Raw genomic sequence first — 56,626 nt, 5'->3', positions numbered from 1 at the left:
GAAAAAACGTTAACTTCTGAAAAAGGAACTGACTTTTGGAAGAAATCCTTTGAAGACCCTAAATTTGCAGCAAGCATGGCTAAAAGTATGGAAAAAGAAAACGAGCAGCTGCTGAAAAATTTAATGAAAGATCCCGAATATCAAGGAATGCTAATTGATGTGTTTAAAAATCCTGAACTAGAAAAAGAAGTTACTACGATATTGAAAAGCAAAGAATATAGAGAGCATCTAAAAAAAGTGGTGTCTGAAACCTTTGAGAGTCCTCTCTTTAAAGCAAAAATTCAGGATATTCTATTGAAAGCTGCCAGTGAAGTCAAAACAGAAAAAAAAGAAGGCAGTGAGTCTAAGTAATTGTAAATAACCTGCATGTCTTAAGACAAAAGAGTAAGCACTGATCAGCCCTGAATAATATAGCACAAATCGTACTGGAAATTCTGATCCACAAAATAAATATTCAATATTACAATTATAGGCCGACTGAAAGGCTTTTACCCTATATCTTGTCGGCCTACTTCTATAATTGAGAAAGCTTACTTATTATCCGTAGTAAGCATAACAATCTTTTCTGTTATTTCACTATATATTTTTCCTATTTTATGTTCTAACTGATAAATAGAAGGTGCAAAGTCAGTTTCATCCCAATCAGGCTGTCCTAAAGGAAGCTGTCCTAGTACTTCTGTTCTTAGCTCTTCTGCAAGCTTTTGACCGCCTCCTTGTCCAAAAACATATTCTTTTTCCCCAGTTACTTTACTTTCGAAATAGGACATATTTTCGATTACACCTAATATTTCATGCTCTGTTCTGATTGCCATCGAGCCTGCACGAGCGGCAACAAACGCAGCAGTAGGATGAGGAGTTGTAACAATAATCTCTTTACAAGCTGGAAGCATCGAATGAACATCCAATGCAACATCTCCTGTTCCTGGCGGCAAATCAAGCAAGAGATAATCGAGCTCACCCCATTCCACTTCATTAAAAAAATTATTTAACATTTTCCCTAGCATCGGCCCCCGCCAAATAATAGGAGCATTATCCTCTACAAAAAACCCCATTGAAACCACTTTGACGCCAAAGCGATCAACGGGAATGATTTTGTCATCTTTAACGGTCGGTCGAGTAGTAATCCCCATCATATCTGGTACACTAAAACCATATATGTCAGCATCAATAAGGCCTACCTTCTTTCCCATCCTTGCTAATGAAACGGCTAAGTTAACAGATACCGTTGATTTTCCGACTCCCCCTTTTCCGCTTGCAATGGCAATAAACGTCGTTTCATTATTTTCTGAAAGTAATCCTTTTTCCTTTGGATTCATATCTATTTTCATTTGTTCTAATTTTCCCTTCGGTATTTCACCAAAGCGGATGCCAACTGTACTTGCCCCTGCTTCTTTTAATAATTGAACAATTTCAGTTTGAAGCTTCAATTGTTCACTTGTACCCGTTTTGGTTATTAATATTTTTACACTCACATGATTTTTTTCATTTTTGATACTAATTTCTTTAATTGCATCCATTTCACCTAAAGTTTTATGTATAAAAGGGTCCTTCACGTGCTTTAGAACATCTATTACTGAATTTTCTGTCAACATAATTCGCACCTGCCTATTCGCTTCATTATTTTAAGTATAACATAAAAGGTCTGACAACTTAAGATCAGACCTTCACTCCTTTATTTCTTTTTCATGTGAAAAATATCGAAGCACACCATTGTAAATGGAAGCTGCTACTTTCTTTTGATAATTACTCTTTCTTAGCTTTTCTCGTTCAACTGGATTAGATAAAAAACCAATTTCCACTAAGACGCCTGGTTTTTTTGCATAATTTAAAATATAGACATGATCAATCGTTTTTGCTTTTCGAGTGGTATTATCTAAATTCCGAACCAATTCAGCTTGAATAAATTTAGCAGCTTTTTCATTTTTATCTAATCGAGTGGAATAAAAGGTTTGTGCACCGCTCCATTTACTAGATGGGATTGAATTCAAATGCACGCTTATAAAAAAATCTACTTCAGAATCATTAATGTACTTAAGTCTTTTTTTTAAATCCTCTGTCTTTCTTTTACTATACCCTCGAGTATCTTTACTAGCCAAGTCCTTATCAATTTCTCGCGTCATCAAAACAAGAGCCCCTTGCTCTTGTAAATAATCTCTTAATTTTAATGAAACACTGAGCGCAATGTCCTTCTCCACAACCCCATGACTTTCGGCACCACCATCTGGTCCCCCATGCCCCGGATCTATCAGAATGACTTTTCCAGCTAGAGGAAGGTTCCATGATTTCCATGAATCATCGTCTGTAAAATCATATTGCAAAATGAAAAAGAGGACGATTAACCCCAAAACAAACATACCTATTTTGATTCTATTCATCATATGCTCTTACCCATCCCTCCTGCTCGTCCTACTACTTAAATATATGGAGCAAGAGGGATTCGTAGAACTCAGGTTTACATTAATGAAGTCTTAGCTTGTATCTCCGCTCTCCTTTTTGAAACCCTTCCATCCACCAGCTATTTACGTATTCCTCACATAAATAAGCCAGAGACTCATCATGCATTTCTTCTTCACTCCCCCAATAAAGAAGAAAGTGAAATAATGTATCAATTAAATGCTTTTGTTCTTGATTACATCTATTTTTAACACTAGATAGCTCCTCCCCAAAATAGCCAAATCGACTGAAGTTTGCTCCTAGCAAATATGCTTCTATCGCAACATCATAGCAGGCTTCCTCAATTCCTGAATATATAAACAAACCAGAGGTTAATCTTGATGATCCAAAATACAATTGAACTCTTTCCTTTAATCTATTTGTAGAAATTTCTCTTAAGACTGACCTTTCGTACTTAATTTGTTTTTCTTTTTTCTTTTCTTGAAAGGTTGTAATCACATTCACTGCTTTCTCACCTCTTAAAAATAGTCTCTTCCACAAAAGAAGAGACATACAGGCGAATCTGCTCTTTCCATAACCAATTTTAAATCATGTTGCTAAAATTGGAAATAAAAAGGCTTTTTAAGAGGAATGATTAATCAATCAGAATGTTAAAATAAAGAACAAAAGCGCAAGCGCTTTGATCAACCCTGAAGAAAAATGTTCTTTTGACTTACGTAAGCTTTTTGCTTTTAGAGGCAAAAGGTTATTTTTCACAAGGGCTGGCGTTGGCCGATTAAGAACGCCACGGCCTTATACTTGCACATCCTGTACATCGAAGCTGGACGTTGATACATATCTTTCAAAGTTCTCAACAACCAACTATTTTATTCTTTCCTACAACAACACAAAAAGACCCCCAACCAATAGGTTGAGAGCCTTTGAAACGCAAAAATTAACGTTTTGAGAACTGAGGCGCGCGACGAGCACCTTTAAGACCGTATTTTTTACGTTCTTTCATACGTGCATCACGAGTTAATAGTCCAGCGCGTTTTAATGTTGGACGGTATTCAGGGTCTGCTTGAAGCAACGCACGAGCGATACCGTGACGAATTGCGCCAGCTTGACCAGTGTAACCTCCACCAGAAACGTTTACTAGGATGTCATAGCTACCAAGAGTTTCAGTTGCTACTAATGGTTGTTTTACGACTTCACGTAAAGCTTCGAATGGAATATAACTTTCGATTTCACGACCGTTGATGATAATTTTTCCGTCACCTGGTACTAAACGTACACGTGCAACAGAGCTTTTACGACGACCAGTGCCGATATATTGAACTTGTGCCAAGTTAATAACCTCCCTTATTATTAACCACGAAGTTCGTAAACTTCAGGTTGTTGAGCTTGGTGCGGATGCTCGCTACCAGCATAAACATGTAATTTTTTAAACATTTGACGACCAAGAGAATTTTTAGGAAGCATGCCTTTAATAGCAAGCTCTAACATTTTCTCTGCATAGTTTGTGCGCATTTCAAGAGCAGTTCTTGTTTTTAATCCACCTGGATGTAAAGTGTGACGGTAGTAGATTTTGTCTGTTAATTTTTTACCTGTTAATTCAATTTTTGATGCATTCAAAATAATAACATGATCACCAGTATCAACATGTGGTGTGTAAGTTGGTTTATGTTTACCACGTAAGATTGATGCAACTTCACTTGCAAGACGACCTAAAGTTTTGCCTTCTGCATCAACCACGTACCATTTACGTTCAATATTATTTGAATTAGCCATAAACGTTGTACGCATGAGTTTCCCTCCTAAATAATCAGACGATATTTTCATTTTCCATAAGCAGTTGTTCGTATATTTTGATCACAATAAGTTCCGGGGCTTATCATGGGTTTAAAATACATACCATATTATGATATATCCTAGCCTTTCAATTGTCAAGAAAATGTTACACCAGGATTAGTTGTTATTAAAAAATATTTAAAGTCATAAAGGAAATCAATCCTCATAAAATACTTCCCATAAATAAAGCCCTTTGGCAGAGGATGTTTTCCCGGCTAGCTTGCGATCCTTTTTCACTAGAATATCAGCAACGGAGTCAGCGCTTCTGTAGCCTCTTCCTACATCAAGCAGCGTTCCAACCATAATTCTAACCATATTGTATAAAAATCCGTTTCCTCTAAAACGAAAAACAAGTAAATCATCTTCTTTATATAGATCAATTTTTTCAATCGTTCGTACTTTATTCTCTTTATCTGTTTTCGTAGAGCAAAAACTTGTAAAGTCATGCGTTCCAATTAAAAAACGGATCGCATCCTCCATACGCTTGAGATCCACCTCATAAGGGTATTGATGCGCATAGTGACGCTTAAATGGATCCTTCACTCTTGAAATATGAACAAAGTATCGGTATTCTTTTCCAATCGTATCATATTGTGCATGGAAATTTGCTTTTGCTTCTTCAACCTGCAATATGACAATGTCAGGTGGGAGAGCGGAATTTAATGCAAGCTTCCATTTAGAAAGAGGAATATCTAAATTCGAGTCAAAATGAATGACCTGACCTTTCGCATGAACTCCTGCATCTGTTCTGCCAGAGGCGTGTACTTTAATCTCTTCACCCTTATGAAGCTTTTTCAACGCCTTTTCTAACACACCTTGCACCGTTCGCTCCTTCGGTTGAATCTGAAATCCACTAAATTCTGAACCATCATAGCTTATTGTACATTTATACCTTTGCATCACACAGCTCCATTACGTTCTTAATAAATAGAGGACAACAGCCAATACACACAGGCTAAAAAGCATGCCGGTATCAACAGCACCCCACCTTAACAGTCGATATTTTGTTCTTCCTTGTCCTCCTCGATAGCCTCGAGCTTCCATAGCAGTAGCAAGCTCCTCCGCACGCTTGAACGAGCTAATAAATAATGGTATGAGTAATGGAATAATAGCCTTCACACGCTGCTTTATCGGACCACTTGTAAATTCGACTCCTCTAGCCATTTGCGCTTTCATAATCTTATCTGTCTCATCCATTAAGGTTGGAATAAAGCGCAAAGAAATAGACATCATTAATGCTAATTCATGAACTGGGAACTTTACTTTATTTAAAGGATGCAATAATTTTTCAAGCCCATCCGTCATGGAAATGGGTGTTGTGGTTAGTGTCAATAGAGTAGACATAATGATAAGCAATAAGAAGCGCATGGATATAAAAAACCCTTGCTTCAATCCTCCCTCATAAACTGTTATCCACCCAAGCTTGAATAAAACATCTCCCTCTTTGGTGAAAAAAACATGCAGAAAAAAAGTAAATAGGATAAGTAGAAAAATAGGCTTTAATCCCTGATAGAAGTAACGAAGCTTCATTTTTGAACATAGCATCATCCCAAAAGTGTATAAAGCTAATAAACTATACGTAAGAGCATTATTGGCAAGAAAAACAATACAGATGAATAAAAAAACGAGCAGGATCTTCGAACGTGGATCCATACGATGTATCAATGAATCAGCTGGAATATAGCGGCCAATAATCATTTTATCCATCATTCTTTACCACCTCGCTGCAACCATTGAGCCAATTCACTTGTCAGTTCTTCCATTGATAAGAAGGTTTTCCCCATTTTAGCTTGAAATCGTTTTTCAATCTGATTCTGAAACCGAACAACCTCAGGAACATCTAATCCTAGTTCTAGAAGCTCATCTGGACAAGAAAAAATCTCTTCTGGCTTACCTGTTTTCATTACCTTCCCTTGATGCATAATGACGATCTCATCCGCATACTTAGAAGCATCCTCCATACTATGTGTAACAAGGATGGTGGATCTGTTTCTTTCTTTATGAAGCGTATAAAACATCTCCATAATTTCTTTACGGCCTCTAGGATCAAGTCCAGCTGTCGGCTCATCTAATACAAGTACCTCTGGCTCCATAGCTAATACCCCAGCAATCGCTACTCTCCTCATCTGTCCACCTGACAAATCAAAAGGGGACTTCATTAAAAAGTCTTCCGAGAGGCCAACCTGTTTGATCGCTTCCTTTGCTTTTTCCTTTGCTTTCTTTTCCGACACCCCAAAATTCATTGGACCAAAACATATATCCTTTTCAACCGTTTCTTCAAATAACTGCTGCTCTGGAAATTGAAAGACAATACCAACCTTTTTACGAACTTGCCTTAATTCTTTTTGTTTCTTTTGTGCCTGAATCTCCAGATCACCAATGATTACTTTTCCTTTTGTTGGCTTTAATATAGCATTTAAATGTTGTAAAATGGTTGATTTTCCAGACCCCGTATGCCCAATGATCGCCATAAACATTCCCTCAGGAATATGTATAGATACATCAGCTAGAGCAAGCCTTTCAAATGGGCTGTTCACTTGATACCGATATTCTACTTTTTGAAGTGAGATTTCCATAGCTCTTCCACCAACTCTTCTTCTGTTAAATAATGCTGGGACAGCGGCACTCCTTTTTCCTTCAATGCTTTTCCTAATTTAATTGGAAAAGGTATATCAAGCCCCAGCTCTATCAACTCATCCTCTAACTGGAATATATCCTGTGGCTTCCCTTCGCCATAAAGCTTTCCCTTATTCATAATGATCATTCGATCAGCCTTGGCAGCTTCCTCTAAATCATGCGTAATAGAAATGACTGTTATGTTACTTTCAGCTTTCAGCTCTCTGACAGTGTGTAGGATCTCTTCTCTGCCTTTTGGATCAAGCATAGAGGTTGCTTCATCTAAAATAATAATAGACGGTAAGAGAGCAATGACACCGGCAATGGCGACTCTCTGCTTTTGCCCGCCTGAAAGATGGTGCGGCTCTTGATTGAGAAAATGCAGCATGCCTACTTTCTCTAACGATTGGTTGACACGTTTTATCATCTCATTTCTTTCAACCCCGTTATTTTCCAAACCAAAAGCCACATCATCCTGTACGGTCGTACCTACAAATTGGTTATCAGGATTTTGAAACACCATCCCGACCCGTTTTCTTATATCCCAAACGGTTGCTTCTGTTAACTTAATTCCATCAACTGTAATAGTTCCTTCTTGTGGTATCTGGAGCCCATTTAATAGCTTTGCAAGCGTGGATTTACCTGAACCATTATGTCCTACAATCGCAAGCCACTCGCCTTCGTATATATCAAAGGAAACACGTTCAAGCGCATATGACTGTTGAAAATCGTATTGAAAGGAAACTTTCTCTAGTTTAACAAGCGGCTTTGTCATTGACTCCTACTCCCTTATGTTTTACAGCCTTTCCATCTATATAGCTCTTATCCTATCGTACAAAAAAACTCGCCATTAGGCGAGCTTTGATTAGCTTTAAGACAATCAATAAATTACTGGAATTATGCTATTCTATCTAATTCAATTTTTATTTTATGTAGGTGAAGCAAAATTCCAAATTGCCTCCTAACCATCGCCCTACTCTTAACTGTCAACATACTTATAAAAAACCTGCACCTCTTCTAACTAAAATGATAGAAGAGGCACACGAGCTAGACGGTAACATACTAAATATATATATGCCCATCGTAACACTCTTTTAGATTTTATTGTTCTCCAATAAGGAAAAAGGGTACTCGAACTAGTTTCTTATTAAACTGTCCCGCACCCTTGTTTCATTTCCCTACTATACTAACTCAATCACTACCATTGGAGCACCATCTCCACGACGTGGTCCAAGTTTCATGATACGAGTATATCCACCTTGGCGCTCTTCATAGCGAGATGCGATATCGCTGAATAGTTTTTGCAAAGCATCTTGATTTTCCTCAGCGTTTGCAACCTCTTTACGAATATATGCACCTGCTTGACGACGAGCATGCAAATCTCCACGCTTGCCAAGAGTAATCATTTTTTCTACAACTGAACGAAGTTCTTTTGCACGAGCTTCAGTTGTTTCAATGCGCTCATTAATGATTAAATCTGTAGCTAAGTCACGTAGCATTGCTTTACGTTGTGCGCTAGTGCGTCCTAACTTTCTGTATCCCATGAAAGTTTCCCTCCTTTGTTGAAGTTATTATTGAGCTTTGATGGCATAACAGTAAAATACCTAGTTAAGCGGGTTAACTAGTCAGTCATCCTTACGCAAGCCTAATCCTAGCTCTTCTAGTTTGTGTTTTACTTCTTCAAGAGATTTTCTACCTAAATTACGTACCTTCATCATATCTTCTTCCGTTTTATTCGCTAACTCTTGAACGGTATTAATGCCAGCACGCTTTAAGCAGTTATATGAACGAACAGAAAGATCTAGTTCTTCAATTGTCATCTCAAGAACTTTTTCTTTTTGATCTTCTTCTTTCTCAACCATAATCTCAGCATTTTGAGCTTCATCAGTCAAGCCAACAAAGATATTTAAATGCTCAGTTAAAATCTTAGCTCCAAGTGCAATGGCATCTTGAGGACCTGTACTTCCGTCAGTCCAAACATCAAATGTTAATTTATCATAATTTGTCATTTGTCCAACACGTGTATTTTCTACCTGATAAGAAACACGAGAAACCGGAGTATAGATGGAATCGATAGGAATGACACCAATCGGTTGATCTTCACGCTTATTTTGATCCGCTGGAGTGTAGCCTCTGCCACGTTTTGCTGTCAAACGCATACGAAAATGGCCATTTGAACCAAGAGTAGCAATCTTAAGATCTGGATTTAAAATCTCAACATCACTATCATGTGTAATATCAGCTGCCGTAACGACACCTTCTCCTTGTATATCAAGTTCAAGCGTTTTTTCATCATCAGAATAGATTTTAAGTGCTAGTTTTTTAATATTTAAAATGATAGATGTAACATCTTCTACGACGCCTTCAATTGTTGAGAACTCATGAAGTACCCCATCAATTTGAATCGAAGTGACAGCGGCACCTGGGAGTGAGGATAGTAGAATACGACGTAAGGAGTTACCCAAAGTTGTACCATATCCACGCTCAAGTGGCTCTACGACGAACTTTCCGTATTTGGCATCATCGTTGATCTCAACCGTTTCGATTTTTGGTTTTTCTATTTCGATCATCAAAATATACCCTCCTTCAAAACGTCGAAACCTCGGCTAAAGTAGATTAACCGAAATTCCCCATGTATACGTTCCCGTTTGTGCACAACAACTGGAATAATCATTCTGTACGAACAATAGAACCTGTATCATATCCCATTATAGACAAAGATACAAAATCTAATACAGAAAAATTAAACTCGGCGACGTTTTGGTGGACGGCAACCGTTATGAGGAACTGGAGTTACATCTCTAATTGCCGTAACTTCTAAACCTGCAGCTTGAAGAGCACGAATAGCTGCTTCACGACCTGCACCTGGTCCTTTAACTGTTACTTCAAGAGTCTTCATTCCATTTTCAATAGATGTTTTCGCTGCAGTTTCAGCCGCCATTTGAGCCGCAAATGGAGTTGATTTACGAGAACCTTTAAATCCAAGTGCTCCTGCACTAGACCAAGAAATCGCATTACCATGTACATCAGTAATCGTTACAATCGTATTATTGAAAGTTGAGCGAATATGAGCAATACCAGATTCAATATTCTTTTTCACACGACGTTTACGTGTATTTGTTTTACGAGCCATTTAAAAATACCTCCTTTACTAATTACTTCTTCTTGTTCGCTACAGTCTTACGAGGACCTTTGCGTGTACGAGCGTTATTTTTCGTATTTTGTCCGCGAACCGGTAAACCACGACGATGACGTAATCCACGGTAGCAGCCGATTTCCATCAAACGTTTAATGTTTAATGATACTTCACGACGAAGGTCACCTTCAACTTTTAATTTATCGATGATCTCACGAATTTTGTTTAATTCATCTTCTGTTAAATCGCGAACGCGTGTCTCTTCAGAAACTCCAGCTTCGGCTAATACTTTTTCAGCAGTAATTTTACCAATACCGTAAATATAAGTTAAAGAGATAACTACGCGCTTTTCACGTGGAATATCTACTCCAGCAATACGTGCCATTTATTAAAGCACCTCCTTGTTATTAACCTTGTTTTTGTTTATGTTTAGGGTTTTCACAGATAACCATTACTTTTCCACGTCTACGAATAACTTTACATTTTTCGCAGATTGGTTTCACTGATGGTCTAACTTTCATTATCCTAACCTCCTTGATAGTACGGAGCGCAATCAGATTATTTAAAGCGGTATGTGATTCTTCCGCGAGTTAAGTCATATGGAGACAGCTCAACTGTTACTTTATCACCTGGTAAAATACGGATGAAGTGCATTCTAATCTTACCGGAAACGTGAGCTAATACAGTATGACCATTTTCTAATTCTACCTTAAACATGGCATTAGGCAAAGTCTCAATTACCGTGCCTTCAATTTCAATTACATCGTCTTTCGCCATCGAATCTTTCTCCCTTCTCTACATCAAATACGAAATCATTCATATACTTTGTTATGGCAAACCTTAGCTTCCCATTCGTAACACGACCTGTTTGTTGTATACTTTTCTGAACTTCTAAAGATACGTAATGAATAAACGTTAGATGCTGTATGTTCTTTCTTTTTGGACGATCAAATTTTCGTTTATCTCCGTCCGCTAATAAAACATATCGATCATCTTCTAACCTTATGATTATAGCATATTGACCAGCATCTCGTCCGCGAGTTATACAAGCAATCTGCCCTACTTGCGGATTTGAATCAAGTTCAATCAATGTGATCACCTACACTTTAGGCTTTAGTTAATATTTCATAACCTGTATCAGTAATGGCAATCGTATGTTCAAAATGAGCGCACATTTTCCCATCTACTGTTACAACCGTCCAATCATCAGCTAGTGTCCTTACGTATCGGCTTCCTGCATTCACCATCGGTTCAATACAAAGTACCATACCAGGCTTTAATATAGGTCCTTTATTCGGTAGTCCGTAATGAGGAATTTGTGGATCCTCATGTAAGTCTTGCCCGATTCCATGACCAACATACTCGCGTACAATGGAAAAGCCATAAGACTCAGTATACGTTTGAATCGCATGGGAGATGTTCGTTAAACGTTCACCGGGCTTAGCTTCCTTTAGTCCTTGATATAAAGATTCCTCCGTCACTTTTAGTAAACGCGCAGTCTCTTCATCAATGTTTCCTACAGGATAGGTCCAAGCCGAGTCACCATGATATCCATTAAATTTTGCACCAATATCAATACTGATAATATCGCCTTCGCTTAGGACACGGTTACCCGGGATGCCATGAACGAGCTCATGGTTAACAGATGCACAAATACTACCACGAAACCCATTATACCCTTTGAAAGATGGAATTGCATTATGTTTACGAATAAACTCTTCAGCAATCGCATCTAATTCAATGGTAGAAATTCCTGGACTAATGTGCTTTTTTAACTCCTGATGAGTCAAGGCAACGATACGACCAGCTTCTCGCATAATGTCAATTTCACGGGGAGTTTTACAAATAATCATTAATGCAAGTCTCCAAGTAATGCATCGAGATCAGCAAAGACTTTTTGAATATCCTGCTGTCCATCGATATTGCGAAGATAACCTTTCGTTTCATAGAAACTTAGTAAAGGTGCAGATTGTTTAATGTTCACATCTAAACGGTTTTTCACCGTTGCTTCATTATCATCCGCACGTTGATACAATTCTCCGCCACAACGATCACAAACCGTCTCGTTTGCTGGAGGATTAAAGACAAGATGATAAGTCGCTCCACAAGATTTACAAATACGTCTTCCTGTAAGTCGTTCCATTAAAATATCTTGATCAACGCTGATGTTAATCACATAATCAATCTTTTTGCTAAGGCTAGAAAGAATGTCTTCTAGGGCTTCTGCCTGTGGCACAGTTCTAGGAAAGCCATCTAATAAAAAGCCTTTTTCACAATCATCTTTACTTAATCTTTCACGTACAATTCCAATAGTCACTTCATCTGGCACTAATTCACCTTTATCCATAAAAGACTTCGCTTTTAATCCAAGCTCTGTCTCATCTTTCATGGCTGCACGAAACATGTCACCAGTAGAAATGTGAGGGACGTGATACTTTTCAACTATTTTTTCAGCTTGTGTACCTTTTCCGGCACCAGGGAGGCCCATTAATACTAAATTCACACGAATTCCCCCTAAAGTCTAACACATAGCTATTAGGGAACAAACCGTCCCCATAAAAACTATGCTATTTAATGAATCCTTTATAATGACGCTTAACTAACTGTGCTTCGAGCTGTTTCATCGTTTCAAGTGCAACCCCTACTACGATGAGCAAGCTTGTTCCACCTATTTGAGCGGATTGCGGCAATCCAGAAAACTTAATAAAGAAAACTGGAAGAACAGCAATGGCTGCGAGGAACAGAGCACCAACTAAAGTTAATCGATAAAGTACACGAGTCAAGTATTCCTGAGTACTTTTGCCTGGTCGAATACCTGGAATATATCCGCCCTGCTTCTTCAAGTTTTCTGAAAGCTGTTCAGGATTAACTTGAATGAAGGCATAAAAATAAGCAAAAGCAATAATTAATGCAGTATACATGATCATTCCAATAGGATGAGTATAATCAAATACTTTTTGAATCCATAATGTAACGTCATTTTGCTCAAAGAAAGAGGCGACTGTTCTCGGTGTCACGAGAAACGACGATGCGAAAATGACTGGAATAACACCAGCAGCATTTACTTTTAAAGGTAAATGTGTCGATTGTCCGCCAACCGAATTACGTCCTGCTACACTTTTTGCATACTGTATTGGAATTTTTCTTAAAGCTTGTTGAATAAAGATAACCCCTACTACGATTGCAACGACTGCTACCAAGATTAGAACAACCGTCACGATTCGAAGAAATAGCTGATCACCAGGGTTTTCAAACTGTTGAGCATAAATTTGGTTCACTCCTGATGGAATTCCTGCTGCAATACCAGCGAAAATGATAATAGAAATACCATTTCCAACCCCTCTTGACGTAATTTCTTCTCCCAACCACATCAAAAAGGCTGTACCTCCAGTTAAAACCACGGCGATTAGTAAATAGGAGCCAATTCCAGGATTATCAATCAACTGGCCATTTGCCAGATTATTAAATCCATAAGACATACCAATAGCTTGGATGAAACCAAGCACGATAGTAAAATATCTAGTAAACTGAGTCAACTTACGTCGCCCAGCCTCTCCTTGCTTAGACCACTCTGTAAATTTCGGGACAACGTCCATTTGCAATAGTTGAACAATAATAGATGCCGTAATGTATGGCAGAATGCCCATAGCAAAGATAGAGAAGTTCATAAGTGCTCCTCCACCGAACGTGTTTAAAATCCCAAAGGCACTAAGCTGGTCTTGAGCTTGTAATAGCTCTGCATTCACATTTGGTACAGGTATAAATGTCCCGATGCGAAAAACAATCAACATTAAAAGGGTGAATATGATTTTTCGTCTTATTTCACCCACGCGCATAAAATTGGAGATTGTCTGAAACATTAAATCACCTCAGTTTGACCGCCGGCAGCTTCAATCGCTTCCTTAGCAGCAGAGGAGAATTTATGAGCTTTAACAGTAAGCTTTTTCTCTACTTTGCCTTTAGCAAGAATTTTAATCCCTGCTTTTTCACTACTTACAACGCCTGTTTCAATAAGAAGTTCTGGAGTAACTTCTGTTCCTTCTTCAAAACGGTTTAACGCATCAAGGTTTACAATTGCATATTCTTTACGATTGATGTTTGTAAAACCACGTTTTGGCAAACGACGATATAAAGGAGTTTGACCACCTTCAAATCCAAGTCTTACACCACCACCAGAACGAGCATTTTGTCCTTTATGACCTTTTCCAGCAGTCTTACCATTACCAGAACCGATACCGCGTCCTTTACGTTTACGTTCTTGACGAGAACCTTCTGCAGGCTTTAATTCATGAAGTTTCATTTTGGCACCTCCTTATTCTAAGAAGAATGATTTTATATTTCTTTTACCGTTACAAGGTGGGCAACTTTATTAATCATACCGCGAATAGCAGCATTGTCTTGTTGCTCAACCGTTTGGTTTAATTTACGTAAGCCTAAAGCTGTAACTGTTTTGCGTTGATCTTGCGGACGACCAATCACACTACGAGTAAGGGTGATTTCTAATTTATTTGCCATTTGATTTCCCCCCTTATCCTAACAGTTCTTCTACTGATTTTCCACGTAATTTCGCTACGTCCTCAGCACGTTTTAATTGTTTTAAACCGTCTAAAGTTGCACGAACCATATTAATTGGAGTGTTAGATCCTAATGATTTAGATAGGATGTCTGCCACACCAGCTAATTCAAGAACCGCACGAACTGGACCACCAGCGATAACTCCTGTACCCTCTGAAGCAGGCTTAAGAAGAATCTCACCAGCACCGAAATGTCCGATTACTTGATGTGGAATAGTAGTACCAACCATTGGTACTTCAACAAGATTTTTCTTTGCATCTTCAATAGCTTTACGAATAGCATCTGGTACTTCTTGTGCTTTACCTGTACCAAAACCGACATGACCGTTCTTATCTCCTACTACGACAAGAGCCGAGAAACGGAATCTACGTCCGCCTTTAACAACTTTTGCTACACGGTTTACTGTAACAACGCGTTCTTCAAGTTCAAGTTTGTTTGGATCAATACGACGCAATGTTATGTCCCTCCTTTATCTATTAAAATTCTAAGCCGTTTTCACGAGCAGCATCAGCTAATGCTTTTACGCGACCATGATATAAATAGCCTCCACGATCAAATACAATCGCTTTTATGCCTTGATCAGCAGCACGTTTAGCTACTAATTCTCCGACCTTAACTGCAGCATCGACGTTGCTAGAAGAAGAAATTTCGATTTCTTTATCTACAGTAGAAGCACTTACTAAAGTAACTCCGTTTACATCATCGATAATTTGCGCATAAATATGTTTGTTTGAACGAAACACATTTAAACGAGGACGAGCTTGAGTTCCGCTAAGTTTAGAACGAACACGAGCATGTCTTTTTTTGCGGACTACATTTTTATCAGCTTTTGTAATCATTCAGGTCACTCCTTTCGTTTACTTATGCGGTATTACTTACCAGTTTTACCTTCTTTACGACGTACGTATTCGCCTTCATAACGAATCCCTTTACCTTTATAAGGCTCTGGTGGACGAACATCACGAATATTTGCAGCTAAAGCACCAACGCGCTCTTTACTTAATCCTTTTACGATGACCTTCGTGTTTGCTGGTACTTCGATTTCAATACCTTCTTCAGGTTCGATTTCAACAGGATGTGAGTATCCTACGTTTAGTACTAGCTTTTTACCTTGTTTTTGTGCACGGTAACCGACACCGATTAGCTCAAGACCTTTTTCAAATCCTTTAGACACACCTTCAACCATATTTGAAAGCAACGCGCGAGTTGTTCCGTGTAATGCGCGGTGTTCTTTATTGTCAGTAGGACGAGTAACGTTAATCACGTTCTCTTCTACATTGATTGTAATGTCCGGATTAAAAGAACGTTGAAGTTCACCTTTAGGACCTTTTACTGTAACTGTGCTGTTGTTAACTGTAACTGTTACTCCAGCTGGAATATCAATTGGTTTTTTACCTACGCGAGACATTTATTGCACCTCCATTCATTAAGAAATTCTATTACCAAACGTATGCTAAAACTTCTCCGCCTACTTGTTTAGCACGAGCTTCTTTATCTGTAAGAACTCCTTGAGAAGTAGAAACTAGTGCGAGTCCAAGTCCGTTTAATACACGAGGTACTTCAGTTGCTTTTGCATAAACTCGAAGACCAGGCTTACTAATACGCTTAAGACCAGTAATAACGCGCTCATTGTTAGCACCGTATTTTAAGAAAATACGAATGATACCTTGTTTGTTGTCCTCGATAAATTCAACATCACGGACAAAACCTTCACGCTTAAGGATTTCAGCGATTTCTTTTTTCAACTTAGAAGCAGGAACCTCTAATTTTTCGTGACGAACCATATTCGCATTACGGATGCGTGTAAGCAAATCTGCAATTGGATCTGTCATAACCATTGTTTTAACCTCCTTCCCAAAATGGGGTTTTACCAGCTAGCTTTTTTCACACCAGGAATTTGTCCCTTATACGCTAATTCACGGAAACAAATACGGCAAAGCTTAAATTTACGGTATACAGAATGTGGACGACCGCAGCGTTCGCAGCGTGTATATTCTTGAACCTTATATTTAGGCGTGCGTTTTTGCTTCGCAATCATTGACTTTTTAGCCATGTTTTCGCCTCCCTTTACTTAGGTTTACTTTTGGAATGGCATTCCAAATTGAGTTAAAAGTTCACGAGCTTCTTCATCAGTATTGGCAGTCGTTACGATAACGATATCCATACCACGAACCTTGCTTACTTGATCGTAATTAATTTCTGGAAAAATTAATTGTTCTTTAACACCTAAAGTATAGTTTCCGCGACCATCAAATGACTTTTTAGATACTCCACGGAAGTCACGTACACGTGGAAGTGAAACTGAAACTAATTTATCTAGGAATTCATACATACGAGCACCACGAAGTGTAACCTTCGCACCAATCGGCATACCTTCACGAAGACGGAAGCCTGCAATTGATTTTTTCGCACGTGTTACAACTGGTTTTTGTCCAGTGATAACTGCAAGTTCTTCAACCGCATTATCAAGTGCTTTTGCGTTTTGAACTGCATCACCAACACCCATGTTGAGAACAATTTTTTCAAGCTTAGGTACTTGCATTACTGATTTATAATTAAACTTGCTTACTAAAGCAGGACTAATTTCATTAACAAATTTTTCTTTTAGGCGGCTCATTCATTATACCTCCCTTCATTTTTAAACTATTTATCTAGAACTTCACCGGATTTTTTCGCTACGCGAATTTTTTTACCATCTACCACTTTAATTCCTACACGAGTTGGTTCGCCAGATTTAGGGTCGATAGGCAAAACGTTGGACACATGAATAGGTGCCTCCTGGTTAATGATTCCGCCTTGCGGATTCAATTGGGATGGCTTAGAGTGTTTCTTTACAATGTTAACTCCTTCAACAAGCACACGGCTTTGTTTAGGGAATGCTGCAAGAATAACACCTGTTTTGCCTTTATCCTTACCAGTGATGACCATTACTTTATCACCCTTTTTTACATGCATCTGTTCGCACCTCCTTAAAGGCAATTAGATTTAAATTATAATACTTCTGGAGCTAATGATACGATTTTCATAAAGTTGCTATCGCGAAGTTCACGAGCAACTGGTCCGAAGATACGAGTTCCACGTGGACCTTTATCATCACGGATAATTACACATGCGTTTTCATCAAAACGAATGTAAGTACCATCTTTACGACGAACACCGCTCTTTGTTCGAACAACTACCGCTTTAACAACATCACCTTTTTTAACAACGCCACCTGGTGTTGCTTGTTTCACAGTACAAACAATAATATCGCCAATGTTAGCCGTTTTACGACCAGAGCCACCAAGAACTTTAATAGTTAGTACTTCACGAGCACCAGAGTTGTCAGCAACTTTCAAACGTGATTCTTGTTGAATCATGTGTATAACCTCCCTTCGGGATCATGCTAATTCCGAACAATTAGATTATTACTGCTTTTTCTACTACTTCCACTAGACGGAAGCGTTTAGTTGCAGATAGTGGACGAGTTTCCATAATACGAACAACATCGCCAGTTTTTGCTGCGTTTTGCTCATCATGAGCTTTAAACTTTTTAGAGTATTTTACGCGTTTACCGTATAGAGGATGCTTTTTGTATGTTTCAACAACAACAGTAATGGTTTTATCCATTTTGTCAGAAACAACGCGTCCAGTGTATACTTTGCGTTGGTTGCGTTCACTCATTGTACGAACCTCCTCTCAGGTTATCCTTTGTTGACGCTGATTTCTCTTTCACGAATAACGGTTTTCATACGAGCAATCGCTTTACGTACTTCACGAATACGAGCTGTATTTTCAAGTTGTCCCGTCGCCAATTGAAAGCGCAGATTAAAAAGCTCTTCTTTTAAGGATTTTACTTTTTGTTCAATTTCAGCAGTGGTAAGGTCACGAATTTCATTAGCTTTCATTTGATTCACCACCAATTTCTTCTCGTTTTACAAACTTACATTTAATAGGAAGTTTGTGTGATGCAAGTCGAAGTGCTTCACGAGCGATTTCTTCAGAAACCCCTGCAACTTCGAATAATACTTTTCCAGGCTTAACTACTGCTACCCAACCTTCTGGAGCACCTTTACCTGAACCCATTCGGACTTCAAGAGGTTTTGCAGTATAAGGCTTATGTGGGAATATTTTAATCCACACTTTACCGCCACGTTTCATATAACGTGTCATCGCAATACGAGCGGATTCGATTTGACGGTTTGTAATCCAAGAAGCTTCAATAGCTTGTAAACCGTATTCTCCGAATGCTACTTCAGTACCGCCTTTTGCTTGACCACGCATTTTTCCGCGGTGAACACGGCGATACTTAACGCGTTTTGGTAGTAACATAATTATTTGCCTCCTTCCTCAGTTTTCTTCTTCGCAGGAAGGACCTCTCCACGATAGATCCAAACTTTCACGCCTAATTTACCGTAAGTTGTATCTCCTTCAGCTGTAGCATAATCAATATCAGCACGAAGTGTATGAAGTGGAACTGTACCTTCACTATATGACTCAGAACGAGCGATATCTGCTCCGCCTAAACGTCCAGATACCATTGTTTTAATACCTTTCGCGCCAGCACGCATTGCGCGTTGAATCGCTTGTTTTTGAGCACGACGGAAAGAAACACGGTTTTCTAATTGACGAGCAATATTTTCCGCTACTAACTTCGCATCGATATCTGCTTTTTTAATTTCAAGAATATTGATGTGTACACGTTTACCAGTTAAAGAGTTAAGCGCTTTGCGAAGTGCTTCAACTTCAGTACCACCTTTACCGATTACCATTCCTGGCTTCGCAGTGTGGATAGTAATATTTAAACGGTTAGCTGCACGTTCAATTTCTACTTTAGAAACAGAAGCATCTTTTAAACGATTTGTAATGTACTCACGAACCTTAAGATCTTCATGTAAAAGATTAGCATAGTCTTTGCTTGCGAACCACTTGGATTCCCAATCACGAATGACTCCGATACGCAAACCGACTGGATTTACTTTTTGACCCACTGATTATCCCTCCTTCTTTTCTGATAATACGATTGTAATATGGCTTGTGCGTTTGTTAATTGCACTTGCACGACCCATTGCGCGAGGACGGAAACGTTTTAAAGTTGGTCCTTCGTCAACAAATGCTTGGGAAACTACTAATGTATTTGTATCCATTTCGTAGTTATGTTCTGCGTTTGCTAATGCAGATTTTAATACTTTCTCTACGATTGGAGAAGCAGCTTTTGGAGTAAGTTTTAAAATAGCTACTGCTTCACCGATTTGCTTTCCTCGAATTAAATCTACGACTAAACGAGCTTTACGAGGAGCAATACGAACTGTTCTTGCGACAGCTTTAGCTTGCATTTGAATGCCCTCCTCTCATTAACGTCTTGTTTTCTTATCATCATTACCATGGCCTTTATAAGTACGAGATGGAGCAAATTCTCCAAGCTTGTGACCTACCATGTCTTCAGTGATGTATACAGGCACATGTTTACGACCATCGTAAACTGCGATCGTTTGTCCGATGAATTGTGGGAAGATCGTAGAACGGCGAGACCAAGTTTTTACTACTTGCTTCTTGTCAGTTTCATTTAACTTTTCGATCTTTGTGATTAAATGCTCATCAACAAATGGTCCTTTTTTTAAGCTGCGACCCATGATTGAACCTCCCTTCGTGATTGCTCTACGGTTCGATAGTAGAACCGTAGTACAACCCCGTTATTTTTTACGACGACGTACAATAAATTTATCTGATTTGCTTTTCTTCTTGCGTGTTTTGAAACCAAGTGTTGGTTTACCCCATGGAGACATTGGAGATTTACGTCCGATTGGCGCGCGTCCTTCCCCACCACCGTGTGGATGATCGTTAGGGTTCATAACAGATCCACGAACAGTAGGTCTTTTACCTAACCAGCGTGAACGTCCAGCTTTACCAATATTAATTAGTTCGTGTTGTTCGTTACCTACTTGACCGATAGAAGCGCGGCATGTAGCTAAGATCATACGAACTTCACCTGAATTTAAACGTACAAGAACATACTTGCCTTCTTTACCTAATACTTGAGCAGAAGTACCAGCAGAACGTACTAATTGTCCACCTTTTCCTGGTTTTAACTCGATATTGTGGATAACTGTACCAACTGGAATGTTTGCTAAAGGAAGCGCATTCCCTACTTTAATGTCTGCTTCAGGACCAGACATAATTTGGATACCTACTTGTAAATTTTTAGGAGCTAAGATGTAGCGCTTTTCTCCATCTACGTAATGAATTAATGCAATATTTGCAGAACGGTTTGGATCATATTCAATAGTGGCAACGCGTCCTGGAATGCCATCTTTATCACGTTTGAAATCAATGATACGATATTGACGCTTATGACCGCCACCTTGATGACGAACTGTTAACTTACCTTGGTTATTACGGCCGCCTTTTCTTGTTAAAGGAGCAAGTAAGGATTTTTCGGGTTGATCAGTTGTGATTTCAGCAAAATCAGAAACTGTCATACCACGACGACCGTTGGAGGTAGGTTTATACTTTTTAATCGCCATTGCTTTTCCCTCCTCTTCTAGTTAAATAATTAAGCTTCGAAAATTTCTATTTCTTTGCTATCTTGAGTTAATTTTACAATTGCTTTACGACGTTTGTTTGTGTAACCACCAAAACGCCCTACACGTTTGAATTTCCCTTTGTAGTTCATTACGCTAACTTTCTCAACTTTAACGCCGAAGATTTCTTCAACAGCTGCTTTAACTTGAGTTTTGTTAGCTCTAACATCTACATCAAATGTATATTTTTTTTCAGCCATAAGATCAGTAGTACGTTCAGTAATAACGGGGCGCTTAATAACTTCGCGTGCATCCATTATGCAAGCACCTCCTCTACTTTTTCAACTGCTGCTTTCGTCATGATTAATTTATCATGATTTAAAACATCCAAAACACTGATGCCGTTAGCTGTTACAACTGTTACTCCAGGAATGTTACGAGCAGATAATGCTACGTTTTCGTCTAGATCAGCAGTCACAACTAGTGCTTTTTTCTCAACAGAAAGACCCTTTAAAACCCCTTTGAAGTCTTTTGTTTTTGGAGCTTCGAAAGCTAAGCTTTCTAATACTAAAATATTTTCTTCTAATACTTTAGAAGATAATGCAGATTTAATCGCTAAACGACGTACTTTCTTAGGTAATTTATAGCTATAGCTACGTGGAACAGGACCAAATACTGTACCACCACCACGCCATTGTGGAGATCTGATAGAACCTTGACGAGCACGACCAGTTCCTTTTTGACGCCATGGTTTGCGTCCACCACCAGCTACTTCAGAACGAATTTTAGTTTTGTGTGTCCCTTGACGTAAAGATGCTCTTTGCATAACAACTGCTTCAAACAAAACATGATTGTTAGGCTCAACCCCAAACACAGAAGCGTTTAATTCGATTTCTCCAACCTGGCTTCCGCTTTGGTTATATACCGCTACTTTAGGCATTTTTGTTTCCTCCTTTCCGACTTAATACTTAAGCTTTAACCGCACTTTTAATTTTTAATAAAGCTTTTTTCGCACCAGGAACGTTTCCTTTAATTAATAGAAGGTTACGCTCGGCGTCAACTTTAACAATTTCCAGATTTTGAACAGTAATTTGTTCTCCACCCATACGGCCAGGTAGTGCTTTCCCTTTAAATACACGGTTTGGCGCTACAGGACCCATTGAACCTGGGCGACGATGGTAACGTGATCCGTGAGCCATTGGTCCACGAGATTGTCCGTGGCGTTTAATAGAGCCTTGAAATCCTTTACCTTTTGAAATTCCTGTTACATCAACAGTTTCACCTGCTGAAAAAATATCAACTTTGACTTCTTGACCAACCTCATACTCCGCTAAGCTTGCGTCACGTAATTCACGAACGAAGCGCTTAGGAGCAGTGTTTGCTTTCGCAACGTGGCCTTTTTCAGGTTTGTTAGCAAGCTTTTCACGTTTGTCTTCGAAACCAAGTTGAATAGCTTCATAGCCGTCTGTTTCAACAGATTTCTTTTGAAGAACCACGTTGTTAGCAGCTTCTACAACAGTAACCGGGATAAGGTCGCCGTTTTCAGCAAATACTTGAGTCATACCAATTTTTCTTCCTAAGATTCCTTTGGTCATTTCAGTCACACCTCCTAATTATTATCATTATTTATTTATTAAAGTTTGATTTCGATATCTACACCGGATGGTAAGTCTAAACGCATTAATGAATCAACTGTTTGTGGAGTTGGATTAATGATATCGATTAGACGTTTATGCGTACGCATTTCAAACTGCTCACGAGAATCTTTGTACTTATGAACCGCACGAAGAATTGTGTAAACAGATTTTTCAGTTGGTAATGGAATCGGACCTGATACAGCCGCTCCAGAACGTTTAGCAGTTTCAACAATTTTCTCAGCAGATTGATCAAGAATTCTATGATCATACGCTTTTAATCGAATACGAATTTTTTGTTTTGCCATTATTTTCCCTCCTTTTCGCCTATATTAACATAGACATTCTCCGCAGAAATTTCCCACACATTCGCCATGGCAAAGCGGCCGGGTGTGTCAGCAACCTTCCACATCATCGCAGTCAAAGACCAACATTGTCTATTATACAAAACCACAATTAGAAACGCAACAATTATCATGTTTTTTTCTACGTTTTGCACACTCTCACTATTATAGCGGGCTCTGACTATAATTTCAAGTCAAAAATGAATAGTCGCAAAATTAAAAGAAATGCGAAAGCGCCTTGATCAGCCCTGAAGAAAAATGTTCATTTGACTCCAAAAGCACGCTCTTTGCTTTTTGAGGCAAAGGGTTATTTTTCACAAGGGCTAGGCGCTGGAGCTAGACAAATAGAAAGGCGAAAGCGCCTTGATCAGCCCTGATGAGAAATGATTATTTGATAGTAAACTATTTAACCTTTTTCTAAGCACAAAAAAGCAGATGGCGTGAACCATCTGCTTCATAGAAAATTAATTACTCAACGATTGTAGCAACTACACCAGCGCCAACAGTACGTCCGCCTTCACGAATAGAGAACTTAGTTCCTTCTTCGATAGCGATTGGAGCAATTAGTTCAACGTGCATTTCAATGTTATCTCCAGGCATAACCATTTCTACGCCTTCAGGAAGATTACAAATACCAGTTACGTCAGTTGTACGGAAGTAGAACTGAGGACGGTAATTAGTGAAGAATGGAGTATGACGTCCACCTTCTTCTTTAGATAAAACGTAAACTTCAGCTTTGAATTTTACGTGTGGAGTAATTGTACCTGGTTTAGCAAGTACTTGACCACGTTGGATATCTTCACGAGCAACCCCACGAAGAAGCGCACCGATATTGTCTCCAGCTTCAGCATAATCAAGAAGCTTACGGAACATTTCTACTCCAGTAACAGTAGTAGATTTTGGCTCTTCAGCTAAACCGATGATTTCAACTACATCACCAACTTTAACTTGTCCGCGCTCTACACGACCTGTTGCAACTGTTCCACGACCAGTGATTGAGAATACATCCTCAACTGGCATCATGAAAGGTTTTTCAGTATCACGAGCTGGAGTTGGGATATACTCATCAACAGCTGTCATAAGCTCAATGATTTTTTCTTCCCAAGCAGCATCTCCTTCAAGAGCTTTAAGGGCAGAACCTTTGATAACTGGTACATCGTCACCAGGGAAATCATATTCAGAAAGAAGATCACGTACTTCCATTTCTACTAATTCAAGAAGTTCTTCGTCATCAACCATGTCACATTTGTTTAAGAATACAACTAGGTAAGGTACACCTACTTGACGAGATAAAAGAATGTGCTCACGAGTTTGTGGCATTGGACCATCAGCTGCAGAAACAACTAGGATACCACCGTCCATTTGAGCAGCACCAGTGATCATGTTTTTAACATAGTCAGCATGTCCTGGGCAGTCAACGTGTGCATAGTGACGAGTTGCAGTTTCATACTCAACGTGTGCTGTTGAGATTGTTATTCCACGCTCACGCTCTTCAGGAGCAGCGTCGATTTGATCATATGCACGTGCTTCAGCACCACCTGCTTTTGCAAGTACAGTAGTGATAGCAGCTGTTAAAGTAGTTTTACCATGGTCAACGTGACCGATTGTTCCAATGTTAACGTGAGGCTTAGAGCGATCGAATTTAGCTTTTGCCATTAGGAAAATCCTCCTTTGGGTTGAGAAATTAATATATTTATTCACTGTGAAATGGGTACTCCATTTCACAGCATTTTTTCCTACATAAGTAGTTATACTTGATTAAAAAGGTAAAATCAATTATTCACCTTTATTTTTTTTAATGATTTCTTCAGCGATTGATTTTGGAATTTCTTCATAGTGATCAAAGTGCATAGAGAATACACCACGACCTTGTGTGTTAGAACGTAATGAAGTTGCATATCCAAACATCTCTGAAAGTGGAACCATTGAACGAACAACTTGAGCGTTACCACGTGCTTCCATTCCTTCAACGCGACCACGACGAGCAGTAATACCACCCATGATGTCACCCATGTATTCTTCTGGGATAACAACTTCAACTTTCATGATTGGTTCAAGGATAACTGGGTTACACTTAGATGCTGCGTTTTTAAGCGCCATAGAAGCAGCAATTTTAAACGCCATTTCTGATGAGTCAACATCATGGTAAGAACCGTCAAATAATCTCGCTTTAATATCGACTAATGGATAACCGGCAAGTACACCTCTGTCAAGCGCATCTTCAAGACCTGCTTGAACAGCTGGAATATACTCACGAGGTACCACCCCACCGACAATTCCATTTTCAAATTCAAAGCCTTTTCCTTCTTCGTTTGGAGCAAATTCAATCCAAACGTGTCCGAATTGACCGCGTCCACCTGATTGACGAGCAAACTTACCTTCTACTTGTGCAGAAGTACGGAAAGTTTCTCTATAAGCAACTTGCGGAGCACCTACATTCGCTTCAACTTTGAATTCGCGACGCATACGGTCAACGATAATATCTAAGTGAAGCTCACCCATACCAGCGATGATTACTTGACCAGTTTCTTGGTCTGTATGAGCTCTAAATGTTGGATCCTCTTCTTGAAGCTTTTGTAAAGCAGTTGTCATTTTATCTTGGTCTGCCTTTGATTTAGGCTCAACAGATAATTGGATAACCGGCTCAGGGAACTGCATGGACTCTAGGATAACAAGGTTTTTATCATCACAAAGAGTGTCACCAGTCGTTGTATCTTTTAATCCAACAGCTGCAGCAATATCGCCAGCAAATACTTTAGAGATTTCTTGGCGGCTATTTGCATGCATTTGAAGGATACGACCAATACGCTCACGCTTGCCTTTAGTAGAGTTTTGTACATATGATCCAGACTCTAGCGTACCAGAGTACACACGGAAGAATGTTAATTTACCTACATAAGGATCAGTCATAACTTTGAATGCAAGTGCTGAGAATGGCTCGTCATCACTTGAATGACGCTCAACTTCTTCCTCAGAATCAGGAAGAGTACCTTTAATTGCTGGTACATCTAATGGTGATGGAAGATAATCGATAACAGCATCTAGCATTAATTGAACACCTTTGTTCTTGAATGCAGAACCACAGATTACTGGATAGAATTCAACGTTTACAGTTCCTTGACGAATAGCTGCTTTAATCTCTTCGTTAGTGATTTCTTCACCACCAAGGTACTTTTCCATTAACTCTTCATCTAATTCCGCAACTGCTTCAAGAAGCTTTTCGCGATATTCATCAGCTTGATCTTTATATTCTTCTGGAATTTCACGAACCTCGATATCAGTTCCTAAGTCATTACCGTAGAAAGTAGCTTTCATTTCTACTAAATCAATAATTCCTTCAAACTGATCTTCAGCACCAATTGGCAGCTGAATCGGATGAGCATTTGCTTGTAAACGGTCGTGAATTGTTTTCACAGAATACAAGAAATCTGCACCGATTTTATCCATTTTATTAACGAAAACAACACGCGGAACACCATACGTAGTTGCTTGTCGCCAAACAGTTTCAGTTTGTGGTTCAACTCCAGATTGTGCATCTAGAACCGCTACAGCACCATCTAATACACGTAAAGAACGTTCAACTTCGACCGTGAAGTCTACGTGTCCAGGAGTATCGATAATGTTAACACGATGACCTTTCCATTGAGCAGTTGTTGCTGCTGATGTAATGGTAATACCGCGTTCTTGTTCTTGCTCCATCCAGTCCATCTGTGATGCACCTTCATGAGTTTCACCAATCTTATGAATACGACCAGTATAATAAAGGACACGCTCAGTTGTTGTTGTTTTACCAGCATCAATGTGAGCCATGATTCCTATATTTCTAGTGTTTTCTAAGGAGAACTCTCTTGCCATTTCAATTTTCTCCTTCCTAATATAAATGTAGTTGTTTTAAAAATAATCTTACCAGCGGTAGTGAGCAAACGCTTTGTTTGCTTCTGCCATTTTATGTGTATCTTCACGCTTCTTAACTGATGCACCAGTGTTGTTAGCTGCATCAAGGATTTCGTTAGCTAAACGCTCTTCCATCGTTTTTTCTCCACGAAGACGAGAGTAGTTTACTAACCAACGAAGACCAAGAGTAGTACGGCGATCTGGACGCACCTCTACTGGCACTTGATAGTTTGCACCACCAACACGACGAGCTCTTACTTCAAGAACTGGCATGATGTTTTTAAGTGCTTGATCAAATACCTCCATTGGGTCTTTGTTTGAACGCTCGCGGATGATGTCAAAAGAAGAGTATAAAATCTTTTGAGATTTCCCTCTTTTTCCGTCGATCATCATTTTATTAATTAGACGTGTTACAAGCTTTGATTTGTAAAGTGGATCTGGAAGCACGTCTCTTTTTGCTACAGGACCTTTACGTGGCATTTTATTTCCTCCTTTCAAAAATGGCTTATGTTATATCATTTATTTTTTAGCAGCTTTTGGTCTCTTAGTTCCGTATTTAGAACGACCTTGCATACGATTGTTAACACCAGCTGTATCTAGTGCACCACGTACGATGTGGTAACGAACCCCCGGTAAGTCTTTTACACGACCTCCACGAATAAGAACAACACTGTGCTCTTGAAGGTTGTGGCCAATACCAGGAATGTATGCTGTTACTTCGATTCCGTTCGTTAAACGAACACGAGCATATTTACGTAACGCTGAGTTCGGTTTTTTCGGAGTCATTGTACCAACACGAGTACATACACCGCGTTTTTGAGGTGAAGATACATCTGTTTGTGATTTTTTAAAGCTGTTATAACCTTTATTAAGCGCTGGTGATTTTGATTTTTCTACAGCCGTTTTACGAGGCTTGCGCACTAATTGGTTAATTGTAGGCATTTATGTTTCCTCCCTTCATTTTTAGTTAAGCCCACACATCCAGGTGGTTCATTTTAAAGCAAAAACAAAGTTTTCATAGAATTCTTTCTACAAAAACAGTTTTTATTTCTTTATAGCTACAGTTGCAGCACCAACATCTATGCCACACGCTTTTCCTAGTTTTTTCATAGAATCCACGTGAATAATCGGAACATTTACTTCTTTAGCTGTATGAATGACTTTCCCAATTACTTTCGGATCGGCATCTTTGGCAACTAATACTTGCGAAACGTCCCCAGCCTTCAATGCTTTCACTGTTTGCTTTGTTCCTACTATATAACTTTTAGCCTGCAATACTTTTTCATAAGACATTGTTTATCCTCCAAAGTATCAGGTATATAGGAGCACCTTTGCTATAGTATCATTTATAAAAAATGATGTCAACAGTCAAAAACAAATTCCTGTAAACCATTTTAGGCTTTTTACGATAAAACGCGGCACTTGCTATTTTCTCAGCAAGCACCGCGAACAATGTTATTCAACAATAACCGTTTCTTCTGCCGGCTCATCATGTACATATGGTTCTGCTCTGCGGTAGCGCTGCATACCTGTTCCTGCTGGAACGAGCTTTCCGATAATAACATTTTCTTTTAAGCCTAGCAACTCATCGCGTTTGCCTTTAATTGCCGCATCTGTAAGAACTCTTGTTGTTTCTTGGAATGATGCTGCAGACAAGAATGAGTCTGTTTCTAACGAAGCTTTTGTAATACCAAGGAGAACTGGTCTGCCTGTCGCCGGTAATCTTCCTTCAAGCAATGCTTTTTCGTTAGCGTCTGTAAATTGATGGATATCAAGCAGTGTACCTGGGAGTACTTCTGTTTCTCCAGCATCTATAACGCGTACCTTTTTCAACATTTGTCGGACCATTACTTCAACGTGTTTATCACCAATTTCTACCCCTTGCATACGATATACTTTTTGTACTTCACGCAATAAGTATTCTTGAACAGCTGTCACGTCTTTGACTTTAATTAACTCTTTAGGATCAATGGAACCTTCTGTTAATTCTTGTCCGCGATCAACTTTATCGTTTAGTCGAACTTTAAGTCTAGCCGTATAAGGAGCTGTGTAGGTACGAGACTCTACTTCACCCTGAACCACAATTTCTTGTTGTCTGTCTCTACCTTCATTTATTCCTACAACTGTACCACTAATTTCAGAAATGATCGCTTGACCTTTTGGATTACGCGCTTCAAAAATCTCTTGAATACGAGGTAAACCTTGGGTAATATCGTCACCGGCAACTCCACCCGTGTGGAATGTACGCATCGTTAACTGTGTACCTGGTTCTCCAATTGATTGTGCAGCTATGATACCAACTGCTTCCCCAACTTCCACCTCTTGGCCAGTTGCCAAATTGCGACCGTAACATTTTTTACAAACACCGTGACGAGTATTACAAGTGAATGCAGAGCGAATCCACACTTCTTCGACATTCGCATCTACAACTGTAGTAGCTAAATCCTCTGTGATTAATCCGTTTTCCGGAACAATCACTTCATTTGTTTCTGGATGTTTAATTGCTTTTCTAGCATAACGCCCAATTAAACGCTCGTCTAACGGTTCGATCACTTCTGTACCGTCTTTTAAAGCACTAATTAGAAGGCCTCTATCTGTTCCACAGTCATCTTCACGTACAATAACATCCTGCGCAACATCTACAAGACGACGAGTTAAGTAACCAGAGTCAGCCGTTTTAAGGGCTGTATCCGCTAATCCTTTACGAGCTCCGTGAGTCGAAATAAAGTACTCTAATACCGTTAATCCTTCGCGGAAACTTGACTTGATTGGCAACTCAATGATTCGACCAGCCGGGTTCGCCATAAGACCGCGCATACCTGCTAGCTGAGTGAAGTTAGACGCATTACCACGGGCACCAGAATCACTCATCATGAAAATTGGGTTGCTCTTGTCTAATGATTTCATTAGCTTAGCCTGAATCGTATCTTTTGCTGCACTCCATACAGAGATAACGCGATCATAACGTTCATCTTCGGTAATTAAACCGCGTCTGAATTGTTTTAATACATTATCTACTTTATGTTGTGCTTCATGGATGATCTGCTGCTTATCTCCTAATACAACGATATCAGCCACACCAACTGTAATACCAGCTTTTGTAGAGTATTTAAATCCTAAGTCTTTCATGCGGTCAAGCATTTTTGACGTTTCTGTAATTTTGAAACGTTTAAATACCTCAGCAATAATATTTCCAAGGATTTTCTTTTTAAATGGATCGATTAGCGGCATTTCCTTAATGACCGCAGCAACATCCGTTCCTGGCTCCACAAAATATCTTTCAGGTGTTTTTTCCTCAAGATTGGTTTTTGTCGGCTCATTAATATAAGGAAAAGATTTTGGTAAAATTTCATTAAATACAAGCTTACCAACCGTTGTAATTAACAACTGATTATTTTGTTTTTCTGTAAAAGTTTCGTTGTTTAATGATCCTGCACGTACTGCAACGCGAGTATGTAAATGCGCATACCCGTTTTGATAGGCTAGTAAGGCTTCGTTGGTATCATTAAAGATCATACCTTCACCAACTGCACCAGCTCTTTCTAAAGTTAGGTAATAGTTCCCTAATACCATGTCCTGTGATGGAGTAACAACCGGCTTTCCATCCTTTGGATTCAGAATGTTTTGTGCAGCAAGCATTAGTAATCGAGCCTCAGCTTGAGCTTCTGAAGAAAGTGGTACGTGAACAGCCATTTGGTCTCCATCAAAGTCTGCATTATAAGCAGTACAAACTAATGGGTGAAGACGAATAGCACGTCCCTCTACTAGAGTTGGCTCAAACGCTTGGATCCCAAGTCTATGAAGAGTCGGGGCACGGTTAAGAAGCACTGGATGCTCCTTAATAACTTCTTCAAGTACATCCCAAACCTCGGGTTGAATTCTTTCAATTTTTCGCTTTGCTGATTTAATATTATGAGCTAATCCTTTTTCTACAAGCTCTTTCATGACAAAAGGCTTAAATAGCTCTAAAGCCATTTCTTTTGGTAATCCGCATTGGAACATTTTAAGGTTAGGACCTACAACAATAACGGAACGACCTGAATAGTCTACACGTTTACCAAGTAAGTTTTGACGGAAACGACCTTGCTTCCCTTTCAGCATATGAGAAAGTGATTTTAACGGTCTATTACCTGGTCCAGTAACTGGTCGACCTCGACGTCCGTTATCAATAAGAGCATCAACAGCTTCTTGAAGCATCCTTTTCTCATTTTGTACGATAATGCTTGGTGCCCCAAGATCTAATAAGCGTTTTAAACGATTATTACGATTAATGACACGACGGTATAAATCATTCAAATCAGAAGTAGCAAAGCGTCCGCCATCTAACTGAACCATTGGTCGAAGCTCTGGAGGAATAACTGGAAGTACATCAAGAATCATCCAAGAAGGTTCATTTCCTGAACCACGGAATGCTTCTAAAACTTCTAGTCTTTTAATTGCTCTTGTACGGCGCTGCCCTTGAGCAGTTTTTAGTTCTTCTTTTAATGTGTCTACTTCTTTTTCTAAATCAATATCCTGAAGTAGTTTTTTAATCGCTTCAGCACCCATTGAAGCTTGGAATTTACTTCCGTATTTTTCGCGGTATGCACGATACTCCTTCTCAGATAACAGTTGTTTCTTTTCAAGAGCAGTGTCGCCTTGGTCTGTTACCACATAGGAAGCAAAATAAATAACTTCTTCTAACGCACGCGGAGACATATCAAGTACAAGCCCCATACGGCTTGGAATGCCTTTAAAATACCAAATATGTGACACAGGAGCCGCAAGCTCAATATGTCCCATACGCTCGCGACGAACTTTAGCACGTGTTACTTCTACGCCGCATCGGTCACATACTACACCTTTGTAGCGTACACGCTTATACTTTCCGCAATGACATTCCCAATCCTTCGTAGGACCGAAAATACGTTCACAGAATAAACCATCTTTTTCTGGTTTTAACGTACGATAATTAATTGTTTCAGGTTTTTTAACTTCACCATAAGACCATGAACGAATCTTATCTGGCGATGCAAGACCTATTTTCATATACTCAAAATTGTTTACATCAAGCAAGGGGCCTACCTCCCTTTTTATGTCCGGGTTTTTCCCTCATCGCTACTAGAGCTGGGGTTTCTAAACTTTTACTCCCTTAAAATCCTCTGCCTGAATCAATTCAAACAGAGGATAAGGGATTTGAAACCATAATTACTCTTTCGTTCCTACTTTTTCTGATTCTGATTTTGGTACATCAGAAGCAATCGTTAAAGAATCTGCATGCTGTAAATCTTCTTCATCTTCTAAATCACGCATTTCAATCTCTTCTTCATCGCTTGAGAGAATTTTAACGTCCATTCCTAAGCTTTGAAGTTCTTTCATTAATACCCTAAAGGATTCTGGCACTCCTGGCTCAGGGACATTTTCACCCTTAACAATGGCTTCATATGTTTTCACACGTCCTACCACGTCATCGGATTTAACCGTTAAGATTTCTTGAAGTGTATAAGCTGCACCGTATGCTTCGAGAGCCCAAACTTCCATCTCTCCAAAACGTTGTCCACCAAATTGTGCTTTACCACCTAAAGGCTGTTGTGTTACTAGAGAATATGGACCAGTTGAACGAGCATGTAATTTATCATCAACCATGTGAGCAAGCTTAATCATGTACATGACTCCGACAGAAACACGGTTGTCAAACGGCTCACCTGTACGTCCATCATATAATACAGTTTTAGCATCTCTTGCCATGCCAGCTTCTTCAATCGTATCCCATACATCCTCTTCTCGAGCACCATCAAAAACTGGAGAAGCAACATGGATACCAAGCTTTCTAGCCGCCATACCAAGGTGTAATTCAAGCACCTGCCCGATATTCATACGAGACGGAACCCCTAATGGGTTTAACATGATATCGACAGGTGTTCCATCTGGAAGATATGGCATATCCTCTTCAGGTAAAATACGAGAAATAACCCCTTTATTACCATGACGACCCGCCATTTTATCTCCTTCAGAAATTTTACGCTTCTGAACGATATAAACACGTACAAGTTGATTAACACCTGGAGGAAGTTCATCCCCGTCTTCACGATTAAAGACTTTTACATCAAGTACGATACCTCCGCCTCCATGAGGTACACGAAGGGATGTATCACGGACTTCGCGTGCTTTTTCGCCAAAGATCGCATGAAGAAGACGTTCTTCAGCAGTTAATTCAGTCACACCTTTTGGTGTAACTTTACCGACAAGTAAATCACCGTCTTTTACTTCTGCACCTGTGCGAATAATTCCACGTTCGTCAAGATTTCTAAGGGCATCTTCACCAACATTTGGAATATCACGTGTAATTTCTTCTGGTCCTAACTTTGTATCACGAGACTCAGACTCATATTCTTCAATGTGAATAGACGTATATACATCATCTTTCACGAGACGTTCACTCATGATAATCGCATCTTCATAGTTGTAACCATCCCATGTCATGAAAGCAACAAGGACATTACGACCTAAGGCAAGCTCCCCTAGCTCCATAGAAGGACCGTCAGCTAAAATTTCACCTTTTGTTACTCGGTCACCTACTGAAACAATTGGTCTTTGGTTATAGCATGTACCTTGGTTTGAGCGAATAAATTTCAACATTCTATATTTATCTAAATTTCCTTTAACTTCCTGGCCATCGATTTCACTCACGCGACGCACTCTAATTTCTCGTGCTTCAACATGCTCGACAATTCCATCATACTTACAAATAACAGCTGCACCAGAGTCTTTCCCTGATACATACTCCATACCTGTACCCACTCTAGGAGCCTCAGGCTGCATTAACGGAACCGCTTGACGTTGCATGTTCGCTCCCATTAGTGCACGGTTTGAGTCATCGTTTTCTAAGAAAGGAATACATGCAGTCGCAGCAGAGACAACTTGCTTTGGAGAAACGTCCATGTAGTCAACTCTTTCGCGTTTCACTACTGTATTTTCTCCTCTAAAACGTGCAACGACTTCTTCATCTAAGAAAGAACCGTCATCGTCTAATCTTACATTTGCCTGCGCTACAACATAGTTATCTTCTTCATCAGCTGTTAAGTAATCAATATGATTCGAAACTTTTCCTGTGTCTGGGTCAATACGACGGTAAGGTGTTTCAATAAATCCAAATCGATTCACTTTTGCGAAGGAAGATAAAGAGTTAATCAATCCAATGTTCGGACCTTCAGGCGTTTCAATTGGACACATACGTCCGTAATGTGAATAATGTACATCACGAACTTCAAATCCAGCACGTTCACGAGTCAAACCACCTGGTCCTAATGCAGATAAACGACGCTTATGCGTTAATTCTGCAAGTGGATTCGTTTGATCCATGAATTGAGATAACTGGGAGCTTCCAAAAAACTCTTTAATGGATGCAATAACTGGTCGAATATTAATCAACTGTTGAGGTGTAATCGTATTTGTATCTTGAATAGACATTCTTTCACGAACAACACGCTCCATACGGGATAATCCAATACGGAATTGGTTTTGTAACAATTCACCAACAGAACGCAAACGTCTATTCCCTAAATGATCAATATCATCTGTATTTCCAACCCCATGTAAAAGGTTGAAGAAATAACTGATAGAAGCAACTATATCGGCAGCTGAAATGTTTTTAACAGCTTCCTCTACGTATGCATTACTAATTACATTAATAACCTTTTCACCGTCATCATTTGGAGCATAAATCTTTACAGATTGCACGAGTACTTCTTCATCTAATACTCCACCGACTAAATTAACTGTTTTAAAGCCTACATTATTCTCTAAATTTGGAATAATTCGATCTAGCGTACGGCGGTCTAAAACAGTTCCCTTTTCAGCGATGATTTCACCGGTTTCAGGATCCACTAGCGTTTCTGCTATCCGCTGACCAAACAAACGATTTTTAATATGAAGCTTTTTATTAATTTTATAGCGACCTACATTCGCAAGATCATAGCGTTTTGGATCGAAAAATCTAGACACCAATAAACTCTTCGCATTTTCTACTGTTGGTGGTTCACCAGGGCGAAGACGTTCATATATTTCTAATAGAGCTTTTTCTGAGCTTTCTGTGTTGTCTTTTTCTAATGTATTTCTTATATACTCATTTTCTCCAATCAAATCAACAATTTCTTGATCAGAGCCGAATCCAAGTGCACGTAAAAGAACAGTTACAGGCAGTTTACGTGTACGATCTATTCTGACATATACAACATCTTTTGCATCCGTTTCATATTCAAGCCACGCTCCGCGATTCGGAATTACAGTTGCTGTAAAGCCTTTTTTTCCATTTTTGTCAATCTTACCACTGAAGTAGACACTCGGAGAGCGTACTAACTGTGAAACAATAACACGTTCAGCGCCATTGATAACAAATGTACCAGTTTCAGTCATAAGAGGAAAATCGCCCATAAAGACATCCTGATCTTTTACTTCACCTGTTTCTTTGTTAACAAGACGTACCTTCACACGCAAAGGCGCTGAGTATGTAACATCTCGTTCTTTCGATTCCTCAACGGAATATTTTGGTTCGCCAAGGCTGTAATCAATAAATTCAAGTAATAAATTGCCCGTGAAATCTTCAATCGGTGAAATGTCCTGGAACATTTCACGCAAACCTTCATCTAGAAACCATTGATATGAAGAGGTTTGAATCTCAATTAAATTTGGCAATTCTAATACTTCACTGATTCGTGCGTAACTTCTTCGTTGGCGGTGTCGTCCATATTGAACTAGTTGACCTGTCAACTCATTCACCCCTCAAATCAAGCGTAATTATTGCATCTATCACCGTCTTATTGCAAGGTATAGCTGCCTGCATAAGACAAAAAGAAAAAGGGTTTTTAACTCAAAAACCACATTTTCAAATTTCAAATATTATTTTGTTAGTTTTCCCTATGCCACCAAATTTATACAATTAATGATCAATTTTGTTGCATTTAGGAAATTAATATATTGGCATTATATAATGCTATCACAATAAAAAACTTAAGTCAACGTTTTATTGCTTTTAAAATGAAATACCCTTTTTTCTTCTCAACCGTCTCTACGGAATGAAAAAGAGTTGATAATTTTTCAATCGCAGATGGCGCCCCCTGCTTTTTTTGGATGACAACCCAAAGCTCTCCATCCTCTTTTAAACATTCAAAGCTTTGTTCAAAAATATCATGCACCACTTTTTTACCCGCTCGAATAGGTGGATTCGTCATAATTGCAGCAAACTTATGTCCATCAATACTTTCTAAGCGATCACTTTCATAGATTTGAATATTTTGGACACGGTTGTTCTTAGCATTATCCTTCGCAAGCTCCAGAGCTCTCAAATTAATATCCACCATATGAACGATTCGATCTTGATTATGCTTCGCAATCGAAATACCGATTGGGCCATATCCACACCCAACATCTAAAAAGTCTCCTTTAATATCTGGAGCTTCAAAAGCTTCCACCAGTAGTCTTGAGCCGAAATCAACCTCTTTTTTAGAAAAAACGCCATTATCAGTTTTAAATCGAAAGGAGGTTCCCTTCAACACAAAGTCCCAGTAACTAGGGTTGCTATCAACTTGTTGCGTACGAGAATAATAATGATCAGCCATATAATCACCTCCATCGGGGAAAAACTGAGAAGAATCTTGAGGATTAACGAATAGAAGAATCGTTGTTTGATGCTTTATTCTTGCGAAACGACTATTATTTGAATCGAATTATAAAGGATTTTTTTCTAAAAAGCAAAGTACTCGTACTATGATTTTTATAATTAGAAAAAGCTCGCTATACAGCGAGCTTTTTCCCAACGGCATTACTTAACTTCAACGCCAGCTCCAACTTCTTCAAGCTTAGCTTTAACTTCTTCAGCTTCTTCTTTAGAAACAGCTTCTTTAATTGGTTTTGGAGTGTTATCAACAAGTTCTTTTGCTTCTTTAAGTCCAAGACCTGTAATTTCACGAACTGCTTTAATAACTTTGATTTTTTGATCTCCTGCAGAAGCAAGGATAACGTCAAATTCAGTTTTCTCAGCAGCAGCTTCTCCACCAGCAGCACCTACAACAGCTACAGGAGCAGCAGCAGTAACACCAAATTCTTCTTCGATTGCTTTTACTAAGTCGTTTAATTCTAAAACAGTCATGCTTTTAACTGCTTCAATGATTTGTTCTTTAGTCATGATAAAATTTCCTCCTTATTTTTGGTTTAAAAGTTTTTATCGATCATGCGGTTGCTATATCTAACTTACGCGCCTTGTTCTTCTTTTTGATCTGCAACTGCTTTTGTAGCAAGAGCAAGGTTGCGGATAGGTGCTTGAAGAACGCTGAGTAGCATAGAAAGTAAACCTTCGCGAGATGGTAGCTCAGCAAGAGCTTTAATTTCCTCTGCAGTCGCAACGTTTCCTTCAATTACACCTGCTTTAATTTCTAATGCTTCATTCTTTTTAGCGAAGTCATTAAGAATTTTTGCAGGAGCGATTACATCTTCAACGCTGAATGCAATAGCGTTAGGACCTGTTAAAGCTTCATTTAATCCAGCTAGTTCAGCTGCTTCAGCTGCACGACGGCTTAAAGTGTTTTTATATACTTTAAATTCAACGCCTGCTTCACGAAGTTGCTTACGAAGCTCAGTCACTTCAGCTACACTAAGTCCACGGTAATCAACAACAACTGTTGATTGGCTAGCTTTTAATTTATCAGTAATTTCTGTTACGATTTGTTTCTTTTGATCAATTACACTGCTCATCCTTACACCTCCTGTTTAATTTACTCCATTTATACCGGCAATAAAAAACCTCCACATCGCGCAGACATGGAGGAAGTATACAATAGTTAATTACTAATTAACGATCAATCTATCGTATGACCTCGGTAGGAAATTAAGCCTTATGTAGGCACCTACTGTCTACGGTACAAATGTTATTTATTTTCAACAACATGATGAATTATATAAAACTCATCCTTGTTTGTCAATTATTATTTTACAACAACAGATGAAGGATCAACTTTAACCCCTGGGCTCATAGTTGAAGTAACTGAAACGTTCTTCATATAAGTACCTTTTGCAGCTGCTGGTTTAACTTTTACCAATGTATCAAAAATGGTTTTAAAGTTTTCAACAAGCTTTGTGTCTTCAAAAGAAATTTTTCCAATAGGAACATGAATATTTCCTGCTTTATCAACACGGTACTCAACTTTACCAGCTTTAATTTCATTAACAGCTTTTGTTACATCAAATGTAACTGTTCCTGTTTTAGGGTTTGGCATTAAGCCTTTAGGTCCTAAAACGCGACCAAGCTTCCCTACTTCACCCATCATGTCAGGCGTTGCAACGATTACATCGAACTCGAACCAACCTTGGTTGATTTTATTGATGAACTCTGAATCGCCAACAAAATCTGCTCCAGCAGCTTCTGCTTCTTTCGCTTTTTCGCCTTTAGCAAAAACTAAAACGCGTTGAGTTTTACCTGTTCCATTTGGAAGAACAACTGCACCACGAATTTGTTGATCTGCTTTCTTCGGATCTACACCTAAACGAAATGCTACTTCTACAGTCGCATCAAATTTTGTGAAATTAACTTTTTTTACTAGCTCAACCGCTTCTTGAAGAGGGTAAGCTTTTGTACGATCTACAAGCTTTGCAGCTTCTACATACTTTTTACCTTTTTTTGCCATGATTTTATTTCCTCCTTGATTGTGGTTTTAGCGGAATAACCTCCCACGTAGAAAAGCGCAGGCTCCTTGTCCAGCCCCGACAAGCACAAGACAAGCCTCTCACGGAAAGGTGTTCTTTACCTTTCTGGGAGGATTGGCTTGTAACCTCGAGGGGCTAAGAGCCGGAGCTAGACACTATAAAGGTTGCGAGTGTCCATATCCACGTCGCAACCTCAGGGTGAATCTTAACCATAAATGCATGGTTTAGTCTTCAATAACAATACCCATGCTGCGTGCTGTACCTTCAACCATGCGCATAGCTGCTTCAACACTTGCTGCATTTAAATCAGGCATTTTTGTTTCAGCAATCTCGCGAACTTTGTCACGCTTGACTGTTGCTACTTTATTACGGTTTGGTTCTCCAGAACCAGACTCAATTCCAGCTGCTTTTTTAAGTAAAACGGCAGCAGGAGGAGTTTTCGTAATAAATGTAAATGAACGGTCTTCAAATACCGTAATTTCAACAGGAATGATTAAGCCAGCTTGTTCAGCTGTACGAGCGTTAAATTCTTTACAAAATCCCATGATGTTCACACCGGCTTGACCTAATGCAGGACCAACTGGTGGTGCTGGATTCGCTTTCGCTGCAGGAATTTGTAATTTTACAACTTTAATTACTTTTTTAGCCACGAGACACACCTCCTTAAAGTCCGTGATGTGGTAATAGGGAATTTTCCCTCCCACTCATCTACAATAGTCTTTATATTAAAAATAAAGTACTCAACATTGTCTTGTCTCTTTGGTCGAAACATACTGACCTATGAAATAGTACCACTTTTTAATGTTTATTTCAAGTTTTTTCAGCTTATAATTTTTCAATTTGTGTAAAATCTAATTCTACTGGTGTATCACGGCCAAACATATTTACAAGAACCTTAATTTTCGATTTATCTTTATCCATTTCTTCAATAGATCCTGTAAAGTTTGCAAATGGACCTTCCTTGACCTTTACTGTTTCACCTAGCTCAAAATCGATATCCACTCTTTTCTCTTCAAAGCCCATTCTTTTTAAGATCATTTGTACTTCGTCAGGCAAAAGTGGTGTTGGTTTTGAGCCTGAACCCGCAGAGCCAACAAATCCAGTGACCCCAGGTGTATTACGGACAACATACCAAGAATCGTCCGTCATAATAATTTCAACTAGCACATAACCTGGGAATACTTTCCGTTTCAATACCTTTTTCTTACCATTTTTTATATCTGTTTCTTCTTCTTCTGGAACGACAACCCGAAAGATTTTATCTTGCATAGACATAGATTCAACCCTTTTTTCCAGGTTTGCTTTAACTTTGTTTTCATATCCAGAGTACGTATGAACAACATACCAATTCTTTTCCATTCAAGGGGACTAGACCGTCCTTCCCTCCCTGTACAATTATTTCAACATTTTTAATGAACCTTCACGATCTCATTTATCAATTTGAAACAATCAAATAATTTTCTAAACAATGAAAAAACCCGTTTCCGGGCTTAAAAGGTTTCCTGTATTATTCTCCATTATACCATGAGAACACTAGTGTTATTCAAGAATTATTCGAATAAGCTTCGAAATTCCCGTATCAACCAATGCAAAGAATAAAGCAAAGAATGTAACCGTAGCGAGAACGGTAATCGTATAGTTTGTTAGCTCCTTTCGTTTTGGCCAGCTAACCTTTCTTAATTCACGACCTACTTCACGAAAAAAATTCACGATGCGCTGCATTATTGTTACCTCCAAAATTTTCAAGAGATCTTTTTCTCTATATAAAACAGTTACTTTGTTTCACGATGAACGGTATGAGTTTGACAATTTTGACAAAACTTATTTAGTGCCAGTCTTTCATTTTCTTTCTTGCTTATGGTAGAGTAATTTCTCGAACCACATTTTTCGCAAGCTAACACAACTTTTTTTCTCACGGAAGACACCCACAATATCTACTTAATGTCCTCAAACCTTATCATGTACCATCTCTAATGTCAATGTAAGCTAGAAAAGCGGAAGGCGCCTGTAGATAGACACAACAAAAACGGGAAGCGCCTTAATCAGCCCTGAAGAAAAATGTTCTCATGATTCAAAAAGTGTTTTTCACTTTAGAGGCATGAGGCTATTTTTCACAAGGGCTAGGCGCTAGAGTTAGACACCAAGAAAAGCGGAAGCGCCTTGTTCAGTCCTGAAGAAAAATGTTCATTTGGCTCCAAAAGCGTTTTTTGCTTTTAGAGACAAAGGGTTATTTTTCACAAGGGCTAGGCGCTAGAGCTAGACACCAATTCATTCTCAAAATAATACTAGAAGGAAAATTCGCGTATCTCTAAATATCTTTCTAATTTCCTTTTTACTCTTTGCAATGCATTATCAATTGATTTAACATGTCGATTGAGTTCTTCAGATATCTCTTGGTAGGATTGACCATCTAGATAGAGCGCTAATACTTTTCTTTCTAAATCACTAAGCAGCTCTGACATCTTAACTTCAATATGATCAAATTCTTCTTGATTTATGATAAGCTCCTCAGGATCCAAGATCTTCGCACCTGAAATGACATCCATTAACGTTCGATCTGATTCTTCATCATAGATAGGCTTGTCCAACGAAACATATGAATTTAAAGGGATATGCTTTTGCCGTGTAGCCGTTTTGATTGCTGTGATAATCTGTCTAGTAATGCAAAGCTCAGCGAATGCTTTAAAAGAAGAAAGCTTATCCTCTTTAAAATCACGTATTGCCTTATATAAGCCTATCATTCCTTCTTGAACGATATCTTCTTTATCAGCTCCGATTAAAAAATAGGATCTAGCTTTTGCACGCACGAAATTACGGTATTTGTGAATTAAATAATCAAGCGCCTCACTCTCACCTTTGTGCACTAAATCAACAAGCACTTCATCTTCCATCTGAGAATAATTTTCGTTACTTTCGTTGATTTTTGTCTCGAAGTCATGACTCATACAGATCCCCCCGACCGTGCAATCATGGATAGAAATATTATACAGTAGGTATTTTTCAAGCGTCAACTATTCATTTGTTTCCTCTACGCCATTTTTCAAAAATTTCTGCCACTTCATCACTAAGCTGTATTTTAGAAACGGGCTTATTATCCCGTGTTTTCCGAACCTCTTTCTCAATTCCTTTTTCAATCATTGCCACTTCATTCAATAACTCTCTGGCAGATTTTCTCAACGCTCCCTGACCAAATATGGCCCACTGTTCTGTGAAATCAGACGTAGCTACATGAACTTGTGTTTTGATATTATTTAATTCTTGTGCGAGTTTTTCAATTCTTTCATCAGCAGTTTCATTTTCTCTCGTAAAGATGACTTCGACTTGATAGTTTTTTAGTTTCTTTTCAATCCCTTGCACATGGTAAGCATCGAAAACAATGATGACTCGATAGCCTGAATACCCTTGATATTCAGCCATTTTTTCAATTAGCCGGTCACGAGCAGCAGATAAATCCTTCTTTTTTAGCTCCACTAATTCCGGCCATGCTCCGATCATATTATACCCATCAACTATGAGGATGTTCATCCTTTATCCCTCTAGCGGATGACGTTTTCTATAAACCTCATACATTAAAAGAGCAGCTGCAACGGATGCGTTCAAGGATGTGATATGTCCTACCATCGGCATATGGATTAAGAAATCACATTTATCTCTAATCAATCGACCCATTCCTTTTCCTTCACTGCCGATTACTAATCCAAGTGGCAAAGTTCCATCAAATCTACGATAATCCTCGCTTGCTTTCGCATCCGTTCCGGCGATCCAAAGTCCTCTTTCTTTCAACTCATCAATGGTTCTTGACATATTCGTCACTCTAACCACTGGAACATGCTCGATTGCTCCAGTAGAAGCCTTGGCAACCGTTGAGGTTAATCCAACCGCTCTCCTTTTTGGAATAATAATCCCATGTGCACCAACTGCATCAGCCGTTCGCATAATTGAACCTAAATTATGGGGATCCTCGATTTCATCTAAAAGCAGGAAGAATGGCGTTTCTTGCTTCTTTTCACAAGCGGCAAATAAATCATCCAACTCAGCATACTGATAGGCAGCAACTTGTGCGACCACTCCTTGATGATTTCCTTCCACCATGGAATCGAGCTTCTTTTTTGGAACAAACTGTACAAATACATTGGAATCCTTCGCCATTCCTGTTACAACCTGCATTTGACCCCGCTGCGAGCCCTCAGCAATGAAAATTTTATTAATATCTCGATTTGATTTTAATGCCTCAATCACAGCATTTTTCCCGATAATGAAATCCTCACTCATTTAGATTCCTCCTTCCTTCTTTCTTCAATGATTTGAAAAGCGGCTGTAATCAGTTGTTCAAGCCGCTCTTTATCCTCAGCTAAATACAAATAACCAATCAATGCTTCAAAAGCTGTACTATAACGATACGTTTGAACATCTGTATTTTTCGGTATCGTTCCAGACTTTGCATTTCGCCCTCTTCTCATGATCGCTAATTCATGGTCATGAAGGATCTTATCATCAATGAGCTGATGAATAATTTTCGATTGTGCTTTAGCTGACACATATTTCGTCGCTTCACGATGCAATTGATTAGGTCTCACACTTCCATTTTGGATCAAGTGATAACGTACGTATTTTTCAAAAACGGCATCCCCCATATATGCAAGCGCAAGACTATTCAGTTGTTTCTCATCGATTTTTTCATTGTATGGAAGCATCTGTTAACCCCTTTTCCATCTTGTCCCTTGGGGCGTGTCTTCTAAAATAATATTCATGTTCTTTAATTGATCTCGGATGTCATCTGCCAGTTGGAACTCTCGATCTTTTCTTGCTTGAATCCTTTTTTCAATTAAAGCTTCTATCTCTTCATCTAGCCATTCTTCTTTTTCCAAAGATAAACCGAACACCTCAAACAGAGATGCAAACTCTTTCATAAATACCTCTATTACAGTAACAGATGTATTTTTTTCCATAAGATAGTAATTGGCTAGCTTTGATATCTCAAATAACAAGGAGATCCCATTTGCTGTGTTAAAATCATCGTCCATTGCTGTCAAAAATTCTGCATGAAGCTGATTGATTTTATTTAACCATTCCTGGTCATTTTCTGTCAGGTTAGCGCTCGCTTCTTTTCGATGGTTTAAATTTTCATAGGATGTTCTAATTCTTTCTAAGCCATTACGAGTATTTTCTAGCAGCTCTTCGCTATAGTTAATGGGATTGCGATAATGAACAGAAAGCATAAAAAACCGTAATACTTGTGGATCATGCTCTTTAATGATTTCATGCACCGTCACAAAATTCCCAAGAGATTTAGACATTTTTTCATTATCAATATTAATATACCCATTGTGCATCCAATAACGTGCGAAAGGCTTACCAGTCAGCGCCTCAGATTGTGCTATTTCATTTTCGTGATGCGGAAAAGCTAGATCTTGACCGCCAGCATGAATATCAATGGTTTCACCTAAATACTTTCTAGCCATAGCCGAGCACTCAATATGCCAGCCCGGACGCCCTTTTCCCCACGGACTATCCCAATATATTTCGCCTTCTTTTGCACTTTTCCAAAGAGCAAAATCAAGATCATCTTGCTTTTTTTCTCCAGTCGCAATACGTGCACCACTCTTGAGATCATCAATCGATTGATGAGAGAGCTTTCCGTATCCATTGAATTTTCTTGTATGATAGTAGACATCACCTTCTGATTCGTACGCATATCCTTTTTCAATCAAGGCTTGAATAAACTCAATGATAATATCCATATTTTCAGTTACTCTTGGATGTACATCTGCTTTTTTGCAGCCTAATGCGGTTACATCCTCAAAGTAAGCCTCAATAAAACGATCAGCGATGGTTGGCACATCCTCACCGAGTGTATTGGCCGCTTTAATTAATTTATCATCTACATCCGTAAAGTTTGAGACATAGGTTACATCATATCCACGAAACTCTAAATACCTTCTCACTGTATCAAATACGATAGCAGGTCGTGCATTCCCAATGTGGATATAATTATAAACTGTAGGTCCGCACACGTATATTTTTACTTTTCCCTCTTCTAGCGGAGTAAACACTTCTTTTTTTCTTGTCATCGTATTATATATTTGAATGGACATTAATATTTTCTGCTCCTTTCTTTAACGCCTCTAATTCCTCTGTAAGCCGCTTAATTTCATTTTCTAATTCCTTCAATCGATCTGCAACTGGATCAGGCAGGTCTCTATGATTCAAGTCTTTATTAACTCTTATCCCATCCTGCACCCTTACTCTTCCAGGTATTCCAACAACGGTAGAATTAGGAGGAACATCTCTAAGAACAACAGACCCAGCCCCAATTTTTGAATTTTCACCAATCGTGATGGAGCCTAGCACTTTTGCCCCGGTTGCAATTAAAGCATTATCTTTTATGGTTGGATGCCGTTTCCCTTTTTCTTTCCCTGTCCCGCCAAGAGTAACTCCTTGAAAGACTGTCACATTATTTCCAATTTCACACGTTTCACCAATCACAACGCCCATTCCATGGTCGATAAAAAAACGTCTTCCTATTTTCGCACCTGGATGAATTTCTATCCCTGTAAAAAAACGACTCATCTGAGAAACAACACGTGCCATAAAATAGAATTTCCTTTTAAATAAAGCATGTGCGACTCGATGAGCCCAAATAGCGTGTAATCCCGAATAAGTAAGGATTACTTCTAAATAACTTCTGGCCGCAGGATCTTGTTCAAATACTACATCGATATCTTCCTTTAACTTACTAAACACGCTGTCATCCCTCCTTATACTAGATGAATCTTAATATTGAAATGCACTTTTTTAAAAGCTATCAAGATAATTTAAGTAAATTCAAATTTAACTTTTCTGTCTAGCTGCAGTTTCCAGCCTCTCGATCATAAGTCCCATTACACAAGTCAATCAGGATTTTTCCGCCGCGGCTGTTCAAGGAGCTTAGCTTTTTTAATATACAAAAAGCGTCTCTGTCAATATATTGACAGAGACGCTTTCGCGCGGTTCCACTCTGTTTAGACCTATAATAGGTCCCGACTTTACCCTGTTAACGGAAGGAGTCCGCTCAAAATCTACTGAAATAACTTGTTCGAAATGAGACTCAGAGGCGCATTTTCAAAAAACGAGCGGCTTGAACCATTTTCAGCCAATGATGGTTCTCTCTTTTAAGCATCCTTTTTTTACTTTTTCCTCATCAACATTTTTATTATTAAAAATTACTATCACTATATTACATTTCCATCAATATGTTAACTAATAAGATTTTGCAGACGACTGATTACTTTTTCTTTCCCTAATAGTTGAATCGATAACTGAAGGTCTGGACCATGTGTTTGACCTGTTACAGCAACGCGAATCGGCATAAATAGCTTTTTCCCTTTTTGCCCTGTTGCTTTTTGAACAGCCTTGATAGAAGCTTTAATAGCATCGGCTTTAAAATCTTCCACAAGCTCAAATTCATGTAATAGTGTTTTTAATACTTCAGGAACTTGCTCCTCTGTTAAAACAGCTTTCGCTTCTTCATCATAATGCACATCGGTATTAAAAAACAATTGGGATAATTCGACAATTTCAGCTCCATAGCTCATTTGGTCCTGGAATAAGGAAGCAAGACTTTTCACCCATTGAGTCTCTTCTTCCGATAATTGCTCACTGACTAAACCAGCTTTAATCAAATGTGGCAGGGAAATGTCAACCAATTGATCGATATTTAGCTTCTTAATGTATTGGTTATTCATCCATGTAAGCTTATGCTGATCAAATAAAGCTGGTGATTTGGATAGTCTGCTTGGATCAAAATTTTGAATAAATTCTTCTTTTGAGTAAATTTCTTCTTCTCCAGCAGGTGACCAGCCAAGTAATGTAATAAAATTAAACAATGCTTCAGGAAGGTAGCCAAGCTCTTTATATTGTTCGATAAATTGAATAATGGTTTTATCCCGTTTACTCAATTTTTTGCGGCTTTCATTCACTATTAATGTCATATGACCAAAGATTGGGCGTTCCCAACCTAAAGCATCATAGATTAACAGCTGTTTTGGTGTATTCGAAATATGATCATCTCCACGTAGAACATGAGAAATTTTCATTATGTGGTCGTCTACAGCAACTGCAAAATTATAAGTAGGCGTTCCATCCTTCTTTACAATAACGAAGTCTCCAAATCCATCAGACTCAAAGGAAACGTGTCCTTTAACCATATCATCAAATGCCAGCACCTGTCCTTCAGGTACTTTAAAACGGATACTAGGCATTCTTCCTTCTGCCTCTAACTTTTCTTGATCCTCTTTCGATAAATGACGACATTTTCCTGAATAACGCGGCATTTCATTTTTATTTGCATATTCTTCACGTTCAGCCTCAAGCTCTTCTTCTGTACAATAGCATTTATAGGCTAGTCCTTTTTCAACAAGTTCATTGTAATATTTTTCATAAATTTCATTTCTTTCTGATTGTCGATATGGACCGTACTCACCACCAACATCTACGCTCTCATCCCAATCAAGGCCTAGCCACTTTAAATATTTAAGCTGGCTCTCTTCTCCGCCTTCAATATTTCTTTTTTGATCTGTATCCTCTATGCGGATAATAAATTTTCCGCCTCTATTACGTGCATATAAATAATTAAATAATGCAGTTCGTGCGTTTCCAATATGCAGATAGCCTGTTGGACTTGGCGCATAACGAACGCGAATATCATTTGACATTTGAATACTGCCTCCCACCAAAATTTCGTGCTCATAATGGTTTTATTTTACCACTCTGTTTTTCACATATAAAGTGAAACTTCTATCAGTGAGAGGATGCCGACATAACAAGTATGTACTAGTTTTGAAGGTAGAGCAGAATGTTAAACTTCTTCTCCCTCACTGATGGTTAGTTGAACAAATCAGGTTATTACGGGCAGTTATCCCTCCAAATTTCTCACTTCCTCGATCTCAAGTTGGGATTGTACTGCTCGTTATAACGTGATAAAGAAGATATTAAGATTCTATTTTTCTTAGTAATATTACAGCTTGAGAGGCAATACCTTCTTCTCTGCCAGTAAAACCAAGTTTTTCTGTCGTTGTTGCTTTTACATTAATTTCTTCCACTGTCGCTTCTAAAAGAACGGCAATTCTTTCCCTCATTTGTTGTATATAAGGGGACATTTTCGGCTTTTGGGCAATAACGGTACAATCTACATTGACAAGTGCATACCCTTTCTCTTTCACTAATTTCCATACTTGTTGCAATAGCTTTGCAGAATCAGCATTCTTAAAGGCAGGATCTGTATCTGGAAAGTGCTTTCCAATATCCCCTTCTCCTATTGCACCAAGACATGCATCTGCAATGGTATGTAAGAGAACATCCGCATCTGAATGACCTAATAGTCCTTTTTCATGTGGAATTTCAATACCTCCAATGATAAGAGGTCTGCCTTCAATCAATTGATGTACATCAAAGCCTTGTCCAATTCGAAACATTTCATTGCTCCTTTTTTCAGAAAAAGTTTTCTCTCTTAAAAAGAGAGGTTGCGATTTTTAAAGCGAATGATTCCCTATCAAACGATTTAATTGAGCTCTCTTTTATTCTTTCTTTTATTCACGATTGCTTCTGCAAAAAAGAGATCTTCACACGTCGTTAGTTTAATGTTATCGTAGCTTCCTGTCACAATTTCAATTTCCTTGTCAAGCCGTTCGACCAAACTAGCATCGTCCGTACCTAAAAACTGATCTGCAAATGCTTTTTGATGGGCTTCAGCTAACAAGGACATACGAAAAGCTTGTGGGGTTTGTACAGCCCACAAGCTAGAACGATCAATCGTTTCTGCTACTTTATTGTCTATCACTTTTTTTATTGTATCTTTTACTTGAACAGCCAATACTGCCGCACCCTTATGTTTAGCTGCTAAAACCAACTGATAAATATGATCTGACTGAACAAATGGTCTTGCTGCGTCATGCACTAACACTAATTCATCCTCTTGTATCAGTTGGACTGCATTATAAACACTATGCTGCCTTTCTGCTCCTCCGATTACAAATTGTATATTTTTTTGAAAATGATGTTTTTGGATTAACCTTTCCAATTCTTCTTTATCACGAGTATTTATCACAATCCACATCTTCTTACATTGATTATCTTTTTCAAAAACACGTAAAGTGTGAATGATGATGGGTATCCCATCTAAATTAAGAAAAACTTTATTTTTCCCTGCTCCCATTCGTTTCCCTTGCCCAGCCGCAAGAATAATGACTTCATAAGCCATATACAAACTCCTATCCTATTACAATGCTTTTTCTAATAATTTCGGTTTTGCAAAAATCATTCTTCCCGCAGAGGTTTGCAGTACACTGGTTACAAGAACATCAATGTGCTTTCCAATGTAATTACGGCCTTCTTCGACGACTATCATCGTACCATCATCTAAATAAGCCACTCCCTGATTATGTTCTTTGCCATCTTTAATCACTTGAACATTCATTTCTTCTCCAGGAAGTACAACAGGCTTCACTGCATTTGCCAAATCATTGATATTTAATACTTCAACTTTCTGCAGTTCACATACTTTATTTAAATTAAAGTCATTTGTTACAACGACCCCATTTGTCAATTTAGCTAGCTTCACTAGTTTGCTATCTACTTCTTGGATTTCTTCAAAGTCACCTTCATAAATCTCTACTTTAATCGCAAGCTCCTTTTGAATTCGGTTTAAGATATCTAAACCTCTTCGCCCTCTATTTCTTTTTAAAACGTCAGAAGAATCTGCAATATGCTGCAGCTCTTCTAAAACGAATTGAGGGATGACTATCGTTCCTTCTAAAAAACCAGTTTGGCATATATCTGCAATTCTCCCATCAATAATAACACTTGTGTCGAGAATTTTTAACTGGCTGTTTTGTATTTTATCAGCTTCATCTTCGCCTGATTTTTTCTTCCGACTAGAAAATAAGCCTAAAAGTTCATCTCTCTTTTTAAATCCTACTTGAAAACCTAAATATCCAAAAAGAAGGGTTAATAAGATAGGTGCTACAGTGTTGAGAATAGGCACCTCTATCGCTGTTAGAGCAAAGCCTATTAAAAAAGCAAGAAGCAGCCCAAAGGCAAGACCGACACTGCCAAATATAATATCTGTGATCGGTGCTTTCACAAGAGATTCCTCTACCCATTTTACACAATTAACGATAAAATCAACCGCCCAAAAAGTAATAAGATAAAAGATAATAGCACCTAAAATGGCGGACACATAAGGGTTATTTAATAATTGAATATTATCCAGCGTTACCAGTTTCAATAAATCTGGCAACAAAAATATACCGAGGGTTCCTCCTATAATGAGAAAACATACTTGCACTATACGATTCAACATCCCCTTCACCTCCTTTTATTCATTATAAACAAATTCCCCAAATTGAAACCTATTATTACACATAAATTTGTGATTGTAATGAAAACGTTATATTTTAAAAAATTGGCAAATAACCAATGACTGCTCATACACTTATTGCTAAAGCAGTTTTATTCCATTTTATGATGATCACCACTTGATCTAAATAAATGTAAATGCATAATAACTATGCAAAATATTGTCTAATCAGTTCTAGGTTAGCACCCAGATTGTTTAGTGTCAAATAATTAAACCTTACATTTTATCATAGTTAATGTAACCCTTCAATATTCTTTTTTAATCGACAAGCTCCTTATACGATTGCATTTTCCTTTTATTAACAGATATTACTCTACTAATGCTGCTTTCAATGCTTCGCTAACAGATGCAACCCCGATTAACTGTATTCCTGATGGTGCCTTCCAACCACTAAGATTATTTGCAGGAAGTATTACTCTTTCAAAGCCAAGCTTTACAGCTTCTTGAACTCTCTGTTCAATTCTAGAAACTCTTCTTACCTCACCCGTTAAACCAACCTCACCAATGATACAGTCAGTAGGACGGGTAGGCTTGTCCCGAAAGCTTGAAGCAATACTGACAGCAATCGCTAAATCAATGGCAGGCTCATCTAACTTCACACCACCCGCAACCTTTAAGTACGCATCCTGATTTTGAAGCAGCATTCCTACTCTTTTTTCTAATACAGCCATTAATAGTGGTACGCGATTGTGATCAATTCCAGTCGCCATTCTTCTTGGATTTCCAAAGCTTGTTGGAGAAATCAATGCTTGAATTTCAACTAGCACGGGACGAGTGCCCTCCATTGAAGCCACTACGGTTGACCCTGCCGCTCCTTGTGATCGCTCCTCTAAAAAAATTTCGGATGGATTTTCAACTTCTTCAAGTCCAAATTCTTTCATTTCAAATATGCCCATTTCATTTGTCGAACCAAAGCGATTTTTAACGGCTCGGAGAATTCGATATGTATGATGTCGTTCTCCTTCGAAATATAGAACGGTATCAACCATATGTTCTAGTATTCTAGGTCCAGCAATTGAACCTTCTTTTGTCACATGACCCACAATAAAGATGGCAATCCCTTTTGTTTTCGCTATTCTCATCAGCTCTGCTGTACATTCTCGAACTTGGGAAACACTTCCCTGCGCAGATGTAATTTCAGGGTGAAACACAGTTTGAATCGAATCAATAATGACAAAGTTTGGATTTGTTGCATCAATGGTACGGCTTATCTCCTCTAAATTTGTTTCCGAATAGACAAATAAGTGTTCTGATTGAACGCCTAATCGATCTGCTCTTAGCTTCGTTTGTCTAAGGGACTCCTCTCCTGATATGTATAGCACCAAATGCTTTTTAACAGCTAATTGAGATGAAACTTGTAAAAGGAGAGTAGACTTTCCAATCCCAGGATCTCCTCCAATTAAGACTAAAGATCCTTTTACTACACCTCCGCCTAACACACGATTTAACTCTACTAAATCAGTGAGAATACGCGGTTCACTCACATTCTCAATGGTCGTTATTGGGGTCGGTTTTGAACGAATGCCAGATTCCTGAGTATGCAAAAAAGCCCCTCTTCTTCCTGGTGCAGCTTTTTCCACTTCTTCAACCATCGTATTCCATTGACCACAGCCAGGACATTTCCCCATCCATTTTGGTGACTCATAACCGCAATCGTTACATAAAAATTTTGTTTTCCTTTTTGCCATTAATCAAACCATTCCTTTTAATTTAAAATAGGTACACGGCTGTAAAATACCGTGTACCTTTATCGTTAAATCTAATTACTTTTGTAGATTTGGCTCTGCGCTTGCTTCAGCTAATTGAACTACAAATTCACCCTTTTCAACATCAATGACAATGTTTTGACCGGTTAATACAGTTCCTTTTAGCAGCTCTTCTGACAAACGATCTTCAATATGTTTTTGGATCGCCCGACGCAATGGTCGAGCACCATACTCTGGATCATAGCCTTCATCCGCAATTTTTTCCATTGCATTTCCGGTTAATGTTAGATCGATATCTTGCTCTTTTAACCGTTTTGTTAATTGATCCGACATAAGTGAAACAATTTGCTTTAAGTGCTTTTTCTCTAAAGCATGGAAAACAATGATCTCATCAATACGATTTAGGAATTCAGGTCGGAAGGCTCTCTTTAGCTCCTCCATCACTTTCCCTTTCATATCTTTATAGTCTTGATCTCCATCTTGGATATTAAAGCCAACATATTTATTTCGTTTTAATGCTTGTGCCCCAACATTTGATGTCATGATAAGAACAGTATTTCTGAAATCAACGGTTCTTCCTTTTGAATCGGTTAATCGACCATCCTCTAATACTTGCAATAAAATGTTGAATACATCTGGATGTGCCTTTTCTATTTCGTCTAATAGAACCACTGAGTAAGGCTTTCTTCGTACTTTTTCCGTTAATTGTCCACCTTCCTCATACCCTACATATCCTGGCGGTGATCCTACAAGCCTTGATGTTGAATGCTTTTCCATGTATTCTGACATATCAATACGAATCATTGCATCCTCATCGCCAAACATTACTTCGGCTAATGCTCGCGCTAGCTCTGTTTTACCAACACCTGTTGGACCTAAGAAAATAAACGAACCAATTGGACGTTTTGGATCTTTCAATCCAGCTCTTGCACGGCGAACAGCTTTCGAAATAGCCTTAACCGCTTCTTCTTGACCGATAACTCTTGAATGTAAAATTTCTTCTAGCTTAAGCAATTTTTCTGTTTCAGTTTGAGCGAGCTTAGAAACTGGAATACCCGTCCAGCTAGATACAACATGAGCAATATCTTCTACTGTCACCTCTGTATTTTCTTGGCCCTGCTTTTCTTTCCAATTCTTTTTCGTTTCTTCTAGCTTTTCACGAAGCCTTTGCTCTGAGTCTCTTAAAGAAGCTGCCTTTTCAAATTCCTGACTTTGTACAGCTGCATCTTTTTCCTTACGAACAACCTCAAGCTTTAACTCAAGCTCTTTTAAATTTGGTGGTGTTGTGTAAGATCTTAAACGTACCTTTGAACCAGCTTCATCGATTAAATCAATGGCTTTATCTGGTAAAAATCGATCTGATATATAACGATCAGATAATTTTACAGCAGCTTCAATTGCTTCATCTGTAATAGAAACGCGATGATGTGCTTCATAACGATCGCGTAATCCTTTAAGAATTTGGACTGATTCTTCTGATGATGGCTCATCAACCATGATCGGTTGGAAACGTCTTTCTAAAGCAGCATCTTTTTCAATATACTTTCTGTACTCATCTAAAGTTGTTGCTCCGATGCATTGAAGTTCTCCACGAGCAAGAGAAGGTTTTAAAATATTAGAAGCATCAATAGCACCTTCTGCTCCACCGGCACCTATTAATGTGTGAAGTTCGTCGATAAACAAGATAATATTTCCAGCTTGACGAATTTCATCCATTACTTTCTTTAGACGATCCTCAAACTCACCACGATATTTGGTTCCTGCTACAACTGTTCCCATATCCAAGGTCATAACACGTTTATCTCGAAGAATTTCAGGAACTTCGTTATTTACAATTTGTTGTGCAAGTCCTTCGGCAATCGCTGTTTTACCGACACCCGGCTCCCCAATCAATACTGGATTATTTTTCGTTCTACGGCTTAACACTTCGATCACACGCTGAATTTCTTTGCTGCGGCCAATGACTGGGTCAAGACTCCCTTCTCTTGCAATTGCGGTTAAATCTCTTGCTAAACTATCCAACGTAGGTGTATTTGCGTTCGCAGCTGCACCGCCTTGATGATTTCCTGATTCATTGCTTCCTAGCAACTGAAGTACTTGTTGACGAGCCTTATTGAGACTAACACCAAGGTTATTTAGAACTCTTGCTGCAACTCCTTCTCCTTCACGAATGAGACCTAATAAAATATGCTCTGTACCTACATATGAATGACCTAACTTCCTTGCTTCATCCATAGATAGTTCAATTACTTTCTTTGCTCTCGGTGTATAATGGATGGTCTGAGATGCATCTTGGCCAACCCCAATTAAATTCTCAACTTCTTTTTGAATTTTTTCAGAACCAAGACCTAAAGCATATAACGCTTTTGCTGCAATGCCTTCCCCTTCTCTTACAAGTCCTAGTAATACGTGTTCCGTGCCAATATTATTATGACCTAATCGAATGGCTTCCTCTTGGGCTAATGCTAATACCTTCTGTGCTCTTTCTGTAAATCGACCAAACATCATTTTCTCATCCTCCTTGTTTGCTATTTATCCAATTTCATTCTTTCCCTAATTAAAGTTGCTCTTCGAATATCTCTTTCATTTGGCCTCAATGGACCACCAGCATACTGCTGTAAAAAACCTGGCTGTGTAAGGATCATTAATTCATTTAATATATTTTTGGGAACACTATTTATATATCCCATATCAATCCCAAGCTTTACATCAGATAAACAGCGAGCTGCTTCCTTTGTTTCAATAATTCGACTATTGCACAAAATGCCATAAGAACGATATATTCTGTCCTCTAATTGTATATTAGAAGTCTTTTCTAATGCTTCTCGTGCTGATCTTTCCTGGGTAATTAATTGATCTACAACACTTTTTAGGTCTTCTACAATGTCTTGTTCTGACTTTCCTAATGTAATCTGGTTGGAAACTTGAAATATATTACCTAAAGCTTCGCTGCCTTCCCCATAAATTCCTCTAACGACTAGCCCTAGTTGATTAATTGCAGGAATAATCCGACTTATTTGCTCCGTTAGTACTAATCCTGGCAAATGCATCATGACTGATGCTCTTAATCCAGTACCAACATTTGTTGGACAGCTTGTTAAATATCCAACCTTTTCATCAAATGCATAATCTATTTCCTCCTCAAACCAATCATCAATTTCGTTTGCCAAGCTTAAAGCTTCGAATAATTGGAAGCCAGGAAATAGACACTGTATACGAATATGATCTTCTTCGTTAATCATAATACTTGCTTCTTCATTTACTGATAATAAACAAGCTCCGAACGGAGAATCCTCTGCAAGAAGAGGGCTAATTAAGTGCTTTTCAACTAATACTCTTTTTTGAAGAGGTTGCAGCTCATCCATAATTAACATCTCTAGGCTGCCATCAAATTTTGAGAAGGATTTTTCTTTTATTCTATTCTTGATCGTCTGAATAACTTCCTTTGCTTCCTCATTGGAAAAAAGAATAGGAAATTTATACTGATTAATATTGCGTGCAAGACGAATGCGGGAGCTTAATACAATATCGGCATCAGGTCCCTCAGAACTCATCCATGAACTTACTGCTTGATTAATAAATCGTTCCAGTGACAACCTATGCACCTCCCTCTTCACTTCCATTTAGTTTTTTCTCCAATGATCGAATCTCATCCCTTATTTGCGCAGCATGTTCAAACTCTTCTTGTACAATCAATTCTTTTAAACTTAACTTTAATTGGGCAATATTCTTTTGAATATGTATATTGCCACCAATCCTTTTCGGTACCTTTCCATTATGACTCCAATTTCCGCTATGCAAACGTCTTAAAATAGGCTTTAATCGATCTTTAAAAGTTGCATAACAATGGGCACAGCCAAATCGACCGATTTTAATAAATTGTTGAAAGGTCATGGAACAGTTTGGACATTGTAATATTTCTGGATTTTGAAATGTCTCTTGTTTTTGTTGAAAATTTGTCTCTATATTCAGCAAACCAGCTAATAAATTATTTATAGAATAGCCCGAACCGCCATTTAATAAAAATAATTCGCCTTTTTCTTGAGCACATTTTTCACAAAGATGAAACTCTGTTTTTTCTCCACTAATTATTTTAGTAAAATGAAGGGTGGCCGGTCTTTGATTACATTCTTCACAAATCATGTTATCACCTCTTTAGCTGCTGAAATTTATTTATATTTTAAGGTAATCAGCATAGCTTTTAGCACTCTAGCACGCAATTCATCACGAAGCGGCAATTCAATGCATAAAACTGATCGATCTATTACACTTAGCATGATTTTTGCTTCCCTTTTTGTTATAACCTCTTCCTCTATTAAACGATAAATAACATCTTCAGCACTGCTCTGGGGAATGCGATGTTGAATTAAGGATATTAATTGATCGATTAGATGAGCATGATCATAAGATTTAACCTTCATAATGCGAATATAACCGCCTCCACCGCGTTTACTCTCAACGATATATCCTCTTTCAATTGTAAAGCGAGTATTGATCACATAATTAATTTGTGATGGTACACATTCAAATTTGTCTGCAACCTCACTTCTTTTTATCTCTACAATTTCTCGCTCGCTCATTTCTAATACCTTCTTCAAGTAATTTTCAATTATATCCGATATATTTCTCATCATGCCACCCCCTATCTGACTTTGACTATATTTGACGTAAATTATACATGAAATTAAACTCGTTTTGCAATGAAACAGACTTTAATAATTTTACCATTTTAGTCTAACAGGTAAACATGGAGGTCTAAATAAATGAATTCAATTCGGATGAAAGCGCCCACTTGACTCATTTTATCATCGACTTCTCTTTCTCTAAACACAACAAAAAAGAGCACCTGATCCAGATGCTCTTTTTTGTTGCCTAGCGACGTCCTACTCTCACAGGGGGAGAGCCCCCAACTACCATCGGCGCTGA

At 38.6% G+C, this 56,626-nt stretch carries 72 protein-coding genes and 2 other annotated features (1 of these 74 cut by a window edge); of the genes, 1 reads left to right on the top strand and 71 read right to left on the bottom strand.

Features of this window, described 5'->3' with window-relative positions; all coding sequences use genetic code 11:
• On the top strand, window positions 1-351 hold the 3' portion of the coding sequence (gene gerD, locus FDO66_RS18540) for a spore germination lipoprotein GerD (RefSeq protein WP_141434151.1). 225 nt of this gene lie to the left of the window's left edge; the window shows 351 of its 576 coding nt (coding positions 226-576); its start codon lies beyond the left edge, outside the window; it ends in the stop codon at window positions 349-351.
• A 179-nt stretch (window positions 352-530) separates the two neighbouring features.
• Here gerD and FDO66_RS18535 read toward each other — a convergent pair whose 3' ends face one another.
• From FDO66_RS18535 to FDO66_RS21130, 71 genes are all read right to left on the bottom strand, one after another.
• Window positions 531-1,592, bottom strand: a complete 1,062-nt coding sequence (locus tag FDO66_RS18535) for an Mrp/NBP35 family ATP-binding protein (RefSeq protein WP_141434150.1) — start codon at window positions 1,590-1,592, stop codon at window positions 531-533.
• A gap of 72 nt (window positions 1,593-1,664) precedes the next feature.
• Window positions 1,665-2,378 carry an N-acetylmuramoyl-L-alanine amidase CwlD gene (cwlD, locus tag FDO66_RS18530; protein WP_141434149.1) on the bottom strand — a complete coding sequence of 238 codons (714 nt, stop codon included), beginning with the start codon at window positions 2,376-2,378 and terminating at the stop codon, window positions 1,665-1,667.
• Window positions 2,379-2,457: 79 nt separating this feature from the next.
• Entirely contained in the window at window positions 2,458-2,898 is a 441-nt protein-coding gene (locus FDO66_RS18525) for a DUF2521 family protein (protein WP_141434148.1), read from the bottom strand.
• Between the two features lie 430 nt (window positions 2,899-3,328).
• Window positions 3,329-3,721 carry a 30S ribosomal protein S9 gene (gene rpsI, locus FDO66_RS18520; RefSeq protein WP_141434147.1) on the bottom strand — a complete coding sequence of 131 codons (393 nt, stop codon included), beginning with the start codon at window positions 3,719-3,721 and terminating at the stop codon, window positions 3,329-3,331.
• Window positions 3,722-3,741: 20 nt separating this feature from the next.
• The gene (gene rplM / locus FDO66_RS18515; RefSeq protein ID WP_141434146.1) at window positions 3,742-4,179 is read right to left on the bottom strand and encodes a 50S ribosomal protein L13; all 438 of its coding nucleotides are present in this window, start codon (window positions 4,177-4,179) and stop codon (window positions 3,742-3,744) included.
• Between the two features lie 201 nt (window positions 4,180-4,380).
• Window positions 4,381-5,124, bottom strand: a complete 744-nt coding sequence (gene truA / locus FDO66_RS18510; protein ID WP_141434145.1) for a tRNA pseudouridine(38-40) synthase TruA — start codon at window positions 5,122-5,124, stop codon at window positions 4,381-4,383.
• A gap of 12 nt (window positions 5,125-5,136) precedes the next feature.
• Window positions 5,137-5,934 (bottom strand): energy-coupling factor transporter transmembrane component T family protein, encoded by a 798-nt coding sequence (locus FDO66_RS18505; RefSeq protein WP_141434144.1) that lies wholly within the window; start codon window positions 5,932-5,934, stop codon window positions 5,137-5,139.
• The gene (locus FDO66_RS18500; protein ID WP_141434143.1) at window positions 5,931-6,800 is read right to left on the bottom strand and encodes an energy-coupling factor ABC transporter ATP-binding protein; all 870 of its coding nucleotides are present in this window, start codon (window positions 6,798-6,800) and stop codon (window positions 5,931-5,933) included. The genes FDO66_RS18505 and FDO66_RS18500 overlap by 4 nt, the downstream gene beginning before the upstream one ends.
• Window positions 6,776-7,615, bottom strand: coding sequence for an energy-coupling factor ABC transporter ATP-binding protein (locus FDO66_RS18495; protein WP_141434142.1), 840 nt, complete (start codon window positions 7,613-7,615; stop codon window positions 6,776-6,778). The genes FDO66_RS18500 and FDO66_RS18495 overlap by 25 nt, the downstream gene beginning before the upstream one ends.
• Window positions 7,616-8,021: 406 nt before the next feature.
• Window positions 8,022-8,384 (bottom strand): 50S ribosomal protein L17, encoded by a 363-nt coding sequence (gene rplQ, locus FDO66_RS18490; protein ID WP_141434141.1) that lies wholly within the window; start codon window positions 8,382-8,384, stop codon window positions 8,022-8,024.
• An 81-nt stretch (window positions 8,385-8,465) separates the two neighbouring features.
• Window positions 8,466-9,410: a DNA-directed RNA polymerase subunit alpha gene (locus FDO66_RS18485; protein WP_141434155.1), complete on the bottom strand. Its 945-nt coding sequence runs from the start codon at window positions 9,408-9,410 to the stop codon at window positions 8,466-8,468.
• Between the two features lie 173 nt (window positions 9,411-9,583).
• Window positions 9,584-9,973, bottom strand: coding sequence for a 30S ribosomal protein S11 (rpsK, locus tag FDO66_RS18480; RefSeq protein WP_141434140.1), 390 nt, complete (start codon window positions 9,971-9,973; stop codon window positions 9,584-9,586).
• A 22-nt stretch (window positions 9,974-9,995) separates the two neighbouring features.
• Entirely contained in the window at window positions 9,996-10,361 is a 366-nt protein-coding gene (gene rpsM, locus FDO66_RS18475; RefSeq protein WP_141434139.1) for a 30S ribosomal protein S13, read from the bottom strand.
• 22 nt (window positions 10,362-10,383) lie between these two features.
• Window positions 10,384-10,497: a 50S ribosomal protein L36 gene (gene rpmJ / locus FDO66_RS18470; protein ID WP_000868344.1), complete on the bottom strand. Its 114-nt coding sequence runs from the start codon at window positions 10,495-10,497 to the stop codon at window positions 10,384-10,386.
• Window positions 10,498-10,534: 37 nt separating this feature from the next.
• Complete coding sequence (gene infA, locus FDO66_RS18465) at window positions 10,535-10,753, bottom strand: translation initiation factor IF-1 (protein WP_009791305.1); 219 nt, start codon at window positions 10,751-10,753, stop codon at window positions 10,535-10,537.
• Window positions 10,731-11,066, bottom strand: coding sequence for a KOW domain-containing RNA-binding protein (locus tag FDO66_RS18460; RefSeq protein ID WP_141434138.1), 336 nt, complete (start codon window positions 11,064-11,066; stop codon window positions 10,731-10,733). Before FDO66_RS18460 ends, infA begins: the two co-directional genes overlap by 23 nt.
• Before the next feature lie 16 nt (window positions 11,067-11,082).
• Window positions 11,083-11,829, bottom strand: coding sequence for a type I methionyl aminopeptidase (gene map / locus FDO66_RS18455; RefSeq protein ID WP_141434137.1), 747 nt, complete (start codon window positions 11,827-11,829; stop codon window positions 11,083-11,085).
• Complete coding sequence (locus tag FDO66_RS18450; protein ID WP_141434136.1) at window positions 11,829-12,479, bottom strand: adenylate kinase; 651 nt, start codon at window positions 12,477-12,479, stop codon at window positions 11,829-11,831. The genes map and FDO66_RS18450 overlap by 1 nt, the downstream gene beginning before the upstream one ends.
• 64 nt (window positions 12,480-12,543) lie before the next feature.
• Window positions 12,544-13,836, bottom strand: coding sequence for a preprotein translocase subunit SecY (gene secY / locus FDO66_RS18445; RefSeq protein WP_141434135.1), 1,293 nt, complete (start codon window positions 13,834-13,836; stop codon window positions 12,544-12,546).
• The gene (rplO, locus tag FDO66_RS18440; RefSeq protein WP_141434134.1) at window positions 13,836-14,276 is read right to left on the bottom strand and encodes a 50S ribosomal protein L15; all 441 of its coding nucleotides are present in this window, start codon (window positions 14,274-14,276) and stop codon (window positions 13,836-13,838) included. The genes secY and rplO overlap by 1 nt, the downstream gene beginning before the upstream one ends.
• Window positions 14,277-14,308: 32 nt before the next feature.
• Entirely contained in the window at window positions 14,309-14,491 is a 183-nt protein-coding gene (gene rpmD, locus FDO66_RS18435) for a 50S ribosomal protein L30 (protein ID WP_141434133.1), read from the bottom strand.
• Window positions 14,492-14,504: 13 nt separating this feature from the next.
• A complete protein-coding gene (gene rpsE / locus FDO66_RS18430; RefSeq protein WP_141434132.1) occupies window positions 14,505-15,005 on the bottom strand; it encodes a 30S ribosomal protein S5 in 501 nt (166 codons plus the stop codon).
• Between the two features lie 22 nt (window positions 15,006-15,027).
• Window positions 15,028-15,390 carry a 50S ribosomal protein L18 gene (gene rplR, locus FDO66_RS18425; RefSeq protein ID WP_141434131.1) on the bottom strand — a complete coding sequence of 121 codons (363 nt, stop codon included), beginning with the start codon at window positions 15,388-15,390 and terminating at the stop codon, window positions 15,028-15,030.
• Window positions 15,391-15,422: 32 nt separating this feature from the next.
• Window positions 15,423-15,959, bottom strand: a complete 537-nt coding sequence (rplF, locus tag FDO66_RS18420; RefSeq protein ID WP_141434130.1) for a 50S ribosomal protein L6 — start codon at window positions 15,957-15,959, stop codon at window positions 15,423-15,425.
• Between the two features lie 31 nt (window positions 15,960-15,990).
• Complete coding sequence (gene rpsH, locus FDO66_RS18415; RefSeq protein WP_141434129.1) at window positions 15,991-16,389, bottom strand: 30S ribosomal protein S8; 399 nt, start codon at window positions 16,387-16,389, stop codon at window positions 15,991-15,993.
• 29 nt (window positions 16,390-16,418) lie between these two features.
• Window positions 16,419-16,604, bottom strand: a complete 186-nt coding sequence (rpsN, locus tag FDO66_RS18410; protein ID WP_009499044.1) for a 30S ribosomal protein S14 — start codon at window positions 16,602-16,604, stop codon at window positions 16,419-16,421.
• Between the two features lie 24 nt (window positions 16,605-16,628).
• Entirely contained in the window at window positions 16,629-17,168 is a 540-nt protein-coding gene (rplE, locus tag FDO66_RS18405; protein ID WP_141434128.1) for a 50S ribosomal protein L5, read from the bottom strand.
• A gap of 26 nt (window positions 17,169-17,194) precedes the next feature.
• Entirely contained in the window at window positions 17,195-17,506 is a 312-nt protein-coding gene (gene rplX / locus FDO66_RS18400; RefSeq protein ID WP_141434127.1) for a 50S ribosomal protein L24, read from the bottom strand.
• Window positions 17,507-17,541: 35 nt separating this feature from the next.
• Window positions 17,542-17,910, bottom strand: a complete 369-nt coding sequence (gene rplN, locus FDO66_RS18395; RefSeq protein ID WP_141434126.1) for a 50S ribosomal protein L14 — start codon at window positions 17,908-17,910, stop codon at window positions 17,542-17,544.
• 40 nt (window positions 17,911-17,950) lie between these two features.
• A complete protein-coding gene (rpsQ, locus tag FDO66_RS18390) occupies window positions 17,951-18,214 on the bottom strand; it encodes a 30S ribosomal protein S17 (RefSeq protein ID WP_141434125.1) in 264 nt (87 codons plus the stop codon).
• Between the two features lie 20 nt (window positions 18,215-18,234).
• Window positions 18,235-18,438, bottom strand: a complete 204-nt coding sequence (gene rpmC, locus FDO66_RS18385; RefSeq protein ID WP_141434124.1) for a 50S ribosomal protein L29 — start codon at window positions 18,436-18,438, stop codon at window positions 18,235-18,237.
• The gene (gene rplP, locus FDO66_RS18380) at window positions 18,428-18,862 is read right to left on the bottom strand and encodes a 50S ribosomal protein L16 (RefSeq protein WP_141434123.1); all 435 of its coding nucleotides are present in this window, start codon (window positions 18,860-18,862) and stop codon (window positions 18,428-18,430) included. The genes rpmC and rplP overlap by 11 nt, the downstream gene beginning before the upstream one ends.
• Before the next feature lie 2 nt (window positions 18,863-18,864).
• Window positions 18,865-19,521 carry a 30S ribosomal protein S3 gene (rpsC, locus tag FDO66_RS18375; protein ID WP_141434122.1) on the bottom strand — a complete coding sequence of 219 codons (657 nt, stop codon included), beginning with the start codon at window positions 19,519-19,521 and terminating at the stop codon, window positions 18,865-18,867.
• 3 nt (window positions 19,522-19,524) lie between these two features.
• Window positions 19,525-19,866: a 50S ribosomal protein L22 gene (gene rplV, locus FDO66_RS18370; protein ID WP_141434121.1), complete on the bottom strand. Its 342-nt coding sequence runs from the start codon at window positions 19,864-19,866 to the stop codon at window positions 19,525-19,527.
• 18 nt (window positions 19,867-19,884) lie between these two features.
• Window positions 19,885-20,163, bottom strand: a complete 279-nt coding sequence (rpsS, locus tag FDO66_RS18365) for a 30S ribosomal protein S19 (protein ID WP_141434120.1) — start codon at window positions 20,161-20,163, stop codon at window positions 19,885-19,887.
• Between the two features lie 60 nt (window positions 20,164-20,223).
• On the bottom strand, window positions 20,224-21,054 hold the full coding sequence (gene rplB / locus FDO66_RS18360) for a 50S ribosomal protein L2 (protein ID WP_141434119.1): 831 nt from the start codon (window positions 21,052-21,054) through the stop codon (window positions 20,224-20,226).
• A gap of 29 nt (window positions 21,055-21,083) precedes the next feature.
• The gene (gene rplW / locus FDO66_RS18355; protein WP_181444651.1) at window positions 21,084-21,371 is read right to left on the bottom strand and encodes a 50S ribosomal protein L23; all 288 of its coding nucleotides are present in this window, start codon (window positions 21,369-21,371) and stop codon (window positions 21,084-21,086) included.
• Window positions 21,368-21,991: a 50S ribosomal protein L4 gene (gene rplD, locus FDO66_RS18350; protein WP_141434117.1), complete on the bottom strand. Its 624-nt coding sequence runs from the start codon at window positions 21,989-21,991 to the stop codon at window positions 21,368-21,370. Before rplD ends, rplW begins: the two co-directional genes overlap by 4 nt.
• A gap of 28 nt (window positions 21,992-22,019) precedes the next feature.
• A complete protein-coding gene (gene rplC, locus FDO66_RS18345) occupies window positions 22,020-22,646 on the bottom strand; it encodes a 50S ribosomal protein L3 (RefSeq protein ID WP_141434116.1) in 627 nt (208 codons plus the stop codon).
• Between the two features lie 38 nt (window positions 22,647-22,684).
• Window positions 22,685-22,993 carry a 30S ribosomal protein S10 gene (gene rpsJ / locus FDO66_RS18340; RefSeq protein ID WP_003348621.1) on the bottom strand — a complete coding sequence of 103 codons (309 nt, stop codon included), beginning with the start codon at window positions 22,991-22,993 and terminating at the stop codon, window positions 22,685-22,687.
• A gap of 504 nt (window positions 22,994-23,497) precedes the next feature.
• A complete protein-coding gene (gene tuf, locus FDO66_RS18330; protein ID WP_141434114.1) occupies window positions 23,498-24,685 on the bottom strand; it encodes an elongation factor Tu in 1,188 nt (395 codons plus the stop codon).
• Between the two features lie 120 nt (window positions 24,686-24,805).
• Window positions 24,806-26,884: an elongation factor G gene (fusA, locus tag FDO66_RS18325; RefSeq protein WP_141434113.1), complete on the bottom strand. Its 2,079-nt coding sequence runs from the start codon at window positions 26,882-26,884 to the stop codon at window positions 24,806-24,808.
• Window positions 26,885-26,932: 48 nt separating this feature from the next.
• Entirely contained in the window at window positions 26,933-27,403 is a 471-nt protein-coding gene (gene rpsG / locus FDO66_RS18320) for a 30S ribosomal protein S7 (RefSeq protein WP_141434112.1), read from the bottom strand.
• A 39-nt stretch (window positions 27,404-27,442) separates the two neighbouring features.
• Window positions 27,443-27,865, bottom strand: a complete 423-nt coding sequence (gene rpsL / locus FDO66_RS18315) for a 30S ribosomal protein S12 (protein WP_141434111.1) — start codon at window positions 27,863-27,865, stop codon at window positions 27,443-27,445.
• A 102-nt stretch (window positions 27,866-27,967) separates the two neighbouring features.
• Window positions 27,968-28,216, bottom strand: a complete 249-nt coding sequence (locus FDO66_RS18310) for a 50S ribosomal protein L7ae-like protein (protein WP_141434110.1) — start codon at window positions 28,214-28,216, stop codon at window positions 27,968-27,970.
• A gap of 162 nt (window positions 28,217-28,378) precedes the next feature.
• Window positions 28,379-31,978, bottom strand: coding sequence for a DNA-directed RNA polymerase subunit beta' (rpoC, locus tag FDO66_RS18305; RefSeq protein ID WP_141434109.1), 3,600 nt, complete (start codon window positions 31,976-31,978; stop codon window positions 28,379-28,381).
• Window positions 31,979-32,110: 132 nt separating this feature from the next.
• Entirely contained in the window at window positions 32,111-35,671 is a 3,561-nt protein-coding gene (gene rpoB, locus FDO66_RS18300) for a DNA-directed RNA polymerase subunit beta (RefSeq protein ID WP_141434108.1), read from the bottom strand.
• Between the two features lie 245 nt (window positions 35,672-35,916).
• Window positions 35,917-36,519 carry a class I SAM-dependent methyltransferase gene (locus FDO66_RS18295; protein WP_141434107.1) on the bottom strand — a complete coding sequence of 201 codons (603 nt, stop codon included), beginning with the start codon at window positions 36,517-36,519 and terminating at the stop codon, window positions 35,917-35,919.
• Between the two features lie 203 nt (window positions 36,520-36,722).
• Window positions 36,723-37,085 (bottom strand): 50S ribosomal protein L7/L12, encoded by a 363-nt coding sequence (gene rplL / locus FDO66_RS18290; RefSeq protein ID WP_141434106.1) that lies wholly within the window; start codon window positions 37,083-37,085, stop codon window positions 36,723-36,725.
• Window positions 37,086-37,150: 65 nt separating this feature from the next.
• On the bottom strand, window positions 37,151-37,651 hold the full coding sequence (rplJ, locus tag FDO66_RS18285; RefSeq protein WP_141434105.1) for a 50S ribosomal protein L10: 501 nt from the start codon (window positions 37,649-37,651) through the stop codon (window positions 37,151-37,153).
• A 33-nt stretch (window positions 37,652-37,684) separates the two neighbouring features.
• Window positions 37,685-37,834, bottom strand: a sequence feature (ribosomal protein L10 leader region).
• Between the two features lie 47 nt (window positions 37,835-37,881).
• Complete coding sequence (rplA, locus tag FDO66_RS18280) at window positions 37,882-38,580, bottom strand: 50S ribosomal protein L1 (RefSeq protein ID WP_141434104.1); 699 nt, start codon at window positions 38,578-38,580, stop codon at window positions 37,882-37,884.
• 243 nt (window positions 38,581-38,823) lie between these two features.
• Window positions 38,824-39,249 carry a 50S ribosomal protein L11 gene (gene rplK, locus FDO66_RS18275; protein ID WP_141434103.1) on the bottom strand — a complete coding sequence of 142 codons (426 nt, stop codon included), beginning with the start codon at window positions 39,247-39,249 and terminating at the stop codon, window positions 38,824-38,826.
• Between the two features lie 175 nt (window positions 39,250-39,424).
• The gene (gene nusG, locus FDO66_RS18270) at window positions 39,425-39,958 is read right to left on the bottom strand and encodes a transcription termination/antitermination protein NusG (protein ID WP_141434102.1); all 534 of its coding nucleotides are present in this window, start codon (window positions 39,956-39,958) and stop codon (window positions 39,425-39,427) included.
• A gap of 180 nt (window positions 39,959-40,138) precedes the next feature.
• Window positions 40,139-40,321 carry a preprotein translocase subunit SecE gene (gene secE / locus FDO66_RS18265; protein WP_141434101.1) on the bottom strand — a complete coding sequence of 61 codons (183 nt, stop codon included), beginning with the start codon at window positions 40,319-40,321 and terminating at the stop codon, window positions 40,139-40,141.
• A 50-nt stretch (window positions 40,322-40,371) separates the two neighbouring features.
• Window positions 40,372-40,500: a 50S ribosomal protein L33 gene (gene rpmG / locus FDO66_RS18260; protein ID WP_395939813.1), complete on the bottom strand. Its 129-nt coding sequence runs from the start codon at window positions 40,498-40,500 to the stop codon at window positions 40,372-40,374.
• A 384-nt stretch (window positions 40,501-40,884) separates the two neighbouring features.
• Complete coding sequence (sigH, locus tag FDO66_RS18255) at window positions 40,885-41,544, bottom strand: RNA polymerase sporulation sigma factor SigH (protein WP_141434099.1); 660 nt, start codon at window positions 41,542-41,544, stop codon at window positions 40,885-40,887.
• A gap of 70 nt (window positions 41,545-41,614) precedes the next feature.
• Window positions 41,615-42,124 (bottom strand): NYN domain-containing protein, encoded by a 510-nt coding sequence (locus FDO66_RS18250; protein WP_141434098.1) that lies wholly within the window; start codon window positions 42,122-42,124, stop codon window positions 41,615-41,617.
• 3 nt (window positions 42,125-42,127) lie between these two features.
• The gene (rlmB, locus tag FDO66_RS18245) at window positions 42,128-42,871 is read right to left on the bottom strand and encodes a 23S rRNA (guanosine(2251)-2'-O)-methyltransferase RlmB (protein ID WP_141434097.1); all 744 of its coding nucleotides are present in this window, start codon (window positions 42,869-42,871) and stop codon (window positions 42,128-42,130) included.
• Window positions 42,868-43,293 (bottom strand): Mini-ribonuclease 3, encoded by a 426-nt coding sequence (locus tag FDO66_RS18240; RefSeq protein WP_141434096.1) that lies wholly within the window; start codon window positions 43,291-43,293, stop codon window positions 42,868-42,870. Before FDO66_RS18240 ends, rlmB begins: the two co-directional genes overlap by 4 nt.
• Window positions 43,294-43,296: 3 nt before the next feature.
• On the bottom strand, window positions 43,297-44,694 hold the full coding sequence (gene cysS / locus FDO66_RS18235) for a cysteine--tRNA ligase (protein WP_141434095.1): 1,398 nt from the start codon (window positions 44,692-44,694) through the stop codon (window positions 43,297-43,299).
• A complete protein-coding gene (cysE, locus tag FDO66_RS18230) occupies window positions 44,675-45,361 on the bottom strand; it encodes a serine O-acetyltransferase (protein ID WP_141434094.1) in 687 nt (228 codons plus the stop codon). Before cysE ends, cysS begins: the two co-directional genes overlap by 20 nt.
• Before the next feature lie 207 nt (window positions 45,362-45,568).
• Window positions 45,569-45,792 (bottom strand) — a binding site (T-box leader).
• Window positions 45,793-45,834: 42 nt separating this feature from the next.
• Entirely contained in the window at window positions 45,835-47,292 is a 1,458-nt protein-coding gene (gene gltX / locus FDO66_RS18225; protein WP_141434093.1) for a glutamate--tRNA ligase, read from the bottom strand.
• A 276-nt stretch (window positions 47,293-47,568) separates the two neighbouring features.
• Window positions 47,569-48,051, bottom strand: a complete 483-nt coding sequence (ispF, locus tag FDO66_RS18220; RefSeq protein WP_141434092.1) for a 2-C-methyl-D-erythritol 2,4-cyclodiphosphate synthase — start codon at window positions 48,049-48,051, stop codon at window positions 47,569-47,571.
• Between the two features lie 86 nt (window positions 48,052-48,137).
• Window positions 48,138-48,836, bottom strand: a complete 699-nt coding sequence (ispD, locus tag FDO66_RS18215) for a 2-C-methyl-D-erythritol 4-phosphate cytidylyltransferase (protein ID WP_141434091.1) — start codon at window positions 48,834-48,836, stop codon at window positions 48,138-48,140.
• Between the two features lie 18 nt (window positions 48,837-48,854).
• Complete coding sequence (locus FDO66_RS18210) at window positions 48,855-49,937, bottom strand: PIN/TRAM domain-containing protein (protein ID WP_141434090.1); 1,083 nt, start codon at window positions 49,935-49,937, stop codon at window positions 48,855-48,857.
• 365 nt (window positions 49,938-50,302) lie between these two features.
• Window positions 50,303-51,682 (bottom strand): DNA repair protein RadA, encoded by a 1,380-nt coding sequence (gene radA, locus FDO66_RS18205; RefSeq protein ID WP_141434089.1) that lies wholly within the window; start codon window positions 51,680-51,682, stop codon window positions 50,303-50,305.
• A gap of 75 nt (window positions 51,683-51,757) precedes the next feature.
• Window positions 51,758-54,208, bottom strand: a complete 2,451-nt coding sequence (gene clpC / locus FDO66_RS18200; RefSeq protein WP_141434088.1) for an ATP-dependent protease ATP-binding subunit ClpC — start codon at window positions 54,206-54,208, stop codon at window positions 51,758-51,760.
• Between the two features lie 20 nt (window positions 54,209-54,228).
• Window positions 54,229-55,296, bottom strand: a complete 1,068-nt coding sequence (mcsB, locus tag FDO66_RS18195) for a protein-arginine kinase McsB (RefSeq protein ID WP_141434087.1) — start codon at window positions 55,294-55,296, stop codon at window positions 54,229-54,231.
• 1 nt (window position 55,297) lies between these two features.
• Window positions 55,298-55,843, bottom strand: a complete 546-nt coding sequence (gene mcsA, locus FDO66_RS18190; RefSeq protein ID WP_141434086.1) for a protein-arginine kinase activator protein McsA — start codon at window positions 55,841-55,843, stop codon at window positions 55,298-55,300.
• 26 nt (window positions 55,844-55,869) lie between these two features.
• Complete coding sequence (locus FDO66_RS18185) at window positions 55,870-56,331, bottom strand: CtsR family transcriptional regulator (RefSeq protein ID WP_141434085.1); 462 nt, start codon at window positions 56,329-56,331, stop codon at window positions 55,870-55,872.
• A 98-nt stretch (window positions 56,332-56,429) separates the two neighbouring features.
• Window positions 56,430-56,626: hypothetical protein (locus FDO66_RS21130; RefSeq protein ID WP_220095186.1), on the bottom strand; the 197-nt coding region annotated here is incomplete at its 5' end.

Source organism: Bacillus sp. 03113, from assembly GCF_006546985.1.
Taxonomy (GTDB): Bacteria; Bacillota; Bacilli; order Bacillales; family Cytobacillaceae; genus VATK01.
The sequence above is the reverse complement of the archived record's forward strand: the minus strand, read 5'-3'. Positions and strand labels throughout refer to the sequence as shown.

What these genes read in the sequence shown, in the direction of transcription:
- rpsK (WP_141434140.1), bottom strand. Translation starts at nt 9,973, where the DNA reads ATGGCTCGTAAAACAAATACACGTAAACGTCGTGTGAAAAAGAATATT.
- infA (WP_009791305.1), bottom strand. Translation starts at nt 10,753, where the DNA reads ATGGCGAAAGACGATGTAATTGAAATTGAAGGCACGGTAATTGAGACT.
- rpsN (WP_009499044.1), bottom strand. Translation starts at nt 16,604, where the DNA reads ATGGCTAAAAAGTCAATGATTGCGAAGCAAAAACGCACGCCTAAATAT.
- fusA (WP_141434113.1), bottom strand. Translation starts at nt 26,884, where the DNA reads ATGGCAAGAGAGTTCTCCTTAGAAAACACTAGAAATATAGGAATCATG.
- rplA (WP_141434104.1), bottom strand. Translation starts at nt 38,580, where the DNA reads ATGGCAAAAAAAGGTAAAAAGTATGTAGAAGCTGCAAAGCTTGTAGAT.
- rplD (WP_141434117.1), bottom strand. Translation starts at nt 21,991, where the DNA reads ATGCCTAAAGTAGCGGTATATAACCAAAGCGGAAGCCAGGTTGGAGAA.
- rlmB (WP_141434097.1), bottom strand. Translation starts at nt 42,871, where the DNA reads ATGAGTGAGGATTTCATTATCGGGAAAAATGCTGTGATTGAGGCATTA.
- rplQ (WP_141434141.1), bottom strand. Translation starts at nt 8,384, where the DNA reads ATGGGATACAGAAAGTTAGGACGCACTAGCGCACAACGTAAAGCAATG.
- FDO66_RS18485 (WP_141434155.1), bottom strand. Translation starts at nt 9,410, where the DNA reads ATGATCGAAATAGAAAAACCAAAAATCGAAACGGTTGAGATCAACGAT.
- radA (WP_141434089.1), bottom strand. Translation starts at nt 51,682, where the DNA reads ATGGCAAAAAGGAAAACAAAATTTTTATGTAACGATTGCGGTTATGAG.
- rpmJ (WP_000868344.1), bottom strand. Translation starts at nt 10,497, where the DNA reads ATGAAAGTTAGACCATCAGTGAAACCAATCTGCGAAAAATGTAAAGTT.
- tuf (WP_141434114.1), bottom strand. Translation starts at nt 24,685, where the DNA reads ATGGCAAAAGCTAAATTCGATCGCTCTAAGCCTCACGTTAACATTGGA.
- rpmD (WP_141434133.1), bottom strand. Translation starts at nt 14,491, where the DNA reads ATGGCAAATAAATTAGAAATCACCCTTACTCGTAGTGTGATTGGTCGT.
- rplJ (WP_141434105.1), bottom strand. Translation starts at nt 37,651, where the DNA reads ATGAGCAGTGTAATTGATCAAAAGAAACAAATCGTAACAGAAATTACT.
- rplX (WP_141434127.1), bottom strand. Translation starts at nt 17,506, where the DNA reads ATGCATGTAAAAAAGGGTGATAAAGTAATGGTCATCACTGGTAAGGAT.
- FDO66_RS18250 (WP_141434098.1), bottom strand. Translation starts at nt 42,124, where the DNA reads ATGAACATCCTCATAGTTGATGGGTATAATATGATCGGAGCATGGCCG.
- cysS (WP_141434095.1), bottom strand. Translation starts at nt 44,694, where the DNA reads ATGTCCATTCAAATATATAATACGATGACAAGAAAAAAAGAAGTGTTT.
- rpsS (WP_141434120.1), bottom strand. Translation starts at nt 20,163, where the DNA reads ATGGGTCGCAGCTTAAAAAAAGGACCATTTGTTGATGAGCATTTAATC.
- rplP (WP_141434123.1), bottom strand. Translation starts at nt 18,862, where the DNA reads ATGTTACTACCAAAACGCGTTAAGTATCGCCGTGTTCACCGCGGAAAA.
- ispD (WP_141434091.1), bottom strand. Translation starts at nt 48,836, where the DNA reads ATGGCTTATGAAGTCATTATTCTTGCGGCTGGGCAAGGGAAACGAATG.
- nusG (WP_141434102.1), bottom strand. Translation starts at nt 39,958, where the DNA reads ATGGAAAAGAATTGGTATGTTGTTCATACGTACTCTGGATATGAAAAC.
- cwlD (WP_141434149.1), bottom strand. Translation starts at nt 2,378, where the DNA reads ATGATGAATAGAATCAAAATAGGTATGTTTGTTTTGGGGTTAATCGTC.
- rplV (WP_141434121.1), bottom strand. Translation starts at nt 19,866, where the DNA reads ATGCAAGCTAAAGCTGTCGCAAGAACAGTTCGTATTGCTCCTCGTAAA.
- clpC (WP_141434088.1), bottom strand. Translation starts at nt 54,208, where the DNA reads ATGATGTTTGGTCGATTTACAGAAAGAGCACAGAAGGTATTAGCATTA.
- secE (WP_141434101.1), bottom strand. Translation starts at nt 40,321, where the DNA reads ATGCAGCGCATCGTGAATTTTTTTCGTGAAGTAGGTCGTGAATTAAGA.
- rplM (WP_141434146.1), bottom strand. Translation starts at nt 4,179, where the DNA reads ATGCGTACAACGTTTATGGCTAATTCAAATAATATTGAACGTAAATGG.
- rpsG (WP_141434112.1), bottom strand. Translation starts at nt 27,403, where the DNA reads ATGCCACGTAAAGGTCCTGTAGCAAAAAGAGACGTGCTTCCAGATCCA.
- rplF (WP_141434130.1), bottom strand. Translation starts at nt 15,959, where the DNA reads ATGTCTCGCGTAGGTAAAAAACCAATTGATATTCCAGCTGGAGTAACA.
- rplC (WP_141434116.1), bottom strand. Translation starts at nt 22,646, where the DNA reads ATGACCAAAGGAATCTTAGGAAGAAAAATTGGTATGACTCAAGTATTT.
- rplE (WP_141434128.1), bottom strand. Translation starts at nt 17,168, where the DNA reads ATGAGCCGCCTAAAAGAAAAATTTGTTAATGAAATTAGTCCTGCTTTA.
- FDO66_RS18495 (WP_141434142.1), bottom strand. Translation starts at nt 7,615, where the DNA reads ATGACAAAGCCGCTTGTTAAACTAGAGAAAGTTTCCTTTCAATACGAT.
- FDO66_RS18535 (WP_141434150.1), bottom strand. Translation starts at nt 1,592, where the DNA reads ATGTTGACAGAAAATTCAGTAATAGATGTTCTAAAGCACGTGAAGGAC.
- rpsH (WP_141434129.1), bottom strand. Translation starts at nt 16,389, where the DNA reads ATGGTTATGACAGATCCAATTGCAGATTTGCTTACACGCATCCGTAAT.
- FDO66_RS18500 (WP_141434143.1), bottom strand. Translation starts at nt 6,800, where the DNA reads ATGGAAATCTCACTTCAAAAAGTAGAATATCGGTATCAAGTGAACAGC.
- sigH (WP_141434099.1), bottom strand. Translation starts at nt 41,544, where the DNA reads ATGAGTCATGACTTCGAGACAAAAATCAACGAAAGTAACGAAAATTAT.
- map (WP_141434137.1), bottom strand. Translation starts at nt 11,829, where the DNA reads ATGATTATTTGTAAAACTCCCCGTGAAATTGACATTATGCGAGAAGCT.
- rplB (WP_141434119.1), bottom strand. Translation starts at nt 21,054, where the DNA reads ATGGCGATTAAAAAGTATAAACCTACCTCCAACGGTCGTCGTGGTATG.
- FDO66_RS18185 (WP_141434085.1), bottom strand. Translation starts at nt 56,331, where the DNA reads ATGAGAAATATATCGGATATAATTGAAAATTACTTGAAGAAGGTATTA.
- truA (WP_141434145.1), bottom strand. Translation starts at nt 5,124, where the DNA reads ATGCAAAGGTATAAATGTACAATAAGCTATGATGGTTCAGAATTTAGT.
- rplO (WP_141434134.1), bottom strand. Translation starts at nt 14,276, where the DNA reads ATGAAACTTCATGAATTAAAGCCTGCAGAAGGTTCTCGTCAAGAACGT.
- rpmC (WP_141434124.1), bottom strand. Translation starts at nt 18,438, where the DNA reads ATGAAAGCTAATGAAATTCGTGACCTTACCACTGCTGAAATTGAACAA.
- rplL (WP_141434106.1), bottom strand. Translation starts at nt 37,085, where the DNA reads ATGACTAAAGAACAAATCATTGAAGCAGTTAAAAGCATGACTGTTTTA.
- gltX (WP_141434093.1), bottom strand. Translation starts at nt 47,292, where the DNA reads ATGTCAAATGATATTCGCGTTCGTTATGCGCCAAGTCCAACAGGCTAT.
- rpsQ (WP_141434125.1), bottom strand. Translation starts at nt 18,214, where the DNA reads ATGAGTGAACGCAACCAACGCAAAGTATACACTGGACGCGTTGTTTCT.
- rplN (WP_141434126.1), bottom strand. Translation starts at nt 17,910, where the DNA reads ATGATTCAACAAGAATCACGTTTGAAAGTTGCTGACAACTCTGGTGCT.
- secY (WP_141434135.1), bottom strand. Translation starts at nt 13,836, where the DNA reads ATGTTTCAGACAATCTCCAATTTTATGCGCGTGGGTGAAATAAGACGA.
- FDO66_RS18505 (WP_141434144.1), bottom strand. Translation starts at nt 5,934, where the DNA reads ATGATGGATAAAATGATTATTGGCCGCTATATTCCAGCTGATTCATTG.
- FDO66_RS18310 (WP_141434110.1), bottom strand. Translation starts at nt 28,216, where the DNA reads ATGTCTTATGAAAAAGTATTGCAGGCTAAAAGTTATATAGTAGGAACA.
- rpsL (WP_141434111.1), bottom strand. Translation starts at nt 27,865, where the DNA reads ATGCCTACAATTAACCAATTAGTGCGCAAGCCTCGTAAAACGGCTGTA.
- rpsJ (WP_003348621.1), bottom strand. Translation starts at nt 22,993, where the DNA reads ATGGCAAAACAAAAAATTCGTATTCGATTAAAAGCGTATGATCATAGA.
- mcsA (WP_141434086.1), bottom strand. Translation starts at nt 55,843, where the DNA reads ATGATTTGTGAAGAATGTAATCAAAGACCGGCCACCCTTCATTTTACT.
- rplR (WP_141434131.1), bottom strand. Translation starts at nt 15,390, where the DNA reads ATGATTACAAAAGCTGATAAAAATGTAGTCCGCAAAAAAAGACATGCT.
- rpsM (WP_141434139.1), bottom strand. Translation starts at nt 10,361, where the DNA reads ATGGCACGTATTGCTGGAGTAGATATTCCACGTGAAAAGCGCGTAGTT.
- ispF (WP_141434092.1), bottom strand. Translation starts at nt 48,051, where the DNA reads ATGTTTCGAATTGGACAAGGCTTTGATGTACATCAATTGATTGAAGGC.
- FDO66_RS18210 (WP_141434090.1), bottom strand. Translation starts at nt 49,937, where the DNA reads ATGTTGAATCGTATAGTGCAAGTATGTTTTCTCATTATAGGAGGAACC.
- FDO66_RS18295 (WP_141434107.1), bottom strand. Translation starts at nt 36,519, where the DNA reads ATGGCTGATCATTATTATTCTCGTACGCAACAAGTTGATAGCAACCCT.
- FDO66_RS18240 (WP_141434096.1), bottom strand. Translation starts at nt 43,293, where the DNA reads ATGCTTCCATACAATGAAAAAATCGATGAGAAACAACTGAATAGTCTT.